Source organism: Cryptocyanus atlanticus LEGE 06306 (genome assembly GCF_056633155.1).
This window is the reverse complement of the sequence record NZ_JBSJOZ010000009.1, coordinates 55,902-108,236: the sequence shown is the minus strand read 5'-3', so window position 1 is coordinate 108,236 and position 52,335 is coordinate 55,902. Positions and strand designations below refer to the sequence as shown.

Annotated in this window: 54 protein-coding genes (1 of these 54 cut by a window edge); 24 read left to right on the top strand and 30 right to left on the bottom strand. The window is 68.1% G+C overall.

Annotated features, from left to right (window positions below):
- Positions 1–230 precede the first annotated feature (230 nt).
- The 3 genes from ACWJI7_RS10680 (at position 231) to ACWJI7_RS10670 (ending at position 1,917) form a co-directional block, all read left to right on the top strand.
- Positions 231–1,229 carry a YihY/virulence factor BrkB family protein gene (locus ACWJI7_RS10680; RefSeq protein WP_479937821.1) on the top strand — a complete coding sequence of 333 codons (999 nt, stop codon included), beginning with the start codon at positions 231–233 and terminating at the stop codon, positions 1,227–1,229.
- A 92-nt stretch (positions 1,230–1,321) separates the two neighbouring features.
- Positions 1,322–1,486 carry a hypothetical protein gene (locus tag ACWJI7_RS10675; RefSeq protein WP_479937819.1) on the top strand — a complete coding sequence of 55 codons (165 nt, stop codon included), beginning with the start codon at positions 1,322–1,324 and terminating at the stop codon, positions 1,484–1,486.
- Positions 1,486–1,917 (top strand): hypothetical protein, encoded by a 432-nt coding sequence (locus ACWJI7_RS10670; RefSeq protein WP_479937817.1) that lies wholly within the window; start codon positions 1,486–1,488, stop codon positions 1,915–1,917. The genes ACWJI7_RS10675 and ACWJI7_RS10670 overlap by 1 nt, the downstream gene beginning before the upstream one ends.
- A gap of 53 nt (positions 1,918–1,970) precedes the next feature.
- Here the strand turns inward: ACWJI7_RS10670 and ACWJI7_RS10665 are convergent, their stop codons facing one another.
- The 4 genes from ACWJI7_RS10665 to ACWJI7_RS10650 form a co-directional block, all read right to left on the bottom strand.
- Positions 1,971–2,324: a DUF2834 domain-containing protein gene (locus tag ACWJI7_RS10665; protein ID WP_479937816.1), complete on the bottom strand. Its 354-nt coding sequence runs from the start codon at positions 2,322–2,324 to the stop codon at positions 1,971–1,973.
- A gap of 59 nt (positions 2,325–2,383) precedes the next feature.
- Positions 2,384–2,716 carry an exodeoxyribonuclease VII small subunit gene (gene xseB, locus ACWJI7_RS10660; RefSeq protein WP_479937814.1) on the bottom strand — a complete coding sequence of 111 codons (333 nt, stop codon included), beginning with the start codon at positions 2,714–2,716 and terminating at the stop codon, positions 2,384–2,386.
- 66 nt (positions 2,717–2,782) lie between these two features.
- A complete protein-coding gene (gene xseA, locus ACWJI7_RS10655; protein ID WP_479937812.1) occupies positions 2,783–3,988 on the bottom strand; it encodes an exodeoxyribonuclease VII large subunit in 1,206 nt (401 codons plus the stop codon).
- 283 nt (positions 3,989–4,271) lie between these two features.
- Positions 4,272–4,418 (bottom strand): high light inducible protein, encoded by a 147-nt coding sequence (locus ACWJI7_RS10650; RefSeq protein WP_479937810.1) that lies wholly within the window; start codon positions 4,416–4,418, stop codon positions 4,272–4,274.
- Between the two features lie 143 nt (positions 4,419–4,561).
- Here ACWJI7_RS10650 and ACWJI7_RS10645 point away from each other — a divergent pair, with 143 nt between their 5' ends.
- Positions 4,562–5,380 (top strand): HAD family hydrolase, encoded by an 819-nt coding sequence (locus tag ACWJI7_RS10645; RefSeq protein ID WP_479937808.1) that lies wholly within the window; start codon positions 4,562–4,564, stop codon positions 5,378–5,380.
- A gap of 13 nt (positions 5,381–5,393) precedes the next feature.
- Here ACWJI7_RS10645 and hrpB read toward each other — a convergent pair whose 3' ends face one another.
- From hrpB to ACWJI7_RS10630, 3 genes are all read right to left on the bottom strand, one after another.
- Complete coding sequence (gene hrpB, locus ACWJI7_RS10640; RefSeq protein WP_479937807.1) at positions 5,394–8,018, bottom strand: ATP-dependent helicase HrpB; 2,625 nt, start codon at positions 8,016–8,018, stop codon at positions 5,394–5,396.
- A gap of 277 nt (positions 8,019–8,295) precedes the next feature.
- Positions 8,296–8,679, bottom strand: a complete 384-nt coding sequence (locus tag ACWJI7_RS10635) for a hypothetical protein (RefSeq protein ID WP_479937805.1) — start codon at positions 8,677–8,679, stop codon at positions 8,296–8,298.
- Between the two features lie 99 nt (positions 8,680–8,778).
- Complete coding sequence (locus ACWJI7_RS10630) at positions 8,779–9,129, bottom strand: DUF2973 domain-containing protein (protein ID WP_479937803.1); 351 nt, start codon at positions 9,127–9,129, stop codon at positions 8,779–8,781.
- 312 nt (positions 9,130–9,441) lie between these two features.
- On the opposite strand from ACWJI7_RS10630, the gene ACWJI7_RS10625 reads away from it, so the two are divergent.
- The gene (locus tag ACWJI7_RS10625) at positions 9,442–10,593 is read left to right on the top strand and encodes a trypsin-like peptidase domain-containing protein (RefSeq protein ID WP_479937801.1); all 1,152 of its coding nucleotides are present in this window, start codon (positions 9,442–9,444) and stop codon (positions 10,591–10,593) included.
- 68 nt (positions 10,594–10,661) lie between these two features.
- Here ACWJI7_RS10625 and ACWJI7_RS10620 read toward each other — a convergent pair whose 3' ends face one another.
- The 3 genes from ACWJI7_RS10620 to ACWJI7_RS10610 form a co-directional block, all read right to left on the bottom strand.
- Positions 10,662–10,943: a hypothetical protein gene (locus tag ACWJI7_RS10620; RefSeq protein WP_479937799.1), complete on the bottom strand. Its 282-nt coding sequence runs from the start codon at positions 10,941–10,943 to the stop codon at positions 10,662–10,664.
- Between the two features lie 159 nt (positions 10,944–11,102).
- Positions 11,103–11,306, bottom strand: coding sequence for a hypothetical protein (locus ACWJI7_RS10615; RefSeq protein WP_479937797.1), 204 nt, complete (start codon positions 11,304–11,306; stop codon positions 11,103–11,105).
- Positions 11,307–11,445: 139 nt separating this feature from the next.
- Entirely contained in the window at positions 11,446–13,173 is a 1,728-nt protein-coding gene (locus ACWJI7_RS10610; RefSeq protein ID WP_479937795.1) for an ABC transporter ATP-binding protein, read from the bottom strand.
- Between the two features lie 118 nt (positions 13,174–13,291).
- Between ACWJI7_RS10610 and ACWJI7_RS10605 the strand changes: the two genes are divergently transcribed.
- Positions 13,292–13,498 (top strand): hypothetical protein, encoded by a 207-nt coding sequence (locus ACWJI7_RS10605; RefSeq protein WP_479937793.1) that lies wholly within the window; start codon positions 13,292–13,294, stop codon positions 13,496–13,498.
- Here the strand turns inward: ACWJI7_RS10605 and ACWJI7_RS10600 are convergent.
- Both ACWJI7_RS10600 and ACWJI7_RS10595 read right to left on the bottom strand, forming a co-directional pair.
- A complete protein-coding gene (locus ACWJI7_RS10600; protein WP_479937792.1) occupies positions 13,495–13,764 on the bottom strand; it encodes a hypothetical protein in 270 nt (89 codons plus the stop codon). The two genes, ACWJI7_RS10605 and ACWJI7_RS10600, sit on opposite strands and share 4 nt — an antisense overlap.
- A 105-nt stretch (positions 13,765–13,869) precedes the next feature.
- Positions 13,870–14,181, bottom strand: coding sequence for a hypothetical protein (locus ACWJI7_RS10595; protein ID WP_479937790.1), 312 nt, complete (start codon positions 14,179–14,181; stop codon positions 13,870–13,872).
- A gap of 93 nt (positions 14,182–14,274) precedes the next feature.
- Between ACWJI7_RS10595 and ACWJI7_RS10590 the strand changes: the two genes are divergently transcribed.
- Positions 14,275–14,631, top strand: a complete 357-nt coding sequence (locus ACWJI7_RS10590) for a ribbon-helix-helix domain-containing protein (protein ID WP_479937788.1) — start codon at positions 14,275–14,277, stop codon at positions 14,629–14,631.
- Between the two features lie 18 nt (positions 14,632–14,649).
- Here ACWJI7_RS10590 and ACWJI7_RS10585 read toward each other — a convergent pair whose 3' ends face one another.
- The 6 genes from ACWJI7_RS10585 to ACWJI7_RS10560 all read right to left on the bottom strand — a co-directional run bounded on the left by ACWJI7_RS10585 (position 14,650) and on the right by ACWJI7_RS10560 (position 20,974).
- Complete coding sequence (locus ACWJI7_RS10585) at positions 14,650–15,786, bottom strand: anhydro-N-acetylmuramic acid kinase (RefSeq protein ID WP_479937829.1); 1,137 nt, start codon at positions 15,784–15,786, stop codon at positions 14,650–14,652.
- A 35-nt stretch (positions 15,787–15,821) separates the two neighbouring features.
- On the bottom strand, positions 15,822–16,526 hold the full coding sequence (locus tag ACWJI7_RS10580) for a potassium channel family protein (RefSeq protein ID WP_479937787.1): 705 nt from the start codon (positions 16,524–16,526) through the stop codon (positions 15,822–15,824).
- Positions 16,527–16,618: 92 nt separating this feature from the next.
- Positions 16,619–17,254, bottom strand: coding sequence for a peroxiredoxin (locus ACWJI7_RS10575; RefSeq protein ID WP_479937786.1), 636 nt, complete (start codon positions 17,252–17,254; stop codon positions 16,619–16,621).
- Between the two features lie 212 nt (positions 17,255–17,466).
- Positions 17,467–19,113, bottom strand: a complete 1,647-nt coding sequence (gene hflX / locus ACWJI7_RS10570) for a GTPase HflX (protein ID WP_479937785.1) — start codon at positions 19,111–19,113, stop codon at positions 17,467–17,469.
- The gene (locus tag ACWJI7_RS10565) at positions 19,110–19,760 is read right to left on the bottom strand and encodes an HAD-IA family hydrolase (RefSeq protein ID WP_479937783.1); all 651 of its coding nucleotides are present in this window, start codon (positions 19,758–19,760) and stop codon (positions 19,110–19,112) included. The genes hflX and ACWJI7_RS10565 overlap by 4 nt, the downstream gene beginning before the upstream one ends.
- On the bottom strand, positions 19,760–20,974 hold the full coding sequence (locus ACWJI7_RS10560; RefSeq protein ID WP_479937781.1) for an NAD(P)/FAD-dependent oxidoreductase: 1,215 nt from the start codon (positions 20,972–20,974) through the stop codon (positions 19,760–19,762). Before ACWJI7_RS10560 ends, ACWJI7_RS10565 begins: the two co-directional genes overlap by 1 nt.
- 139 nt (positions 20,975–21,113) lie before the next feature.
- On the opposite strand from ACWJI7_RS10560, the gene ACWJI7_RS10555 reads away from it, so the two are divergent.
- Both ACWJI7_RS10555 and ACWJI7_RS10550 read left to right on the top strand, forming a co-directional pair.
- Positions 21,114–21,863, top strand: a complete 750-nt coding sequence (locus ACWJI7_RS10555) for a phosphoadenylyl-sulfate reductase (RefSeq protein ID WP_479937779.1) — start codon at positions 21,114–21,116, stop codon at positions 21,861–21,863.
- A 2-nt stretch (positions 21,864–21,865) separates the two neighbouring features.
- On the top strand, positions 21,866–22,609 hold the full coding sequence (locus ACWJI7_RS10550) for a type III pantothenate kinase (protein ID WP_479937778.1): 744 nt from the start codon (positions 21,866–21,868) through the stop codon (positions 22,607–22,609).
- Here ACWJI7_RS10550 and bcp read toward each other — a convergent pair.
- Complete coding sequence (gene bcp, locus ACWJI7_RS10545) at positions 22,587–23,054, bottom strand: thioredoxin-dependent thiol peroxidase (protein ID WP_479937776.1); 468 nt, start codon at positions 23,052–23,054, stop codon at positions 22,587–22,589. The two genes, ACWJI7_RS10550 and bcp, sit on opposite strands and share 23 nt — an antisense overlap.
- Positions 23,055–23,119: 65 nt before the next feature.
- Between bcp and ACWJI7_RS10540 the strand changes: the two genes are divergently transcribed.
- Together ACWJI7_RS10540 and ACWJI7_RS10535 are read left to right on the top strand one after the other, a co-directional pair.
- On the top strand, positions 23,120–23,626 hold the full coding sequence (locus ACWJI7_RS10540) for a hypothetical protein (RefSeq protein ID WP_479937775.1): 507 nt from the start codon (positions 23,120–23,122) through the stop codon (positions 23,624–23,626).
- A 136-nt stretch (positions 23,627–23,762) separates the two neighbouring features.
- Positions 23,763–24,455, top strand: coding sequence for a protein phosphatase (locus tag ACWJI7_RS10535; protein WP_479937773.1), 693 nt, complete (start codon positions 23,763–23,765; stop codon positions 24,453–24,455).
- Positions 24,456–24,497: 42 nt separating this feature from the next.
- Here the strand turns inward: ACWJI7_RS10535 and ACWJI7_RS10530 are convergent, their stop codons facing one another.
- Positions 24,498–26,759: an AAA family ATPase gene (locus tag ACWJI7_RS10530; RefSeq protein WP_479937771.1), complete on the bottom strand. Its 2,262-nt coding sequence runs from the start codon at positions 26,757–26,759 to the stop codon at positions 24,498–24,500.
- An 83-nt stretch (positions 26,760–26,842) separates the two neighbouring features.
- Between ACWJI7_RS10530 and ACWJI7_RS10525 the strand changes: the two genes are divergently transcribed.
- The 6 genes from ACWJI7_RS10525 to ACWJI7_RS10500 are packed head-to-tail and all read left to right on the top strand — an operon-like array spanning position 26,843 to position 36,278.
- A complete protein-coding gene (locus ACWJI7_RS10525; RefSeq protein WP_479937769.1) occupies positions 26,843–27,934 on the top strand; it encodes an efflux RND transporter periplasmic adaptor subunit in 1,092 nt (363 codons plus the stop codon).
- 15 nt (positions 27,935–27,949) lie between these two features.
- A complete protein-coding gene (locus tag ACWJI7_RS10520; protein WP_479937767.1) occupies positions 27,950–31,258 on the top strand; it encodes an efflux RND transporter permease subunit in 3,309 nt (1,102 codons plus the stop codon).
- Positions 31,255–31,509 (top strand): hypothetical protein, encoded by a 255-nt coding sequence (locus tag ACWJI7_RS10515; RefSeq protein ID WP_479937765.1) that lies wholly within the window; start codon positions 31,255–31,257, stop codon positions 31,507–31,509. Before ACWJI7_RS10520 ends, ACWJI7_RS10515 begins: the two co-directional genes overlap by 4 nt.
- Positions 31,510–31,565: 56 nt before the next feature.
- Positions 31,566–32,714 carry an efflux RND transporter periplasmic adaptor subunit gene (locus ACWJI7_RS10510; protein ID WP_479937764.1) on the top strand — a complete coding sequence of 383 codons (1,149 nt, stop codon included), beginning with the start codon at positions 31,566–31,568 and terminating at the stop codon, positions 32,712–32,714.
- Positions 32,711–35,977 (top strand): efflux RND transporter permease subunit, encoded by a 3,267-nt coding sequence (locus ACWJI7_RS10505; protein WP_479937762.1) that lies wholly within the window; start codon positions 32,711–32,713, stop codon positions 35,975–35,977. The genes ACWJI7_RS10510 and ACWJI7_RS10505 overlap by 4 nt, the downstream gene beginning before the upstream one ends.
- A 1-nt stretch (position 35,978) precedes the next feature.
- Positions 35,979–36,278 carry a hypothetical protein gene (locus tag ACWJI7_RS10500; RefSeq protein WP_479937761.1) on the top strand — a complete coding sequence of 100 codons (300 nt, stop codon included), beginning with the start codon at positions 35,979–35,981 and terminating at the stop codon, positions 36,276–36,278.
- Here ACWJI7_RS10500 and ACWJI7_RS10495 read toward each other — a convergent pair.
- Positions 36,271–37,926, bottom strand: a complete 1,656-nt coding sequence (locus ACWJI7_RS10495; RefSeq protein ID WP_479937759.1) for an alpha-D-glucose phosphate-specific phosphoglucomutase — start codon at positions 37,924–37,926, stop codon at positions 36,271–36,273. The genes ACWJI7_RS10500 and ACWJI7_RS10495 overlap by 8 nt on opposite strands.
- Positions 37,927–38,026: 100 nt before the next feature.
- Here ACWJI7_RS10495 and ACWJI7_RS10490 point away from each other — a divergent pair, with 100 nt between their 5' ends.
- Complete coding sequence (locus ACWJI7_RS10490) at positions 38,027–38,548, top strand: hypothetical protein (RefSeq protein WP_479937758.1); 522 nt, start codon at positions 38,027–38,029, stop codon at positions 38,546–38,548.
- 30 nt (positions 38,549–38,578) lie between these two features.
- On the opposite strand, the gene ACWJI7_RS10485 is transcribed toward ACWJI7_RS10490, so the two are convergent.
- The 7 genes from ACWJI7_RS10485 to ACWJI7_RS10455 all read right to left on the bottom strand — a co-directional run bounded on the left by ACWJI7_RS10485 (position 38,579) and on the right by ACWJI7_RS10455 (position 44,745).
- Positions 38,579–39,049, bottom strand: a complete 471-nt coding sequence (locus ACWJI7_RS10485; protein WP_479937756.1) for a hypothetical protein — start codon at positions 39,047–39,049, stop codon at positions 38,579–38,581.
- Between the two features lie 39 nt (positions 39,050–39,088).
- A complete protein-coding gene (locus tag ACWJI7_RS10480) occupies positions 39,089–40,297 on the bottom strand; it encodes an FAD-dependent oxidoreductase (RefSeq protein ID WP_479937755.1) in 1,209 nt (402 codons plus the stop codon).
- A complete protein-coding gene (locus ACWJI7_RS10475) occupies positions 40,294–41,703 on the bottom strand; it encodes a phospholipase D-like domain-containing protein (RefSeq protein WP_479937754.1) in 1,410 nt (469 codons plus the stop codon). The genes ACWJI7_RS10480 and ACWJI7_RS10475 overlap by 4 nt, the downstream gene beginning before the upstream one ends.
- Positions 41,704–41,796: 93 nt before the next feature.
- Positions 41,797–41,970, bottom strand: coding sequence for a hypothetical protein (locus ACWJI7_RS10470; RefSeq protein ID WP_479937752.1), 174 nt, complete (start codon positions 41,968–41,970; stop codon positions 41,797–41,799).
- Positions 41,970–43,076, bottom strand: coding sequence for a DUF4912 domain-containing protein (locus ACWJI7_RS10465; protein ID WP_479937750.1), 1,107 nt, complete (start codon positions 43,074–43,076; stop codon positions 41,970–41,972). Before ACWJI7_RS10465 ends, ACWJI7_RS10470 begins: the two co-directional genes overlap by 1 nt.
- A gap of 211 nt (positions 43,077–43,287) precedes the next feature.
- Complete coding sequence (locus tag ACWJI7_RS10460; RefSeq protein WP_479937749.1) at positions 43,288–44,049, bottom strand: phycobilisome rod-core linker polypeptide; 762 nt, start codon at positions 44,047–44,049, stop codon at positions 43,288–43,290.
- Between the two features lie 96 nt (positions 44,050–44,145).
- Positions 44,146–44,745, bottom strand: coding sequence for a phycobiliprotein lyase (locus ACWJI7_RS10455; RefSeq protein WP_479937747.1), 600 nt, complete (start codon positions 44,743–44,745; stop codon positions 44,146–44,148).
- Between the two features lie 21 nt (positions 44,746–44,766).
- Here ACWJI7_RS10455 and ACWJI7_RS10450 point away from each other — a divergent pair, with 21 nt between their 5' ends.
- Positions 44,767–45,681, top strand: coding sequence for an EamA family transporter (locus ACWJI7_RS10450; protein WP_479937745.1), 915 nt, complete (start codon positions 44,767–44,769; stop codon positions 45,679–45,681).
- Here ACWJI7_RS10450 and ACWJI7_RS10445 read toward each other — a convergent pair.
- Both ACWJI7_RS10445 and sufR read right to left on the bottom strand, forming a co-directional pair.
- On the bottom strand, positions 45,653–46,036 hold the full coding sequence (locus ACWJI7_RS10445; RefSeq protein WP_479937743.1) for a hypothetical protein: 384 nt from the start codon (positions 46,034–46,036) through the stop codon (positions 45,653–45,655). The two genes, ACWJI7_RS10450 and ACWJI7_RS10445, sit on opposite strands and share 29 nt — an antisense overlap.
- Positions 46,029–46,691, bottom strand: a complete 663-nt coding sequence (sufR, locus tag ACWJI7_RS10440; protein ID WP_479937742.1) for an iron-sulfur cluster biosynthesis transcriptional regulator SufR — start codon at positions 46,689–46,691, stop codon at positions 46,029–46,031. The genes ACWJI7_RS10445 and sufR overlap by 8 nt, the downstream gene beginning before the upstream one ends.
- A gap of 427 nt (positions 46,692–47,118) precedes the next feature.
- Here sufR and ACWJI7_RS10435 point away from each other — a divergent pair, with 427 nt between their 5' ends.
- The 5 genes in view from ACWJI7_RS10435 to ACWJI7_RS10415 are tightly spaced (at most 37 nt apart) and all read left to right on the top strand, a layout consistent with a single transcriptional unit that may run on beyond the window.
- Positions 47,119–47,490: a ferredoxin-thioredoxin reductase catalytic domain-containing protein gene (locus tag ACWJI7_RS10435; RefSeq protein ID WP_479937741.1), complete on the top strand. Its 372-nt coding sequence runs from the start codon at positions 47,119–47,121 to the stop codon at positions 47,488–47,490.
- A gap of 5 nt (positions 47,491–47,495) precedes the next feature.
- Entirely contained in the window at positions 47,496–48,938 is a 1,443-nt protein-coding gene (gene sufB, locus ACWJI7_RS10430) for a Fe-S cluster assembly protein SufB (protein ID WP_479937740.1), read from the top strand.
- 37 nt (positions 48,939–48,975) lie between these two features.
- A complete protein-coding gene (gene sufC, locus ACWJI7_RS10425; protein WP_479937739.1) occupies positions 48,976–49,764 on the top strand; it encodes a Fe-S cluster assembly ATPase SufC in 789 nt (262 codons plus the stop codon).
- Positions 49,764–51,044, top strand: a complete 1,281-nt coding sequence (locus ACWJI7_RS10420) for a SufB/SufD family protein (protein ID WP_479937737.1) — start codon at positions 49,764–49,766, stop codon at positions 51,042–51,044. The genes sufC and ACWJI7_RS10420 overlap by 1 nt, the downstream gene beginning before the upstream one ends.
- Before the next feature lie 10 nt (positions 51,045–51,054).
- Positions 51,055–52,335: the 5' portion of a SufS family cysteine desulfurase gene (locus ACWJI7_RS10415; RefSeq protein WP_479937735.1), read on the top strand. It continues 45 nt past the right edge of the window; 1,281 of the gene's 1,326 nt are visible here — the first part of the coding sequence; the start codon lies at positions 51,055–51,057; its stop codon lies off the right edge, out of view.

Sequence of the window (52,335 nt, the reverse complement as noted above, 5' to 3'; positions counted from 1 at the left end):
GGCGGCTCCGCCAGCCCCCGCCCCTCCCGGCTCAGCGCATGCCAACCCAGATCAGTGCGTGCAGCGGGAGCGCAGGTTCCCCACATCCCGCAGGCGGACTGGTGATGGGTGGCCACGGGTCACTCCCCCCGGTCTGAGACTGCGATCAGTGGAGGTTTGGGGCGGTGCTCCCAGCTCCGGACCTTAGGCTGCACCAACCCGTCCGATGTTTCGACTGCGTGCCTAGCGCCATGGCAGCCCAGTGTGCCAGATGTCTGTTCAGGCGATCTCGACGCTTCCTTGTCGACGTCTGGGCTGCCTGGAGATTGTGGGACAGGCATGGCTGTGTTGATCTCAGTGCCGCGTTTGCCTATCACACACTTCAGTCGATCTTCCCAATTCTATTGATTACATTGTCAGTTGCCAGCTGGACTCTAGGAAGAGATGATGGCATTCTGACTGATCAGATCATGGCATGGACGGCGCAAGTCTTTCCGGAATCTGCTGTTTCCGTTATTCGGGAAACCTTGTCAAAGCTATATCGGCAGCGCGGCGGTGCTGGCTTTCTGGGTGTAGCGGTCTTGCTGGTGACTTCCAGTAATGTCTATCTTAGCCTGCAACGGGGAACCGATCATCTCTGGTCGTTTCAGCCCGCTTCCAAGAGTGGATCGGCGAAAGATAACCGCACCGTCTTGCTGCAGCGTCAGTTCGGAGATGCTGTTCGGATGTTCATCATTCAGAGGTTCAGAGCCTCTCTTTTTGTTTTGATTGTCGGGGCTCTGTTCGTCCTTGATCAGATGACGATCAACCTTCGTCTGATGGGAGTTCAGACCTGGCGGGATCTCACGGGTCTCCCCTTGGCCCAGGCGATCAGTCCACTGTTTCCCGTGTCCAGCCTGGCGGATCTGATCCTGTCCCTGGTGCTGTCTTCGCTTGGTGCTCTTGCCCTGATGCGCGTACTCCCATCCAAGCGGGTCCGGCTGAGACACCTCCTGAGCGGAGCCGTGATGATTGGCCTGGCTTGCATGCTCCTCAACCTTGCGGTGGGCCGAAGCCTCATCTCGCTTGGGCTTCGCTTCCAGGCCTATGGATTGATCGGTGGGATCCTTGTGCTGACGTTGTGGATCTGGTTGCTTGGCTTGATTTTCTATTTCGGCGTCGCCTTCAGCGTTGTCCAAGCCCACCGCGAGCAGTGCGGCGATCCGCACCTCTGGCTGTGGGACCGGGACCCTCCCCAAGAGCGACGATGAAGACAGTTGAGGACGTTGGTGTGGAACGATCTGGATTGTCCCTTCGCCCATGGTCGGCGAGCCTCCTGATTGTCTGCGCGGGTGTCGGAGCGATGGTGGTGATCAGTGCACTCACGTTGGCGATGGTCCCTGTTCTGATCGTCAGCGCAGTTGTGCTGGCGCTTCTGATCGGCGCACTGGCCTGTGGCTGGGCCGGAATTGAAGCCCTGGCGGCCCTGGAGCGCTGGATTGAATCGGACGCGCGGTTCCACCGCTGATGCGGCCGCCGTTCGGCTGGCTTCTGATCCTCCTGGCGGTGGCGCTGGTGGCGGCGCCCACCCCCTTGGGCCGTGTCCTGCTGGACATCCTTGGCGGTCTCACCCTGGCGGTGCTGGTGCTGCCGCTTCTGTTGGCCGGTTCCGCTCTCCTGGCCCTGATGGTTCTGCGCCGAAGCCTGCGCACCTGCACGGTCTGTGGCACCACCAGCCTGGGCTCGGCGTGCTGTCCCGCCTGTGGGGCCGAGTTCGCAGCGGACCCCACGGCCGCACCACCGCTCTCCGATCGCCTGTTCGGCCTCGCCTCCAAGGATTCCCGGAGGGGGCAAGCCTCCCCTGGGCCTGACAGGGATCCGATCAACGTCGATGTCAGGGACGTCACGATCGATGTGCAGGCCCGCTCCGTCGGGGAGCCGAGCGATGGAGCGCCCTGACGCAGAAGCTCCGCGTGTCGATGCTGAGCCTCTGTCCAGGAGACCCTGCTGCCTCAGCTGCCCGTGGTTGCCGCGGCAGCGATCGAGCGGAGTTCCTGGAGACGGCGCTCGCGCAGATAGAGGAACAGGGGTGCGCCGCAGGCGAAGGCGATGGTCACGCAGCTGAGCAGGACAACCCAAAGGCCACGCATCTCCAGCCGCCTGGCTTCGACAACGATCCACACTGTGATCGCCGTGGCTCCGACCAGCAGGTCGCGGGACAGGGACTGAGCTGCCGGATTGGCGTTGGCCAGCCGGATGAACAGACCGAGATCGAAGGCATTCCCGGCGATCCGGATGAACTCCAGATTGGCGAGCCAGGGCAGCACGGCCCCGGCGATCGCCAGGGCCAGGTAGATCCACGGCAACACGCTCGACCCGTCTCCCCCTGAGCGGCCCCCCGTCGGTGGCGTCGGCACTGCGGATGTCATCGTTCGGGTTCCAGGGTCTCGGGATCCAGGTGCCTCACATCTTCCTCCACCTGCTGCAGCACCGATTCGCAGCGCCTCAGGCAAGCCATGGCCCGACCGTAGAGATCGGCCATGGCTTCCACTTCCAGTTCATCGGACTGGAGACTCGCGAGAGCCACCTCCAGGGCCGTGCGGGCCTGACTGAAGCTGAGCTGCTCCAGTTCCTGCTCCCAGTTCCGCAGGGAGTCGTCCAGGCTGGATGGCGCTTGGGGTGAGCGGGGAGATCGGGCCGCCTTGGCCGCCGCCGTCCCGGATTCGGGTTGTTCGGGCTGGGTGCGGCGGGGACTCATGGGTTTTGTGGGGGTTGGTGTACAGGACCGGGGCTGGCTCCTCCCTCACCGAGCAGCCATCAGCCATCACGGATCGGGAGAGGCTTCGGAGACCAGTCGGGACACGGTGCCGTGGGCGCTGCCATCGGCCCATTCGATCAGAAGTTTCTGGCCGGGGCTCACCTGATGGATCGAGCGCAGCAGCGATCCTGTTTCGCTGCGGACCAGTGTGAACCCGCGGCGCAGCAGCTGCTGCGGGGAGAGCGCCTCCAGCAGCCGCTCCAGCTGCTCCAGCTGACCTCGCCGTCGATGGAGCAGCAGGCGCGGATGGCAGGGCTCCAGTCGCAGTCGCAGGCTGTCAAGGCTCCCCCGCTTGCGCTCCAGCATCCAGGTGAGCTCCCGCTCCAGCTGGGCCCGACGCCCCTGCAGATCCTGCAGGATCTTGTGGCGATCGGGCAGCAGGGCCACCAGGGCCCCGGTGGGAGTGGCGGCCCGGTAATCGGCCACCAGATCGGCGATCGTCGTGTCGTCTTCGTGGCCGAGTCCCGTGATCACAGGCACCGGGCAGGACGCGAGCTGTCGGGCCAGCTCTTCACTGTCGAAGACCGCCAGGTCCTCCCGGCTGCCTCCACCCCTTGCCAGCACGACCGCCTCGACGCCGAGTCGACGGGCCTGGGCTCCCACGGCCTGGAGCCGCTGGCAGATTGTGGCTTGCACGGGCCCTTGAACGGGGATGGGCACCACCAGGATCCTGGCCGCCGGCCAGCGCTCCGCCGCCGTGCGGAGCATGTCGGCCAGGGCCGAGCTGGGGGAACTGGTGAGCAGGGCGATTCCCCGGGGATACTCGGGAAGGGGGCGCTTGCGTTCCAGGTCGAGCAGACCGGTCGGCATCAGCGTCTCCCTGACACGCTCGAACTGGCGGAGCACGCCTGCGAGGGTCGGACGGATGTCGAGAATCTGCACGCATAGCGTGGCCCGAGCCGGCCAGAAGTTGAGTCGGCCGACCACCGTGACGCCATCCCCGTCTTCCGGGCGATAACTCAGGCGGGAGAGCTGGGAGGCCCAGACCACCCCCGTGATCGTGGCGGCTTCATCGAGCAGATTCAGCCAGAGATGGCCCTTCTTGATCTGGGGCCGCGAGATGGTGGCGTCGAGCAGAAAGCGGGGAGCGAATCCGCGCTCCAGCAGGGTGCCGATCGCGCCGTTGAGCTCGCGGACGCAGTAGCGAGGCAGGGGGGAGGAGTTGGTCCCTGCGCTCGGATGCCCTGATGCCGTGGTCGGATCAATGGTCAAGGCGTCCGTAACAGAAACCCCAGTACAGGCTCAGACTGCCGGACACCAGGCAGATGACGGGGCCTAGGGGATGGTCAAATCGGATGAGGCCGACCGAGAAGATCAGCAGGGCGGTGCTCAGCAATCTGGACCCATCGCGCCGGTTGTTGACGTAGAGCGGAGCCACGAGATGGTGCGGTCGAGGCAGAACAAGTCTTGCCGACGGCGGGCGCCAGAACAGAATGACCCAGCGCCTGCCCCGGGGACGGCCCGGGCGCTGGGTCGTCCACACGGGCCAAGGGCTTCAGCCGAGACCGATCTGGGAGAGGATTCCCTGGCCGGTGAGGAGTTCGGTCGCCAGTCCGATCACGAAACCAAGCATGGCGAGGCGGCCGTTCCAGGTTTCAGCGAAGCTGACGAAGCCGAAGCGGGTCTGGGTGGCGTCAGTCATGGGTCGAAGGCGTTGACGCTTGTGATCGTAACGAATCATGGCGCGGGGTTGACAGTCTCGTTCGTCACAAGTTCAGGTTCTTTTCGATTTGTCTCCGGTCCTGGCCTCCGCCGGTTTGACAGCCCGAGCGGACTGGCCTAGGGGTGTGGCCTTCGCCACCGTTCTCCATCCCCTCCCTCCGGCCTCTCCTGCAGCAACAGCTTTCCGAGCCCCTGCCGCTGGACCCAGAACTGGTCCTCGTCACCGACCTGGACGGCACGCTGCTCGCCGGCTCCACATGCGGGCGGGCCCGACTCTATGCCTGGCTGCAGCAGCGTCGTGACCGGGTGCTTCATGTGTTCTGCACGGGCCGTGATCTCCGCTCGATCGCCCGACTGCTGGAAAACTCCGCCCCCGGCGGAGTGCGCCCCCCCCACCTGGTCATTGGTGACGTGGGCTGCACGGTGGCCTGCGGGAGCAGCCTGCAGCCGTTGCCCCTGGTGGTGGAGCCGATCGACCGCCGCTGGGATGGCCTGCCGGAGCGACTCGCCCCCCTTCTGAAGAACCAGCCCGGCCTCAGTGCCCAGCCGATCAGCTCCGATCGGCGGCTGGCCTTCGATTACGACCCCATATCCTTCGATCACACCCTGCTGCCACGGCTCGAGCGTGTGGGTGTTGACTGCCTGCTCTCCGACAACCGGTACCTCGACCTGCTGCCCTCCGGCGTGAACAAGGGCTCCACCCTGCTCGATCTGCTCCGCTGGCTGGACGTGGACCGGGATCGGGTGGTCACCGCCGGGGACACCTTGAACGACCTGTCCATGTTTCAGACCGGCCTGCGCGGGATCATGGTGGGCAACTCCGAGGCTGCCCTCAAGCGGTATCTGCCCTCCCTCCCCCACACCTTCCCAGCTGGCGGGCATGGCTGTGAGGGCATCCTCGAGGGTCTCTCCCACTTTGGGTACGACCACCTGTTCGATTGAGGGCCGGCCCGGATCAGAGCTGCGACAGCCGCTGTCGACGCAGCAGCGCCCGGCTCGTGGCTCCCGTGGGTTCGGCCTGGGTGGGGTCCTCCGGCCAGGGGTGCTTGGGGTAGCGCCCCCGCAGCTCGGTCCGCACCTGGGCGTAGCTTCCCCGCCAGAACCCCTCCAGATCCTGGGTGATCTGGACGGGGCGACCGGCCGGGGAGAGCAGCTGAAGGGTCACCGGCACGGTCCCCTCAAGCACGGAGGGTCCCTGCAGGCAGCCGAACAGGTCCTGGAGCTTCACCGCCAGGACGGGCTCGCCGCCGCCGTAGTCGAGGCGGACCCGGCGGCCCGAGGGGATCTCCAGCTCGGTGGGCAGCAGCCGGTTCAGCTCCTGGCGCCGCTCCCACGGCTGGCGGCGCCAGAGGGCTTCACGGAGGTCGATCCGGGCCAGGTCCTCCAGACGCTGCACCCCTTCAAGCCAGTCCCCCAGCCAGTCCTCCAGGTGGTCCAGCAGGGTGGTGTCACGGCAGTCCGGCCAGCTGGCCCCGCGGTGAGCCCGGATCAGCAGGAGGCGATGCCGCAGCTGACGGCTCTCCTCCCTCCAGGGAAGGGCCTCCAGGCCGAGCCCCCGCAGCCCCTCCAGCAGAGCCTCCCGCACCAGTTCGGGGGGAGCTGCCAGCCAGGGCCGGCGCTCCAGCACCAGGGCCCCCAGGCGCCTCTCCACGACGCCGCGCACCCGCCGGCTGGTGGGGTCCCACTGCACCGAGCGCTCCAGCGTTCCGTCCTCCCGCTGCATGAGCTCAAGGGTGGCGGTCTCCAGGGGGAGGGCCAGCAGAACGCGGGCCCCTGCCGCGTCCGTCTGGGCCCTGCCGCCGCCGTCGACTCCGGCGATCGCCAGCGCTGGGCAGCCGGCCAGGGGATCCCGGGGATGGAGCGCCACGTCCTGTCCGCTCCGCATCAGGAAACGCCCCCCCCCGGCCGGCCGCGCCAGGGCGACCCGTTCCGGGTAGGCCCAGCTGATCAGCCGGGCGGCCACCTCCGGCTCTGCGGCCCCCTCCACCGCCCTGGAGACTCCTGCGGGAGCGGCCCGGCCAGATCGGCTCCTGGCCGGATCGGCGAGCTGGCTTTCGAGTTGACGGATCAGTTGTCGCAGCTGCCGGCGCCGGGGGTCGCCCCCGGGCTGTCTCAACCAGTCGAGCCGGCGCATCAGATCGCTCCCGGCATCCTCCGCCGTCAGGGGATCCCGTTCGTTGAGCAGCACGGCCAGCTCCGCGGCCAGCGGCAGACAGCCGCTGGCCCTGGCCCGCAGCAGCATGTGGGCCAGGCGGGGATGGAGTCCCAGGTCGGCCATGGCCCGGCCATGGGGAGTGAGAGCACCGCCCCCGTTTCCGACTCCCTCCAGCCCCCCCAGCTGGCGCAGCAGCTCCCGGGCCTCCCGCAGGGGGGCCTCCGGTGGCGGGTCCAGCCAGGGCAGGCTCTCCCCCAGCCCCGCTCCCCAGCGGGCCAGGTGGAGCACCAGGGGCAAGGGGTCGGTCTCAAGCAGTTCGGGGCTGTCGAAGGCCGGCCGCCGCCGCCCCTCCGCCGCCGACCAGAGCCGTATACAGGTCCCCGCCCCCAGCCGCCCGGCCCGGCCCTGGCGCTGGGTGGCACTCGCCTGGCTGGCTGGCCCGGTGATCAGCGCATCCATGCCCGTGCGCGGGTCGAAGCGGCTGCGGCGGCTGAGTCCGCTGTCGACCACCAGACGAACTCCGGCGATGGTGAGCGAACTTTCGGCGATCGAACTGGCCAGCACCACCTTGCCTTCCGCCTGTCGGGCCGGAGCGATGGCCCGGCTCTGGGCTTCCAGGGGCAGGGCACCGTGCAAGGGACAGAGTTCGATCTCCCTCCCCCAGCTGGTGCCGCGGATCGCCCCGAGGGCGTTGCGGATCTCCCGCTGCCCCGGCAGGAAGACCAGCGCCGTGGCCCGCTCGCCCTCTGCGTCGAGCCAGTGGCGCTCCAGGGCTCGCACCACCTGCAGATCCAGCGGTTCCCGTTCCCGAGCCGGCTGGTGATGCACGGCCACCGGATGGCTGCGCCCCGCGCTGGTCAGGACCTGCGCCTCCGGTAGCTTCTGCGCCAGGGGTTGCAGATCGAGTGTGGCGGACATGATCAGCAGCCTCAGGTCCGGTGCCAGCACCGGACGGGCTTCACGGAGCAGGGCCAGGGCCAGATCCGTCTCGGCCCGCCGCTCATGGAATTCATCGAAGATCACACAGCAGACCCCCGCCAGGGAGGGGTCGTCCTGGAGCCGCCGCAGGAACAGTCCGTCCGTCATGACCTCGAGCACAGTGGCTGCCGAGCAGCGATGCTCCAACCGCACCCGATACCCGACCCGGCCTCCGACCTCCTCGCCCAGGGCGGCCGCCAGTCTGAGGGCGGCCGCCCTGGCGGCCAGCCGGCGCGGCTGGATCAGCACCAGCCTGGCTGTTCCCAGCCTCGGGGCGCTGCAGTCGTGGAGGTGGCGCAGCAGCGCCAATGGAACCAGGCTGGTCTTTCCGGCGCCGGGTGGCGCCTGCAGGAGCAGCGTGCCACCCGCAGGAAGCCGCTCCAGGATCAGCGGAAGGAGCGGCTCGATCGGCAACGGCTCCCTGCCGCCGCCGGTCGGAGCGCTCATCGGACCACGGGGAAACTGGACGGCCTCAGCCGACCAGTTTCAGAACCAGGGCCAGCAGGGCGGTACTGAGCAACCCCAGGGACGCCAGCAACCGCACCAGGGGCCCGACGGACAGGCCAAGCGAGGACATAAAGAAAAACGGAAGAAATGGAGTGACCCCTTTTTAACGCCGCCGACCGGGGTGGGTGGTGGCCTTGGCCACGTTTCTTAGCCAGTCGTTGGGTTCCCCCCCCGGCGTCCCCGGATCGGCTGCCCCAGACCCGCGTCCGGGGGGCGCTCAGCGCACGTGCCGGACGCCATCGACCGGGTGATAGTCCTCTCCGGTCGTCTCTTCGTAGACCACGGCAGGCAGGCCGGTCTCGAACATCGTCTGTAGGGCTTCCTTCAGGTAAGGGTTCCAGCCCCCTGTCGTGACCTTGCCGTGCCGCACCGTCCAGTCCCAGGTTCCCGGCAGATCGCGGGGGATCCGGCCTTCGCGATCCCGTCGGGCCACCAGGTCCTGGGACTCAACCAGACCGACCAGGATCGGATCCTTGCCATAGGCCGGGGTGAGGCTCAGTTCCAGCCGGACCGGATCCTCCTTGATCAGATGGAGTCGGAAACGTGGGGGCAGCTTGAGGCTGCGCAGCACAGCGGCCACGATTCGGGTTCTCTGATCCAACTGTTGGCCTCCGCCGGAACACATGTCCTCCCCCTGGTTGTACCAGGCTGAAGCACCGCACCAGGGTATGCAGCGACGGTGCCCTTGCCTGGAGGGTCCTCAGGGGGAATCGGGGGGGAGGACCGACTCCTCGCTGTCTCCACTGAACCGCACGGTGAGGAGATCCTCGCGGGTCAGCTGGCCGTTGGAATCCAGCAGTTCCGGATGAATGGTCAGACGGCCGGTCCGGTCGGGAGTGAGGCCCTTCGGGTTGGTGGCGCTCCCAGCGGCCTCTCCATGCTGGGCCGAGATCCGCTCCGGGGAGCGATCGCCGCGGGTGTGTCCGGGTTGATCACCCGGACGAGGCACCGCCTTGAAGCCCTGGGCCATCACCCGAAACGCCTGCCAGAGCAGAATCAGGAAGCAGGCTCCGTAGAGCAGGGGAAACAGCTGGACGAAGGACGGTGTCATCGGCGGTGACTCGGCACTGGGGTGTCCCCCTCACCGTTCCATCATTGCCTGGATGTGGCGCCTTGGGCGAGTTTCCAGGCCCAGAGGCTGCTGCAAGCGGCTCCAAAGGCCAGAAAGAGGAGCAGGAGGGTGCTGGTGTCCATACCGGGTTACAAAACTTCGCCAATCCTAGGTTGTTGAGCCGGCGGGGGTGATCGCCGCAGCGGCGGGGCCGCTCCGCACTTCGTCACACCTTGGCGGAGGTCCGTCCTTTCACCATCCGGGGCGGCGCCGTTACGGTCCAGACAGGACCCTGTCCGCGCTCCGCCCGCCATGACGTCGCCCCGCCCCCCCTTGCGCCCCCTGCTTCCTCTGCTGCCCCTGGCGTTCCTGCTGGCCTCGCCGGCGCTGCCGCCGGCCCCTGCGCTGGCCCAGTCCCGCCCCTCCGCGGCAGGGCCGTCCCTCGCCCGCCAGTCCTTCGTGGCTGAGGCGGTGCGCCGGGCCGGGCCCGCCGTGGTCACGATCGACACGGAACGCACGGTGATCCGCCCCGGCTCCGGAGGGTTGCCCCCGGGGATGCTCTCCGATCCCTTCTTCCGTCAGTTCTTCGGATTCCCCCAGGGCCAGCCCCCGTCCCAGCGCACCGAGCGGGGCCAGGGCAGCGGTGTGATCTTCCAGTCCGATGGCCTGATCCTCACCAACGCCCATGTGGTGGAGAAAAGCGATCGTGTCTTCGTGGGCCTCAAGGACGGGCGGCGCGCCGAAGCGAAGGTGGTCGGGCTGGACAGCGTCACCGATCTCGCCCTGGTGCAATTGCTTGAGCCGGGTCCATGGCCGGTGGTGGTCCTGGGGGATTCCGATGCTCTCCAGGTGGGGGACTGGGCGATCGCGGTGGGCAATCCCTTCGGCCTCGACAACACCGTCACGATGGGGATCATCAGCAATCTCAACCGCAACGTGAGCAAGCTGGGTATCACCGACAAGCGGCTGGATCTGATTCAGACCGACGCCGCCATCAATCCCGGTAACTCCGGCGGACCCCTGCTTAACGCCGATGGGGAGGTGGTAGGCATCAACACCCTGGTGCGCTCCGGCCCGGGGGCGGGGCTGGGCTTTGCGATCCCGATCAACCGGGCCCGCAGCATCGCCAGCCAGCTGATGGCCAACGGCCGGGTGAGTCACCCAATGATCGGGGTGGGCCTTGACAATCTGCCCCAGCAGCAGATCCAGTCGGGTCGGGAGGGGGCCCTGGTGCGGTCGGTGCTGCCCGGTGGGCCGGCTTCCCAGGCCGGGTTACGGCAGGGCGATGTGATCATCGCCGTCGGGGGCAAACCGGTGAAGGGTCCCGCTCAGATGGTTTCCGCGGTGGAGGCCAATGGGGTCGGTCGCCCGATGACGGTCCAGATTCTCCGTGGCGGAGCCACCCTGCAGCTTCAGGTGGTTCCCACCGTGATGCAGTCACTGGGGATGGCGGCGGGACGGTGAGTGATCCGGGGAAGACAACGGTCCGGCCCCCTTCCGGAACGGAGTCCCGCAAGGGGGCGACGGGCAGCTCAGAGCACGTCCGGATCAACGGCCGGCCGGCGGGGAGCGTTTGAAGTGGAGGGCTCGGAAGGACTCCAGCCGGCCGGTTTCTCGGTGGCGCCGAAGCGGCTCGGCGTGCCGAGCTGCTGGCGCATCATCCACTCGGTGGCGGCCTTTTGGGCCTGCCAGGCCTGCAGCAACTGCTTGGCGAGACCGCGCAACGACTGGGGGTCCCCCGTGGAGTCGATCACGCGGCACATGCGCTCCAGCTCAAATTGCTGGCCGAGGCTGAGGGCGAGCGGTTCAGACATTGCGGGCATCGCGACGGGGCAGTGAAGCCACGCCAATGCTACGAAGTGTTTCGGCTGCTCGCGTAGCGACAGGTACAGAGTTAAGGAATTCTCGTCAGCGTCTGGCCACATGCCCCGGCTCAAGCCGGGGCGTTCGCGTCTCCCCAGGCAGCGGCGGGTTCAGTGGTGCTCTCGAAGGGTCTCCACGCAGTGGGTGATGCACTCCCCGTCATCGAGGGAGCAGGTGGTGATGCACTCGAAGTAGCTCTCCACGGAGTCCCAGCCCTGCTCCTGGTGCTGGGTGACGTCGGATCCGACGGGGGGATCGGATGAGGCGTTCTGGCCTGAGAGCGGAACCGTTCCGTGGCCGATCGAAGCGTTCATGGGCCCGACTGCTAGGTGTATGCAGTCAGGATATGCAGATCATTTCGGGCAGTCCAGAGAAATGAGTGTTCCTGCTTACTGCACTGTGAAGTTGTTTGTGTTTAGCCCATCTTGACCCGGTGGCGGAGCCGCTCGGGCCTCAGTCCGCGGGCTGAGGGTCCCCTCCGCCCGGACGCTGACGCCGGGAACCGGCTTTCGTCTTCTGCTTCGCACGACTGGCGGCCAGCCTGGCCAACCGGGACCGCTCCGCCTCTGCCCGGGACCGCTCGTCGTCCTCCTCCTGTTTCTTCTCCAAGTAGTAGCTGTAGTCGCCCCGGTAGAGCACCAGCTGGCCATCGCGGATCTCCACGATGCGATTCGCCACCCGGCTGATGAAGTAGCGGTCGTGCGAGACGATCAGCACGGCTCCGTCGTACTGCCTCAGGGCCTCCTCCAGCATCTGCTTGGCCGGGATATCCAGATGGTTGGTGGGTTCATCCAGCACCAGCAGATTGCATGGGGAGAGCAGCATCAGCGCCAGGGCCAGACGGGCCTTCTCGCCTCCGCTCAACTGGCCCACGGGCTGGAAGACCGTGTCATTGCTGAACCCGAAGCTGCCTAGCAGGGAACGCACCTGGGTCTGGGTCCAGTCCGGCACGGCCGCGAACAGGGTGTCGATCACGCTGGCGTCGAGGTCGAGCGCTTCGGCCTGGTTCTGCTCAAAGTAGCCGGCCACCACATTGTGCTCGCCCAGACGGGACTCCCCCTCATCGGGCTGCTCCAGGCCCATCACCAGGCGGAGCAGGGTGGATTTACCGGCCCCGTTGGGCCCCACGAACGCGATGCGGTCGCCGCGTTCCACCTCCAGATCGGCGCCCAGGAAGAGGAGCGTCTCCCCGTAGCTGTGGCACAGATCGCGGATCAGGGCGACCCGTCGACCGGAGCGTGGAGCGGAAGGGAAGCGGAAGCGGGGACCGTCCAGGCTTTCCAGCGGCGCCTCGATCCGCTCCACCTTCTCGAGCAGCTTCTCGCGGCTCTTGGCCTGGGTGCTGCGGGTGGCGCTGGCGCGAAAGCGATCGATGTAGGCCTGCTGGCTGGCCAGGTCCTTCTGCTGACGCTCGAAGGCCGCCTGGCTGGCCTCCCGCTCCAGGGCCTTCTGCTCCAGATGCTGGCTGTAGTTGCCCAGGTAGGAACGGGAGACACCCCGCTCGGTCTCCACGATCTGATTGCAGACCCGATCGAGGAAGGCCCGGTCATGACTGACCACCACGATCGGAATGGACTGCTCCACCAGATAGCCCTCCAACCACTGGATCGCTTCCACGTCGAGATGATTGGTCGGCTCGTCGAGCAAGAGCAGATCGGGGTCCTGCAGGAGAATCTTGCCCAGGGCGATCCGCATCTGCCAGCCTCCGGAATAGGCCCCCACAGGTTGATCGGCGCCCTCGGAGCTGAAGCCGATTGTGGGCAGGAGCTTGTCGATGCGGGCTTCGAGTTCGTAGCCGTGCAGCGCCTCGAATCGGCCCTGCAGCAGACCGAGCTCGTGGATCAGGGTGTCGAGATGCTCGGGATCCGCCGTGGCCCGATCCCCCGCCATCTCCTGCTCGACCCGGTGCTGGGCCATCAACACGTCGGCGGCCTCCCCGAAGGCCTGAAAGAGTTCCTCCCGCACCGAGCGGGCCGGGTCCACGTCGAATTCCTGGCGCAGGTAAGCGATCTTCGGATCCCCCTGGCGCACCACCTGGCCGCTAGTGGGCTCCTCCAGACCGGCGATCAGCCGCAGCTGGGTCGACTTGCCGGCGCCATTGACGCCCACCAGTCCGATGCGGTCCCCCGCCTTCACCTCCCAGGTGACGTCCCGCAGCACCTGGGCGGCGGGATAGATCATGGAGACGCGTTCCAGACGGAGCACAGCGGACGAACGGGGCGCGGATGACCGTCATCATCCCTGGCCGTCCAGCGTCATGCGCTCTGGGCAGACTGGGGGAATCCCCCCGGGGCCCGGCATGGTCAAACGTCTGGAGCAGGTGGCGGCCCTGGTGGTGGCGGCCGGTCTGGCGATCGTGAGCTACTGGCTCTTCTTCAGCTGGGCCCAGGGAGGGCGGGTGCCCCGGGCCGAGCCGCGTCAGCCGGCCGGTTCTCCCCCCACTCTGTCTGTGCCGGGGGCCGGCATTGAGGCCGCTCCGCCGGGGGAGCGGAAGCCGCTCCCCTAGAGGCCGCCCCGGGCCTTCACCAGCCACTGGTTGCTCTCGCCGTCATCCAGGAGAGCCAGATGCTCCTTCACGGCGGCTTCGCTGACGGGAAGATCCCAAGCCTCTCCGAGGGCCAAGATCCTGGCCAGGGTGCCCTTGGGATCCTGCAGCGCCTGACGGAACAGGGACTGGGTCAGATCCGGGTCCTGGCGGATGCGCGTGTAGAGCTGGGCGGCTCGGGTGGAGACGTCGGGTGCGGAGCTGGGATCGGGGGAGAGATCAGCCATGGAAGCCGCCCATGGGCAACGTGCTTTGCCCCTGACCCTATGGGTCCGGGGCCGGAGCCGCCAGCCTTCGTTGGCTGTTGTTGGACTTTGGACGCCGGCCGGTCCTCAGGCTGCCAGGGACGGGTCGATGTCGTCCTGACCCGAGGCGGAGGCGTCCTCCATGCTGCGGGCATCCAGGCACAGCACCTTGCGGAGCTGGGCATAGTTGGCCGCCAGGGTCTGGCGCCCCTCCTGAATCGCGGTGTATTCGGCCCGCTGCAGCACGTGGTGGAGGTGGGTCAGCAAGTAGGTGCTGATCACCGCCGAGACCAGCACGTCGCTCTTGTCGGCGGTTTTCCGGGCAGAGGCCTGACGCGCCTGGGATCGTGCCGCCTTCGCCGGTTGACCGGCCGCAGGAGTGACCGCTGTCTTGGCCATGGGCGGATGGACGGTGCGGTTCCAGCATAGTGCTGGATACTATCCGTGACGACCTCTGTACACTTCTGCGTATCGCGTGTGCTCCGTGCGGCCGTGGCCACTCGTCAGACCTCCACGAGCGGCCGCGCGAAGTCTCCGCGGATTCAGGTGGTGCTCCCCGAGGACCTCTGCGCCCGTCTCACCGCCGTGGCCGAAGCCGAGTCGCGCACGGTCAGCAACATGGCCAAGGTGCTGATCCAGCAGGGCCTCGATCGCCTCGAGCGGCCACAGCTCGAGACCTCCCGCCTCGAGAACTCCCACCCGGGCCCGGCCCTGGGCCCCGCTCCCCAGGCGTCTCCCCCCCTGGGAACCGATCGGTTCCGGGAGGTGCTCGAGCAGCAGGAGCGCCGGCAGCCGGGCCGGCTTCGGGGGGCGCCTCGCCGCCTGCGCCTGCCCCGGCCGCTGGGCTGACCCCCCCGGCCCCGCCCCTCAGGAGGCGGAATCGGCCCGGACCCCCAGAACGGCCGCCCGGCGGGCTCCGGTCACCGACGGCAGGGAGCCGGGGTGGCGGCGCTGATGCCACCAGGCCAGCAGGGCGAAACCCAGGGCTTCGCGCTCCTCCTCGCCGATGCCCAGCTCGCGCAGGGGCCTGACCTGGGTGCCTCGGCAGCGTCGGCGCAGCTGCTCCATCAACAGGCCGTTCCGGGCTCCGCCGCCCGCCACCACGAGCTCCAGGGGGCGGGTGGCCCCCCGCGAGAGGTCCGCGGCCACCACCGCGGCGCTGAACGCGGTGAGGGTGGCCAGCGCGTCCGCCGGCTCCAGGGAGCCGCCCCGGGCAGCGGCCTCCCGTCGCAGGTCGTCCAGCCGTCGCGTCAGATCCTCCTGGCCGAAATCCTCCCGGCCGGTGGATTTCGGCGGCTCCCGCAACAGGTAGGGCTCCCGCAGCCAGCCGGAGATCAGGGCCTCCCGCACGGTGCCTTGCCGCGCCCAGGCCCCATCGGCATCGAAGGCCAGCCGGCCGCCGCTGAAGTGGGTCACGGCCAGATCGATCAGGCTGTTGGCCGGTCCACAGTCCCAGCCGGAGACCCGGGCCCTCCGGTCTGGACCGGCCGCCGGGGGCAGCAGGGTCAGGTTGGCGATTCCGCCCAGGTTGAGCACCGCGCGCCAGCCCCCGATGGCCGGGAGCAGGGCCGCGTCGGCCGCCGGCACCAGAGGGGCTCCATGGCCTCCCAGGGCCAGATCACGGGCGCGCAGGTCGAACACCACCGGGCGCTCCAGCAGCGTGGCCAGCAGGGGCCCCTGCAGCAACTGCCAGCTCGCGCCCCGCCGCTGGGCGGTGGGCGGGCGGTGCCACACGGTCTGGCCATGGCAGCCCACGAGCCCGGCCCGGCCCGTCGGGTCGCAGCGCCGGGCACAGGCCGCCTGGGCTTCGGTGACCGCCTCGGCCAGCTCGAGCAACTCCGCGGTGGGCATGGGCCGCCCCTGCCCCGCCGCGATCAGCCTCTGTCGCAGGGCCTCGGGGTAGGGCAGGGAGCAGTGCTCCAGCACCTGCCAGCGGGGGCGCTGCAGGGGGGGGCGGAAGCTCACCAGAACGGCATCCACCCCATCGGCGCTGGTGCCGCTCATCAGACCCAGCACCAGGTCGGGCTGGCCCGGCCGCCTCACAGCTGGGGAAGCCCCTCCAGGGCCTGGACCGTGCCCATCACCACCAGCAGATCTCCCTGGCTGAGCACATGGGAGGCGGGCGGATTGACCGAGAGGTGGTTTTCGGGTCCGGCGGCCAGCACGCTGACCTCGTAGTTCTTGCGCAAATTGAGGTCCCGCAGGGACCGGCCGATGAACTCCTGGGGCACCTTGATCTCCTCGATGCTGTTGCGATCGTCGAGGCGAAGCCGCTCGAGCAGATTGGGGCGCATCAGCTGGCGGCCGAGCTGTTCCCCCTGCATGCGGGAGGGGAAGACCACCTTGTCGGCTCCGACCCGGCGCAGCATCTTCTCGTGCAGGTCGCTGGTGGCGCGGGCGATCACCTGGGTGACCCGGCTGCCCTCGCTGTCCTTGACGATCAAGGTGGCGGTGATGCTGGCTTCGATCGGTTCGCTGATGCCTACCACCACCGTGCCCAGATCCAGCACGCCGGCGGCCCGGAGCGCCTCCTCGTCGGTGCAGTCAAGGGCCCTCGCCTCGATGGCCGGATCCACCTGACGCAGGGCGTCGATCGCCCGCTGGTCCCGGTCCACCGCCAGCACCTCCGCGCCGCAGCGCACCAGTTCCTTGCACACAGCGGTACCGAAACGTCCGACGCCGATCACCGCGAAGCTGTTGGGCGCGGCCGTGCCGGCTCCTTGCCAGCGCCACCAGTTCGTCATCGAGGCTCATCGGTTTGCGGCGCCATTCTGTGACGCCCGCCCACCCGGCGCCGTGGCGCCAGGTGGGGACAGGGTTCGCCTCGGCGGACCGATCAGCGGTTCGGCTGAGGGGTCATGCGCAGATAGGGCCTGATCTCGGTGACGCCCTTCGGGAACTTGGCGCGGGCGTCTTCGGTGGCGATCGAAGGAACCACCACGCAGTCCTCGCCGTCCTTCCAGTTCACCGGCGTGGCCACCTGGTGGTAATCGGTGAGCTGCAGGGAATCGATCACCCGCAGGATCTCGTCGAAGTTGCGGCCCGTGCTGGCCGGATAGGTGATCTGCAGACGCAGCTTCTTATTGGGATCGATGATGAAGACCGAGCGCACCGTCAGGTTGTTGAGGGCGTTCGGGTGAATCATCCCGTAAAGATCACTCACCGTCTTGTCAGAATCCGCCAGGATGGGATAATCCACCGTGGTGTGCTGGGTTTCGTTGATGTCGCCGATCCAGCCCCGGTGGCTGTCGGCATCATCCACGCTGAGGGCGATGGTCTTCACGTTGCGCTTGTCCCACTCGGGGCGCAGGCGGGCCACCTCGCCGAGTTCGGTGGTGCACACCGGGGTGTAGTCGGCCGGATGGGAGAACAGAACCACCCAGCTGTCGCTGGCGTAGTCGTAGAAGTTGATCGGACCCAGCTGGGAATCCTGGGTGAAATCGGGAACTGTGTCACCGAGCTGAAGGGTCATGGTGCAACCGTCAGGGAGAGGGAGAAGACTCGATCGTGGCATGGACAGGGCACTGGTCCAGCGGCCTGTCGCTGCTTCCCACGAGGTTAGGGAATCGCGGTCCCTGGATTCCGAAGGACCGCCCGAGGAGTCAGGGCAGCGCTGGCCTCTCCCAGGCCAGCGAGGGGGGCGGCAGCCGTGGCGAAGGGGCCCCACCACCGGGGCCGGATCCCTCACAGCGGAACCGGCCAGTCCTGGAGCACCTCCCGCAGCTTCTCCAGTCCGAGCCCTGCGGTCGCCGAGACGAACACGGCGTCGCCGGCCAGGCCGCGGGCCTGCTCCAGCGCGGAGGTGGGGCAGCGGTCGATCTGATTGGCCACCAGCCGGCGGGGGGCGTTGCTGCCGAGGGAGTCGAGGATGCCGTGCACCGTCTTGAGCTGCTGGCTCCAGGCTGGATCAGAGAGATCCACCACCACTAGCAGGCCGTCGGCCTCCAGGGTCTCCTCCAGGGTGGAGCGGAAGGCTTCCACCAGGGGAGGCGGCAGGTCCCGGATGAAGCCCACCGTGTCGGTGAGCAGCAGCCGCCGCACCGAGCCCTCGGGGGTGGGCAGTTCCAGCCGCCGGGTGGCCGGATCAAGGGTGGCGAAGAGCTTGTCCTCGGCCAGCACCTCTTCGCCGGCCAGCGGCCTGGTGAGCGCGTTGAGGAGGGAACTCTTGCCCGCGTTGGTGTAGCCCACCAGGGCCAGCCGCCTCAGTTCCTGTCGTCCCTGTCTCAGACGGGCCCGGTGGTCCCCGAGCCGGCCCACGTCGCGCTGCAGCCGCTCGATGCGGCGGGCGATGGCGCGCCGGTCCTTCTCCAGCTGGGTCTCGCCGGGACCTCGGGTGCCGATGCCGCCCCCCTGCCGGGACAGACTCAGGCCGCGGCCGCTCAGCCGGGGCAGGCGGTAGCGAAGCTGGGCCAACTCCACCTGCAGTCGGCCGGCGCTGCTGGCGGCCCGCTGGGCGAAGAGATCCAGGATCAGCTCACTGCGGTCACTCACCGGTAGATCCAGGAGCCGTTCCAGGTTGCGGGCCTGCACCGGGGTGAGTTCCCGATCGGTCACCACCAGGCTGGCCTCAAGCCGGCGGGCCTCCAGGGCCGCCTCCCGCAGCTTCCCTTCCCCCCAGAGGATCTGGGGCGAGCCCGGCTGACGCTTCTGGCGCATCACCCCCACCGGCAGCGAACCGGCGCTGCGCACCAGCCCCTCCAGTTCGGCGATCTCCCGCTGGCTGTCGCTGTCCTCGCCCTGGACCAGGGCCAGCAGCAGCACCCGCTCCGGCCCCCGGTCCCGGGGGGGCGGGGTGGGGCCCGGCCCGGCCTCCCACGGGTCGGCGGGGTTGATGGCGGGGTCGCAGAGGTCGGCCAGCTCGCCCTCCAGGAGGGAGACCCACGGCCGCTCCTCATCGCGGCCGAGGGTGAAGGCGGTGGCGGCCCAGCGGCCGCCCGATCGGGCCCGGTCGCCGTAGCGCAGCCAGACGAGCGGGGCAAGATCGATCCCCACCAGAGCCTCCGTGCCCCCCGGCTCCAGAGCGCTCCCCCGGCCCACGCAGGTGATCAGGCGCAGATCCCGCCCCTGGCGCCGTTCGGAGCCGGGCAGGCGCTCGATCAGCCGGCCCGACTGCTCCAGAGGACCGACCCAGAGCAGGCGGCAGAGGCCGCGACCGTCCACCACCAGGCTCAGGGGCAGCTCCAGTTCGTGGGCCTCCGCCGCCAGCCGCTGCAGGGCCAGCAGGTCGGCGCCGCCGGCTTCGGGATGGCGCCGGTGCGCCAGCCGCTCCAGCCGGCGTTTCTGGGCGGGGCGCAGACCGCTGACGCGGCCGCAGAGGACGGCCTGTTTCAACGGCGCGCGATCAACAGGCAGGGGAGGCCCGCAGCCGTGGCGCCCGCCAGGTCCTCCGGGCTGTCGCCCACATGCCAGACGAGCCGGGGAGGCAGACCCAGGCCGGCGAGGGCCCGCTGGAAGGGCAGCGGGCTCGGCTTGGCGGCTCCGGCCGTGCTGGAGACGACCACCAGATCCAGCAGCTCGGCCAGCTCAAGGTCCCGCAGCAGGCCATGCAGCCGTTGATCGAAGTTGCTCACCACGGCCAGCGCCACCCCCGCCTGACGCCAGCGTCGCATCGGCTCGAGCACGTCGGGGTGGCGGTGCCAGAGGCCGGCATCGGCGAAGCGATCGAACAGGTCGCGGCAGAGGTCCGGAGGGGCCGGCGGGGCACCGGCGGCGCCCAGGACCTCCAGGATGCGCTCCCCCCACCAGCGGCGTTCCGCCGCCAGCAGCTCGGGGCCATCCAGGCCGGGGAAGGCCAGGGGAGGCGCCTGGCGGTACACGGCGGGAAAGACCCGGTCGACGGCGGCGGCCTCCACGGCGATGCCATGGGCGGATGCCGCCGCCGCATAGGTGGTGCCGATCGAGTCGCGGAGTCCGATCAGGGTGCCCATGGCATCCAGCAGGAGGCCCCTGGGGGCGGGGGCGACGGCTGCAGGTGCCATCAGGACGGCGGAGCTGTCGCCCCGCTCCGGTTGGACCCTTCTCCCCGTAAGGGGCGCCCCAGGTCGCTGATCCAGCCCGCCGCCACCTTGAGCTGGTGGGGCAGCCCCGGCAGCCGGGAGAGATAGGTGACCTGGCGGATCCGGTAGGCCACCCCTCCCGCCAGGGTCAGGCCGAGGCCCGTGAGGCTGGCCTCGCCGATGCCCAGGCTGATCATCTCGCCGAGATCCTTCCAGAGGAATGGCAGCAGCGGCTCTCCAGCCAGGGAGAGCATCAGATTCCGCGCCAGGTGGTCCGCCTGCTGGAAGGCCACCTGGGCTGTGCCCGCCAGCGCTTCTCCCTCCGCATCCGGAACGTGGGCCACGTCCCCGAGGGCGAAGAGGTCGGGGTGATCGGCCAGCTGCAGGGTGTCGCCGCAGAGCAGCCGGCCGCGGCCATCGAGGCGGGCGGCGGGCTCGATCGGTGGTGGTGCCACCGTCACACCGGCGGTCCAGATCACTCCATCGATCGCCAGGTCCTCGTGGCAGTCGCCTTCCTCCCGGCCGGGGACCAGGCTCAGGCGGATCAGGCCGGGCTCGACGGCCAGCACGCGCGTGTGGGTGCGCAGGCGGATGTCCCGCCGCAGCAGGGCCCCACGGGCCTGATCGCGGTTGAAGGAGCGGGCCTGGGGCAGCAGCTCGGCTCCCTGCTCAATCAGTTCAATCACGGTGCTGCCCTCCAGCAGGTCGGCCAGCTTGCAGGCCACCTCCACACCACTTGGGCCCGCCCCCACCACCGCCAGTCGCTGCAGGGGCCGGGGCTGGGCCCGCAGACGCCGGACCAGGGTCTGCAACCGCTCCACATCGGCCAGGGTCCGGAAGCCCGTGGCGTGCTCTTCCACCCCAGGCACACCGAAGCTCGCCCCACGGCTGCCCGTGGCCAGCACCAGCCGCGAGTAGGGCAGCCGTCGGCCCTGCTCGGTCACCAGGCTGCCGGCCGCGGCGTCCACGCGGCTGACCCGGTCGCGCAGCCAGGCCACACCGCGGCCGGCCAGGAGGGTGTCGTACCGGGGGGCCACTTCCCAGCTCCTCAGCTCCTCGGAGAGGAGCTCGTAGAGCAGGGGCAGGAAGAGGAACCGTTCGTTCGGTTCGATCAGCAGAATCGGCGGGTGGTCGCGCTGGGAGGCCAGGGCCAGGGCCGTGTAGAGCCCACCGAACCCACCCCCGGCGATCAGCACGGGCGCCCTGGAACGTCCCGGGGGAGCGGGGTCGGGAGAAGGTCTCCTGTCTGGCTCCGCCATGCTGCCGATCGACCGACCGTCCGAGGTTGGTCAAACCCTAACCAGCGGCGTTGCGTCGGAGGAGATGATGGGCCCCATGACCAGCCTCGCCCCCTCCCGGCTGCCGGCCGATCGCCAGGGCCGTCCGATCGATCCGGACGGAGCCCAGGAGCTCCTGGCGGCGACCGATGCGGCCGGATGTCTCGCCTGGGGGCTCAAGACCTTTGAGGCCGGCTTCGCCCTGACCACCAGTTTCGGGATCCAGTCGGCCGTGCTGCTGCATATGGTCAGCCGGCTCGATCAGACCATCCCGGTGATCTGGGTCGACACCGGTTACCTGCCCCCCGAGACCTACCAGTACGCCGATCGCCTCTGCACCGCCCTCAACCTGAATCTTCAGGTGGCCCAGGCCGCCCTCAGCCCCGCCCGGATGGAGGCCCTCTACGGCCGCCTCTGGGAGACCGGCCGGGCCGAGGACATGAACACCTACCACCGGCTGCGCAAGGTGGAACCCCTCGACCGGACCCTGGAGACCCTCTCGATCCGCTGCTGGGCCAGCGGTGTGCGCGGCAGCCAGACTGACCACCGGGGCTCCCTGTCCTATCTGGATGCGGTGCGGGGCCGCTGGTCGCTGCATCCGCTGCTGGGCTGGAGTGCCAGGGACGTGTACTACTACATGGAGCAGCAGGCGCTGCCCCAGCATCCGCTGTTTGAGCAGGGCTATGCGAGCGTCGGTGACTGGCACTCCAGTCGCCCCGATGACGGCAGCGGTCGGGCCACCCGCTTCGGCGGGCTGAACCAGGAGTGCGGCATCCATCTCCCTGGGGTGATGGGCGAGGGGATCTAGGGGTGAAGGCCGGCGACCTCTGGCTGCTGATCGGTAATTCCCGCTGGCACTGGGCCGAAGCCGATCCTTCGGCGGCGGGACCCGGCCTCCGCTTCCGGCATGCCTCCCCCCCCCCGGATCCCGCCTCGGTGCCCTGGCCCCGGATCCGTGCCTGGGCCGCCGTCGGAGCGTTGCCGCTGCTGACCGCCCCCGGGCAGCCGGACGCCCTGCCCGCTCGCCGCCTCCGGATCGAGGCCGTTCCCCTGCGGGAGGCCCCGGCCTGGCTGGGCATCGACCGGGCGCTGGCCGGCTGGGAGGCCTGGCGCCGGCAGGCGGAGCACGCCGCCCGCGGGGGCGGCGTGCTGGTGGCCGATGCGGGGACGGTCCTGAGCCTCACCCGGGTGGATCCGGAGGGTCGCTTCGCCGGGGGACGGCTTCTGCCCGGCCTGGCTTTGCAGCTGGCCGCCATGGGCCGGTCCACGGCGTTGCTGCCCAGCCTGGCTGCTCTCCCGCCGGCCGGGGTTCCACCCCCCTGGCCCCGGGACACGGCCGGGGCCATGGCCAGCGGATGCCTGCGGGGGATGGCCACCGCCATCGCCGGGGCCTGGAGCGACCTTGATGGGGGCGGCTGGGGGGGGCTTTGGTTGACCGGCGGCGACGCCGAAGTGCTGGCACCGCTGCTGGCCCCCCTCGATCTGCCGCTGCGGCACGTCCCCCACCTGGGCCTGGAAGCTCTGGTGGCCCTCAGCTCAGGCCCAGATCGGTGAGAATCTGGTCGGCCATCTCCTCGGCTTTCACCTTGAGATAGATGGCTTCGAGGAGGCCATCGGCCCCGACCACAAAGGTGTGGCGCATCATGCCCATGTATTCGCGCCCCATGAATTTCTTCAGGCCGTAGCTGCCATAGGCCTCGGCCACCGGGCAGGGCTCCGCGTCACTGAGCAGGGTGAAGGGCAGTTGGTACTTGTCAATGAATTTGGCATGGCTCCCGGCCCCATCCTTGCTGATCCCGAGCACCTGGATGCCGTGCTGCTCGAAGCGGGACCACTGGTCACGGAATCCGCAGGCTTCCTTGGTGCAGCCCGGGGTGTCGTCCTTCGGATAGAAGTAGAGAACCACCCGCTGCCCCCGCAGGACGCTCAGCGTCACGGGAGTGCCGCTCTGGTCGGGCAGCGTGAAGTCGGGGGCGGGATCGCCGATCTGGAGCGCCATGGAAGCGGGGTGGCTAGGCCCAGAGCCTAGGGCGCCAGTAGGGTCGGACCGTCTCCACCATGCCGATGGACCGCGCCATTCGTCTCGGTCTCTACGGGTTCCTGGCCCTGGTGGGCCTGGCCGGATTGCTCCGGCTGACGCTCCAGCCCCCCCTGGCCAGCCGCACCGGATCCGCCGACGGGGCCCTGCTGGCCGATCTGGATGCCCAGGAGACCCTGCTCGATCAGCGGCAGCAGGCTTCGGTGCTGCTCAACCAGTTCGTGGGCGCCCAGATCACCCGCTATTTCTGGGGCAGCTTCAGCGGCTACCTGGATGTGCTCGGCATCGAGTCGCCGGACGACATGAAGGCCGAACTGAAGGTGGATGAGCGGAGCGCCCAGCTCAGGCTGCTGCCGCGCACCGGCCAGGAGAGCTACCTGGCCAGGGTCGAGGCGATCGAGAGTGTTCCCCGGGGAGTGGTGTGCCGGGGCGAAGGCCAGCCGGGACCGGTCCAGTGGCGGGACGATCGACTGGCCTGCCCGACCGGCTGGACCGCCCTCGCCGGGCAACGGCGGACGCGTCCGCCGGCCTGAGGGCGGCTCCTAGGGGGGCTGGATGGGGGGGGCGGCCCGTCTTCGGCTTCTGGGGCCCTTGGTACAGCGACAGCTCTGTCACCATTTCATGCCGAAGTTGTGGTCAAGTGCAACTCGTTTGTCTACATTCGGGTAGATGTTCCTTCGCCGTCCCGTGCTGAAGCGTCTTGCTACTGCTCTCGTTGTGGGAGCTTCCCTCTCCGCCGCCACGGCCCTTCCGGCCGCGGCCGCCGTCGATAACGACCTCCCCGTGCGCTGGAACACCGGCGGCGCCGTCTGGTCCACCAACCTCGACGCCTTCGTCACCTTCATCGAAACCGGTGACGTCGTTGATCGTGGTCTTGCCGGCGGTCTCTCCCGCTCCGGCTGGACCGCCAGTGAAGTCCGCACCGGTCTGGCCAAGACCTACAGCGTCGATGTGGTGGGCGTAACCCGCTTCCTCTACTCCGATGACGGGGTCAAGTTCCTCAAGAACCAGACCCGCAGCTACTTCCCCTACTGGTCGATGAGCACCTACGCGGTGCAGGGGCTCCGGGGGGCGATCATCGCCGACGCCGCCGACGGAACCATCTCCTCGGCCGGCATCATGGCGGCCCTGCCCACCGACTTCCGCCTGGCTGACACCTGCGGCACCTACGACGGCAAGCAGAACATCTGCGCCGAGGGCAAGTGCCAGGGCGAGGCCCAGTGCTCCTCCCTGCTCTCCTGGTACGTCTTCCTGCCGGCCTGCATCCAGGCCAACCAGATGACCGACCCCGTGGCGGAAGTCCGCATGACCCCGGCACCGGCTCCCACCTTCGAACCCGCTCCCATCCGCGGCCTCTGGTGATCAGCCCCATGGCCCTCCGGGCCTGTGGGCTCCCGGCCCCGCTCAGGCGGGGCTTTTTTCATGGCGCCGGGCGATCAGCAGCCGGTGCTCCAGCCGCTGGGGAAGGATCGTGCCGATCCGTCTGGCCAGCTCCCGTTCCAGGATCGCCACTTCCTCGGCGCTCAGATCACCGCTGGCGAGCTGGGTGGTGAGTCGCCGGCGATAGGGAGCCTCAGCGGCCAGCCAGCGGTTCTGCACCGAGGCGGTGAGCTCCAGGCTCAGGGTCTCGGTCCAGTCCTCCAGCCGGACGGTCCAGCCCAGCGCCACCAGGCCGTCGGCCAGCTCCTGGGCCCCGGGACGCCGGGCCAGCCAGCCCCGCTCCAGGCCGGCCAGCCTCTCCAGCCCTGTGCCGGTGGCGATGCTGGCTGGTGGAGCCGGCCCGCCCGCATCCTCGATCAGGGCATCGGCCGGGCCCAGCATCGGGGTGCTGATCAGGAGGCGGCACTGGCAGCCCGCTGCCGCCAGGGCGTCGATCTGACGCAGCCAGTGGCCCGTCGCCTCCCTTGATCGGTCCCTGTCGGAAGGCCGACCGCCGATCCACTCGAACCGTTCGGCCGGATCCAGCAGCGAAGCCAGCTGCTCCGGGCGGTCCGGAGCGGTTGTCAGGAGCCGTGGGCGCCGCAGGCTGTCAAGCAGGCCCAGTTGGGCCTGCAGCCGCTCCTGGATCTCCGCCTCAGCCACACTCAGCACCACGCCCCCCTCCGGAGCCTCCTCCAGGGGATCCAGTGCCCAGAGAAGGGAGCGGGCCTGCAGGATCAGGGTCCGGTCTTGACGGCTCCAATGGGCTCCCTGCCAGAAGCGCCGGCGCAGCTGGTCCAGACGCTCCCCCTCCGCTCCGATCTGCCGCCGGATCCAGCGCTGCAGGTCCGCCTCATCGGGGCCGCTGCTCAGCAGGGGACCCTGTTCCGCGTCCGCTTCGGCCTCGGCGGCGAGCTGGGCGGCCCGACGCCGCTGCAGCCGGCCCCGTAGCCGCCCTTCCCAACCCAGGGTCCCCGGCTGCCAGAACACTTCCCCCTGCAGGGACGCCGGCAGGTAGCGCTGGGCTACCCAGTGCTCGGTGTGGGCGTGGGGATAGCGATAGCCGACCCCATCGCCGAAGGCCTGGCCGTCGCGGTTCCCATCGCGCAGGTGGGAGGGCACCTCCTGGCGGTTGGCGGTCCGCACCGTTCGAAGGGCATCGAAGAAGCCCAGCACGCTGTTGCTCTTCTCCGCGCCGGCCAGGTAGAGGGCGGCCTGGGCGAGGGGATGGAGGCCCTCCGGCAGACCCACCCGCTCGAAGGCGGCGGCGCAGGCCTCCACCACCACGACCGCCTGGGGATCGGCCAGACCCACGTCTTCGCCGGCGGCGATCAGCATGCGCCGGAAGATGAAGCGGGGGTTCTCGCCGGCCTCCACCATGCGGGCCAGCCAGAACAGGGCGGCGTCGGGATCGGATCCCCGCAGCGATTTGATGAAGGCGCTGATCGTGTCGAAGTGGGCGTCGCCCTGCTTGTCGTAGAGCACGGCCCGCTGTTGGATCGATTGCTCGGCGATCGCCAGGTCGATGTGGATGGACCCGTCTGCGTCGGGTTCGGTGGTCTCGACGGCCAGCTCGAGCGCGTTCAGCAGGCTGCGGGCATCGCCTCCGGCCACATCGATCAAATGCTCGGCCGCTTCCGGCGCCAGGGCCACCCTGCGGTCCCCGAAGCCCCGCTCTGGATCGGCCAGGGCCCGTTCCAGCAGCTGCCGCAGGGAACCTGGCTCCAGCGGTTGCAGCCGAAACAGGCGGGAGCGGCTGAGCAGGGCCTTGTTCACCTCGAAGTACGGGTTCTCGGTGGTGGCGCCGATCAAGCTGACGGTGCCGTTCTCCACCCAGGGCAGCAGGGCGTCCTGCTGGGCGGCGTTGAACCGGTGCACCTCGTCGACGAAGAGGATGCTGCGCCGCCCATGGCGCTCCAGGCGGCCCCGGGCCGCCTCCACTTCGCTCCGCAGGTCCTTCACCCCGGCCAGCACGGCGTTGAGGCTGCTGAAGTGGGCACGGGTCGTGGCGGCGATGATCCGGGCCAGGGTCGTCTTGCCGACTCCGGGGGGGCCATGCAGGATCAGGTTGCCCACCCGATCGGCGCGGATGGCCCGCCGCAGCAGGCGTCCGGGTCCGAGAATCTCCTCCTGACCGACGAAGTCCTCCATGCTGCGGGGACGCAGCCGGTCGGCCAGCGGCGCCATGGTTCGGCGGTTCCGCTCCCCCTGATACTCGAACAGGTCCGTCACCGGCTCCCGCCTCATCCAGGGACAATCTTCGGGTCCGCCACAAGGGGGGTGGGCTGGAGGGGCTGGTCCTCCATAATCAGCTCACTGTTGTTGCCTGTGTGAAGCGTTCCCGACTGGTGATTCCGGCGGTCTTCGTCGTCCTGGCGGCCGGCATCGGTGGCTGTGGAGCCCCTGCCCCTCCGGCATCCCGTCAGGTGCAGGTCGGCACCCAGCCCGTGGCCGAGGCCCGCTTCACCGATGACGTTGACACGATCAGCACCCTGGAGGCGCTGACGGTGGTGCAACTGGCCGCCCAGGCCGGCGGCCGGATCGAGCGTCTGCTCGTCAACCAGGGGGATGTGGTGCGCAAGGGGCAGTTGCTGCTCGTGCTCGACCAGGTGCAGGTCCGCGCCGACGTGGCCAGCCTTCGCGCCGAGCTCGAGAAGGACAAGCTCAACTACCAGCGCTTCGAGTTCCTGGTGCAGCAGGGGGCGTCGAGTGCCATCCAGCGCGATCAGTTTCAGGCGCAGTACCTCCAGTCGAAGGAAGCGTTGCGGGCGCGGGAAGCGGATCTGGCCTTCCGGGATCTCCGCGCGCCGGCCGATGGCGTGATCAGCGATCTGTTGGTCAAAACGGGGGATGTGATCCGCTCCGGCGACCCGTTCACCAAGGTGGTGCGCAACGACCGTCTGATGGCCCGCATCGACGTGCCCGGGGTGCTCACTTCCCGGGTGCGACCGGGCCAGCCGGTCACCCTGCAGGAACCGCTCGCCACCAAAGTGCTGGCCCGGGGTGTGGTGAGTTCGGTGGATCCGGTTGTGAACGCCGGGAATCAGTCCCTGTTGGTGAAGGCCGAATTCCCCAACCCCACCGGCACCCTGCGCACCGGTCTGCGGCTCCGGACCCGCGTCGAGCTGGAGGCCCGGGAGCTGCCCTCGGTCCCGTTCCAGGCGGTGACCCAGACCGCCGGCCAGAGCTTCGTGTTCGCCCTCGGCACTCTCCAGGATCTGGAGAGGTCACCCGGCAAGGCTCCGCTCGAGCAGCTGCGCCGTCTTCCCCCGGGCACCACCTTCGCCCTGCAGCGGCCCGTCCAGCTCGGCCCGCTGCAGAACAACCGTTATCCCGTGCTCAGTGGCGTAACGGTGGGTGAGCGCGTGATCACCACCAACCTGCTCACCCTCCGCCACGGCACTCCGGTGGCCCTCAACTGATCCAGCCACCGCTCGATGTCCCCTTCCAACACGTTCATCGTCCGCCCGGTTCTCACCGTGGTGTGCAGCCTGCTGATCGTGTTCGCGGGATTGATCGCCATCCCCCTACTGCCGGTCGAGAGTCTGCCGGACATCGCCCCGCCCACCGTCACGGTCACCTCCCGATACAACGGCGCCGACGCGGTGAGTGTCGAAGAGGGGGTCACCTCGGTGCTGGAGCAGCAGATCAACGGCGTCGAGAACATGGAGTACATCAGCTCCACCAGCGCCGCTGACGGGACCAGCGCGATCACGGTGTCCTTCGCCAGCGGCAGTGATGGGGACATCAATCAGGTGAACGTCCAGAACCGGGTGGCGCTGGCCCAGCCCCAGCTCCCCACCGAAGTGCGCCAATCGGGAGTGGTGGTCAACAAGGCCTCCAATTCGATCCTGCTGGTGTATAACTTCGTGAGCGAGGATCCAGCCAACCCGTTCAGCATCGAGACGATCAGCGGGCTGCTGGATCTCAATCTCACGGATGCCATCCGTCGGGTGAGGGGTGTTGGCAGCATCACCTATTTCGGCAATCGTCAACTGTCATTCCGGCTCTGGCTGGATCCTGACAAGCTGGCGGCCAACAATCTCACCTCCAATGATGTGGTGACGGCCCTCAACAGCCAGAACCGTCTGGTGGCAGCTGGCCGTGTGGGCGGAGCCCCCGCACCCGAGGGCCAGCAATACACCCTCACCGTGCAGCTCCAGGGCCGGTTGGTCAGCCAGCGGGAATTCGATGCCCTCATCCTGGGGCGCACCGACGACGGAGGTCTGATCCGCCTTCGAGACGTGGGTCGCACCGAACTGGGTGGAGAGAGTTTCGACGTGAGCTCCACCGACCTGCGTGGGGTGCCCTCGGTCGGTCTGGCGGTCTACCAGCTGGGGGGCAGCAATGCCCTGGAGGTGTCCGATGGGGTGAAGGAGGTGCTGGCCGATTTCGAGGCCACCCTGCCACCGGGCCTGAAGATCGAGCCCATCTATGACAGCACCGATTTCATCGAAGCCTCGATCGAGGGGGTGACCGGCTCGCTGCGGGATGCGGTGCTGCTGGTGGTGTTGATCCTGTTTCTGTTCCTGCAGGACTGGAAAGCCACGCTGGTGCCGGCCATCGCCATCCCGGTTGCCCTGGTGGGCACCTTCTTCCTGGTGAAGGTGTTCGGCTTTTCGCTCAATCAACTCACCCTGTTCGGTCTTGTTCTGGCCACGGGTCTGGTGGTGGATGACGCCATCACGGTGATCGAGGACACCTCGACGAAAAAGTCGGAGGGTCTCAGTGCCCTGGCGGCGGCCCGGGCCACCATGGATGAGCTCTTCTCCGCGGTGATCTCCACCTCACTGGTGCTGTTTGCCGTGTTTCTGCCGGTGCTGTTCTTCCCTGGCGCCACCGGCACGATCTACAAGCAGTTTGCGGCCACGATCATCTTTTCGGTGGCCATCTCCACCTTCAACGCCCTCACGTTCTCCCCGATGCTCTCGGCCCTGCTGCTGGCCCGTGAGAGCCCTCCGCCGGGCCGCCGGGCCTATGGCATCGGCGGCCTGGTGATCGGCCTCCTCTACGGGCTGCTGGTGGGGGGCGGTTTCGGGTCCCCGCTCAGCCTGATCCTGTTCGCCGCGATCGGCCTGACCCTCGGCTGGTTCACCCTCACGATCTTCGCCGCCTTCAACCGGTTCTACGCGGTGTTCGAACGTCGCTACGACGGCCTGCTTGGCTGGGTGCTCGGTCGCCGCAAGCTGGTGATGGCCCTGCTGCTGGCCGGCCTGACCCTCACCGGGGTCGCCTTCAACGCCATTCCCAGTGGTTTTGTTCCGATCGAAGATCAGGGTTACGGCATCGGATTCGTTCAGGCTCCAGATGGGGGATCGGAGGAGAACACCCGACGCATCAACGCCCGGGTGGCCGAGGTGCTGCGGACCGAACCCAGCATCCGCTCGGCGGCGATCTTCAGCGGCGCCAGCCTCGATGGCAACGCCCCCAACAAGGGCCTGTTCTTCTTCGGCACCACCAACTGGAACGAACGTCAGAGTGCGGACCAGTCGATGGGGGCGATCACCGAGCGGTTGCGCCAGAAGCTGGCCACGATCCAGGAGGCCCGGGTGATCGTGGTGGAACCCCCCGCCATTCCAGGCTTCGGCGCGTCCGGTGGCTTCGAGTTCCAGATGCTCAACCAGAGTGGTGGCGCCATCTCCCTGCCGGAGTTCTTCGGAGCGTCCACCGACCTGATCTCCAGGGCCAGGGCGATCGAGGTCAATGGTCGTCCCCTCTACGACTCCAGAAGCCCGTTCACCCAGTTCAGCCCGGAGTCCCCCCAGCTGGCCATCCAGGTTGACCGGGATCGTCTGGCCTCCCTGGGGGTCGATTACGGCCAGGCGATGCAGACGTTCAGCTTCTACTTCGGGGGCGCCTACATCAACGACACCTTCCAGGATGGCCGGGTGCGACGCGTCTACGTCCAGGCAGACGAGCAGTTCCGGGCCACTCCCGATCGGCTGAAATCGATCTTCGTCAAGAACGCCGGGGGTGAGGCCGTGTCCCTCGCCGAATTCTTCCAGGTGGAACCAGTCACGGGGCCATCGATCATTCCCCGTTTCAATCTCTATCGCTCGATCAAGGTGGAGGGTTCCCCCGCGGCGGGCAACAGCTCCGGGCAGGCGATCAAGGGAATGCTCGCCAGCTTCCGCGAGCTCGACATTCCCGGCCTCGGCTACGACTGGACCGGCCTCTCGAGGGAGGAGGTGAAGGCCGGGGCCCTGGCGGTGGTGATCTTCGCCCTGGGCATCCTGGTGGTCTACATGGTGCTGGCGGCCCAGTATGAGAGTTACAGCGATCCGTTGATCATCCTGATGACGGTGCCAACCGCCATGCTCGGGGCCCTGATCTTCCTCGGCCTGCGGGGCTACGAACTCAACATCTACGCCCAGGTGGGCCTGGTGATGCTGATCGGCCTGGCCGCCAAGAACGGCATCCTGATCGTGGATCTGGCCAACCAGCGCATGGCCGAGGGAGCCAGCCCCCTCGAAGCGGCCCGGGAGTCGGCCCGATCCCGTCTGAGGCCGATCATCATGACGGCCATTTCTTCCTTGTTCGGCTTCCTGCCGCTGGTCCTCGCCAGCGGGGCCGGGGCCCGCAGCCAGGCGTCCCTGGGAACCGTGGTGTTCGGCGGGCTGCTGGTGGCCACGGTGCTGTCGCTGCTGGTGGTTCCCGTCTTCTATGTGGTTATGAAGCAGTGGCTCACTCCAGCGGCTCCAGACCGGCAGACTCCGCCACCGGCCCCGACTCCGGTCGAAGGATGACCCAGCCAGCCCCCCTGAATGGACGCAAGGTGCTGATGGCGGCGCTGGTCGGTGCCGCTCTCGGACTGGCCCTGGCCCTGATGCTGTCGGTGGTGGTGCGCAACACGCCCGTGGAGATTCCCCGTCGGGCCTTTCTGATCTACAACGCCCTGCTGAGCGCCTTCGGGGGCTTTGCCGGCCTCACGCTCGAGTCGGTGCGCCAGCTTCAGGAGCGCAATCCCGAGCGCGATTATCACCAGAAGCGCCGCTGAATATCGGTCGCTCCCCCGTCGCAAGGGGGCGGCTCTGCTCCTAACCTTCGCAAGCCATGGCCGAATCCGTGATCCGCCCCTTGCGCCCCCCCACCCTCCTTCTGGCGGCCTCCACTCTGGCGGCGCTGGCTTCGGTGCTTGGTTGTGCTCCGTCCAAGCCTCCTCTGCAACCGCCTCCCGCGGTGAAGGTGGTCAATCCCCGTCCGTCGGTCTTCACCGACTCAGCCGATTACCAGAGCACGCTGGAGGCCATCCGGGAGGTGAAGCTCGCGGCGGAGATCGATGGCCGCATCGTGGCCATGCCCATGCAGGAGGGCCAGCCGGTCCAGCGGGGTGACCTGCTCTTCCGCCTCGACCAGGTCCAGCAGCAGGCGGCTACCGACGCCGATACGGCTGAGGCCCGCAAGGACGTGATCAATGCGGAGCGCTACATCTTTCTGAATGATCAGGGCGCCGTCTCCACCAAGGAGCGCGATTTCTACATCACCCAGGCCCTGCAGAGCCGCGATCAACTGAAGGCTTCCCAGGCCACGCTGGGTTACAAGAACGTCACCGCCCCCATCGCGGGCCAGGTGGGCAGCCTGCTGGCCAAACCCGGTGACGTCGTGCGGGCCGGAGCCGCGGTCACCAGCGTGGTTGACAATTCCCAGCTCTGGGTGCGGTTGGATGTTCCCGGAGAGGATGCCGCCCGGGTCAGGCCTGGCCTGCCGGTGGTGCTGCGGGCCCCCGATCGCCCGGAATTGATCGCCCGCGGCGCCGTGAGCTTCGTGGCGCCCTCGCTCGACAAGGAACGTCAGACCCTGTTAGTGAAGGCCACCTTCGCCAACAGGGACGGCGCCCTGCGCAACAACCAGCGGGTCAATGCCACCTTGATCTTTTCCCAGGGCAGCACCCTCTCAATTCCTGAGCAGGCGGTGCTGCTTCAGGCCGGCAAGACCTTCGTGTTCCTGGCGGTGAGTCCTCAGCAGGCCCGTGCCCGCCTGGGTCGGGAGATCGAACCGGCGCCCCCGGCCGGGTCTCTGGTGGCCGTGCAGGTGCCCGTGACCCTTGGCACGCTCCAGAGCGGGGTCTACCCGGTGACCTCGGGGCTGCAGACCAGCGATGCGGTGATCCTGGGCAACCTGGCCCAGCTGCGCAGCGGTCTCGCCGTGCGGGCCTCCGCTCCCGCCCCCGCCGCGCCCCCGGCCTCCCAGACCCGCCCATGAGCCTGTCGGACACCTTCATCCGCCGACCCGTGCTCAGCACGGTGTGCAGCGTGCTGATCCTGCTGGCCGGGGTGATCAGCCTGCCGCTGCTGCCGATCGAAAACCTGCCCGACATCGCACCACCCACGATCCAGGTGAACGCCAGCCTGCCGGGTGCCGATGCCCTCACGGTCGAGAGCGCGGTGACGGGCCCCCTCGAGGAGCAGATCAACGGTGCTCCCGGAATGGACTACATCACCTCCACCAGCACCGGGGAGGGAAGCAGCCAGATCAATGTCTATTTCAAACCAGGTACGAATCCCGATATCGACCAGGTGAATGTGCTGAACCGGGTGCAGACAGCCAGCCCCCAGCTGCCGCCGCAGGTGAATGCCCAGGGGGTGACGGTTCAGCAGACTTCAGGCAGTTATCTTCTGGTCTACAATCTCACTTCGAGTGAGGGTCAATTCGATAATAATTACCTTAATGGTCTGCTCCAGCTCAATCTGCTCTATCCGCTGACCCGCGCCGACGGTGTCGGCCAGGTGAATATCTTCGGTGCCGCCGACCCAGCCTTTCGCCTCTGGGTTGATCCCCTGCGACTCTCCCGCTTCAATCTTTCGGTCACCGATGTGGTGAATGCGCTGGAGTCCCAGAATGTGGTGGTGGTGGCAGGCAGCATTGGTGGTCCCCCTTCGCTGCGCACCAATCGCAGCACCTTTCCGATTCTTGTGAATGGAAATCTCGAAACCGTTGCGCAATTCGAGAAACTCATCCTGGCTAAAGGCCCCGACGGAGGCCTGATCCGGCTTGGCGATGTGGGGCGAGCTGAGTACGCCTTCCAGAATTTCAACCAATCGGCGGTGAATGCCATCAGTGGCTTTCCCTCCGTCGGGTTCGGGGTCATTCAGCTCCCCGGAAGTAATGCCATTTCCACGGCCAAGGCTGTGGACGTGGTCCTCACCCAGTTCCGGAACTCCCTGCCCCCAGGAGTGGTTCTGGAAAAGGTGTTCGATCAGACTGACTTCATCAATGCCTCGATCGAAGGAGCCCTCGATGCCCTCCGCGATGCGGTGGTGCTGGTGCTGTTGATCATCTTCCTGTTCCTGCAGGACTGGAAGGCCACCGCCGTCCCGGCCCTGGCTCTGCCGATCGCGCTGCTGGGCGCGATGGTGTTCGTGAAGGCCTTCGGGTTTTCGATCAACGAACTCACTCTTCTGGGCATCATCCTGGCCACGGGGCTGGTAGTGGACGACGCGATCGTGGTGGTGGAGGCCGTGTCGGCTCGGATCGAGGCCGGCGATCCTCCCTTCGTGGCTGCGTCCAATGCCATGAAGGAACTGACCGGAGCTATTTTTGCCACGGCGCTGGTGCTGCTGGCCGTGTTCGTGCCTGTGGCCTTCTTCCCCGGCGCCACCGGGGTGATCTACCGGCAGTTCGCGCTCACGATCGTCTTCTCGATCATCGTGTCCACCTTCAATGCCATCACCGGCAAACCCCTGCAGTCAGCGCTGCTGCTCGGTGGTGGCAAGACGGAACCCCGCGGATGGCGCTGGACGGCGATCGGCGGTGGGCTCGGCGCCCTGTACGGCACCCTGGCCGGTGGTTGGCTGCTGGCCCTGGTGCTGGGACTGGTCGGGGCGGTGATCGGCTCCTTCCTGATGCCCATCTTCGCGGCGTTCAACAGGGGGTTCGACCGGTTGGCCCGCGGCTATGCGGCTCTGCTGGAGCAGGTGATCCGGCTGAGGCGTCTTGTGGCCATCGGTCTGCTGGGGGGGGTGCTGCTCACCGGCGCCGCCTTCGTGCTCATCCCCACCGGTTTCGTTCCCACCGAAGATCAGGGCTACGGCCTGGGCATCATTCAATTGCCAGCCCAGGCCTCGATCGAGGCCACGATGGGAGTGGCGGATCAGGCCAGAAAAATCATCGCCAAGGAGCCCGACGTGGTGTCCGGTGAGATGGTCGGCGGAGCCGGTTTCAACGGAGGCTCGCTGAACCAGGGTCTCTTCTTCTTCGGACTGAAGCCAATCGAGGAGCGCACCAGCCCCCAGCAGTCGGCCAACGCGATCATCCTGCGGATGAACAAGGCCTTCGCTGAGATTCCCGGTGCCGTGGTGCTGGCTCAGGCCCCGGCGGCCGTGCCCGGTTTCGGCGCCCAGGGGGGCCTGTCCTTCCAGTTCAATGACCTCAGCAACGGTGGCTACAGTCCCACCGAACTCTCCACTCTCGCCGGTGAGCTGATCGGCAAGGCCAGGGCCACCGGAACCTTCCGCAATCTCTACACCCAGTTCATCAGTGATGCCCCGGTCTGGCGTCTGGATGTGGACCGGGACAGGATGGCCTCCCTCGACATCGATTTTGCAGACGCCATGCAGGTGCTGGGCACCCTCACAGGGGGCAGTTTCGTCAACCAGACCTATGAGCAGCAGCAATACCGCCAGGTCTACGTGCAGGCCGATGCGGCCCATCGCAGCATGGTCCAGGATCTGCAGGATCTCAATGTCTCCAACCGCTCCGGCCAGCTGGTTCCCCTCTCCAACGTGGTGCAGGCCCGCCTGGACAGTGCACCGCCGATCATCAGCCACTTCGATCTCTACCGCACGGTGTTGATTCAGGGGGTGGAAGCCCTGGGCAAGAGCAGCGGCCAGGCGATCGACACTCTGGCTGACACCTTTCGCCAGTTCAACTTCGCCAACATCGGTTCCGCCTGGTCGGCCCTGACGCGCTCGGAGGTGGCGGCCGGTGCCCTGGCCATCCTTGTGTTCGCCCTCGGGATCGTGGTGGTGTATCTGGTGCTCTCGGCCCAGTACGGCAGCTACATCGATCCGCTGATCATCCTGATGACGGTGCCGCTGGCGATGCTCGGAGCCCTGCTCTTCCTGGTGCTGCGCGGCCAGGTGAACAATGTGTATGCCCAGGTGGGTCTGGTGACGTTGATCGGCCTGGCCGCCAAGAATGGGATTCTGATCGTTGATCTGGCCAACCAGCGGATGGAGCAGGGGATGACGGCGGCGGAGGCGGCCCTGGCGGCCGCCTGCTCCCGCCTGCGCCCGATTCTGATGACGGCCATGGCGGCCCTGGCTGGGTTCTTTCCCCTGCTCGTGGCCAGTGGGGCCGGAGCCCTCAGTCAGCAGTCCCTCGGCGCGGTGATCTTCGGGGGGCTGCTGGTGGCCACCGTGCTCAGTCTGTTCGTGGTGCCATCGTTCTACGTGTTGATGAAGCAGCTGGAGGCCGCCTGGTTCCCGGCCAGCCAGCAGACCGAACCGGTGCTACCGGCCCGCTGAGATGCCCCTGCCCAAGCCTGCCGGATATCGTCCCCAGCGCCAGCTGCGGGTCGACCGCCGCCGGATCATGCTGGCGGGGGTGATCAACGTCTGTGCCTCCTTGTTGCTGCTGAGCCTGGCCCACCGGGCCTCGAGATCTCCGGGTGAACTCCTGCCGCCGATTCACCCCCGCTTCTGGGTGGTGGTGGTGGGGATGGCGGGCTTCTGCGGCGTCTGGGGGGAAAGCCTGCGTCAGATCGGGCTGACCCGGCGTGGCGAGCCCGGAGCTCCCCTCGATGGCGGTGGGGACGGCCTCAGGTGATCACCGTGGGGCGCTCCATCCCCGTGCGGCGGCGGATCTCGGCGAGCTGGTCGGAGGCGGAGATGAGATCAGCCAGGGCCTCCTGCGGATCCCGGCCGAGGTTGCCGCCCGCGCCCACATAGCTCTCCAGATACAGCCGCAGGGTGGCTCCCTGGGTGCCGGTGCCCGAGAGGCGCACCACCGCCCGGCTGCCGTCCTCGAGCAGGAGACGCAGTCCCTGGCCCGTGGTGAGTGAGCCGTCGACCGGATCGGTGTAGCTGAAGTCGTCGGCGGTGGTGATGCGCCGGCCAGCGAAGGATGCGCCCACTAACTGGGGGAGCATCCCCCGGAGCCGGTCGTAGAGCCCATGGGCCCGGTCGCCGGCCACCGCTTCATAATCGTGACGGGAGTAATAGTGCCGACCGAAGCGGCTCCAGTGCTCGGCCATCACCTCGGCCACGGAGCAGCGCCGCCGCGCCAGGATCTGCAACCAGAACAGCACGGCCCAGAGCCCGTCCTTCTCCCGGATGTGATTGCTGCCGGTACCGAAGCTCTCCTCGCCGCAGAGCGTGATCCGGCCGGCATCGAGCAGATTCCCGAAGAATTTCCAGCCGGTGGGGGTTTCGTAGCAGGGCAGCCCCAGGTCACGGGCCACCACATCGACGGCCGCACTGGTCGGCATCGATCGGGCGACTCCGTCCAGCCCCCCGGCGTAACCGGGCGCCAGAGCGGCGTTGGCGGTGAGGACCGCCAGGCTGTCACTGGGATTCACGAAACAATGGGACCCCAGAATCATGTTGCGGTCGCCGTCGCCGTCGCAGGCGGCGCCGAAGCGGTAGTGATCGCCCTCCAGCAGCAGCGCCGCCAGATCATGGGCGTAGGTCAAGTTGGGGTCGGGATGGCCTCCGCCGAAATCCTCCAGCGGGATCCCGTGGCGTACCGTTCCCGCCGGAGCGCCGAGCAGGCCTTCGAGGAGACGCCGGGCGTAGGGTCCGGTGACGGCGTGCATGGCGTCGAAGGCGATCGGCAGGTCGCCACGCAGCAGGTCGGCGATCTGATCGAAGTCGAACAGGCCCTGCAACAGGCTCACGTAGTCCTCCACCCCGTCGATCACCTCGACCCGTAGTGTCCCGACCCTCCACTGGTCCGGGCTGTCGAGGTGGGGGGGATCGGCATCGACGATGCGGTAGCCCTCCAGGGTCGTGGTGGCGGCGTAGATGGCCTCCGTGATCGATTCGGGGGCCGGGCCACCATTGGCTCCGTTCACCTTGACGCCGAAATCCCCCTCGGGGCCGCCGGGATTGTGGCTGGCCGAGAGGATGATTCCTCCGATCGCGCCGTGGCTGCGGATCAGGTGGGAGGCGGCGGGGGTGGAAAGGATGCCATCCGTGGTGGTGATGAGCCGGGACAGGCCATGGGCCGCCCCCATGCGGATGATCACGTCGATGGCGTGGCGGTTGCCGTAACGGCCGTCGCCGCCGACGATCAAGGTTCCACCGGCCACCCCCGGCAGCACCCTGAAGACCGCTTCGATGAAGCTCTCCAGGTAGTGGGGCTGGGCGAACCGGTGGCTGCTTTTGCGCAATCCGGAGGTGCCCGGCCTCTGATCGGTGAAGGGCGCGCTCAGGGGAACCTGACGGATCGCCAGGGAGGAGGCGCTGCTGGTCATGGGGGCCGGCCGGAGGACGTCAGGCTAGCCCTGGGGGCCGGACCCGCCCGGCAGGCCGATCCGCGCTCGTTAACGTGGGAGTCAGGTCACCCGCGCTGCCATGGCTGAACGCCCTTCCCGGATCCACGGCCCTTCCCGGTCCGGCGGCCATGGCCCGACCGACCGGCCGTTCCAGCCGGAGCGGACCGTCCGCTCGGAGCCCGGCGCCTCCCGGGCCGGATCGCTCAGGTTCCGCTCCCCCGGAGCCTGGAGTGGGTTGAGGTTGTGGGGGATGGCGCTGGCCCTGGTCTCGGCCGGCCTGCTCAGCGCAGGGGGCCAGAGGGCGGGAGCCGCCGTCATGGGTGCGGCCCCGGCCCGACCGCTCAACGAAGCCATCGCCCGCACCCGGGTCGCCGCCAAGGCCGTCCTGGCCAGGTCCGGCGACGACAGCTGTCTGATGGGCAAGTTGACCAACGCCCTGCTGGGACTTTCCTCCAGTTGTCAGGCCGAAGGCCTCGGCTCACCCCTGTGCCGCCTGGCCGAGGAGGTGGTGGTCAGCACCGGTTGGACGATGCCCTTCATGGATCGCTCGGCCCGGGCCCTGCTGGAGCTCAGTGACCCGTCCCAGACCGAGACCCCCTGACCCGACGGGGTTCCCCGTCGGGTCAGGGGGTCAGGGGGCGGTGCCGAATCCGAATCCGGAGGGCCGGTTGCCTGGCGGCTGACCGGAAGGAGCACCCGAGGGCGGCCCACCCGGGGGACCGTCCGTGCGGGCCGGCGCCGCGGGCCGGCGCCGGCAACTGGTCACCAGCCGCTCCGCCGCCTGATCCACCCGGTCCCAGCGGGTGAAGTCGTTGCTGCTGGTCGTCTGGGATGACTGAACCACCTCCCAGACGGCGTCCTTGCAGAACCCCGGCAGCAGCGGGTGGTCCATCAGCGGATCGGCCAGGCTGCGGGCCCGCTCGCAGCTGCTGGCCGTGTTCTCCCGGCCGCAGGCGATGGCGGCCAGTTGAACTTCGCGGAGGGCTTCATTGCTGGGATAGGGAATGAAGGCCTCCGCGGCTCGCGCCGGGGTGCCCGTGCCCGCCAGGAGCGGGCACAGGGCAGAGGTCAGCAGCGTGGCGACGAGGCTGGACCGGGCCATGACAGGGCTGCGGAGTCGATGTCCATCATGCCGACCGGCTCAGACGGTGAGCCGAACCGTGCCGAGGCCGTGTCGGAGCGGCCGCTGACGTGTCAGCCAGCGGTGCCGGAGCCGACGGCGCACCGGAAGCGGCGACCCCAGCAGGGCTTGGCGAAGCCAGGGCCACTGCCGCAGCAGCAGGCCCTGGCTGGCCTCCAGCCGCTGGAGCTCCTGGGCCCGGCGGATGTCGGGCTCCCGCTCGGCCTGGACCGTGGCCAGCATCGCGTCGACCCAGCCTGGGCTGTTCGCCCGCAGGGCCGGCATCAGCCGATTCGCGGCGACGATCGTGTCCCTCAGGGCCATGTTGATGCCCTGGGCCCGGATCGGGCTCATCGGATGGGCCGCATCCCCCAGCAGCAGCAGGCCGGGTCGATGCCAGCACCGGCCGAGGCCCACCTGCACCGTCAGGGCGATGGGGGCGCTGAGGGCCCGGGCTTCCCGGCGGAAATGGGCCGCCAGCCAGGCCGGGGCGAGGCCGGCGAAGGTTTCCGCCCAGGCGGGCCCACTGCGCTCGATCCGCTCCCCGGGATCCACTACCCAGCCCAGCTGCAGCTCACCAGCCCTGGCCCCGTGGAAGACGCTGCAGGCGCCGCCACGGCCGAGCAGCTGGGTGAAAACGTTGTCGCTCAGGAAGCTTGGGTGTTCCGGCAGCCGAAACCAGAGCAGGTCGATCGGGCTGCTGGATCGATCCAGCGCCAGTCCCGCTCGGGTGCGAACGGTCGAGGAGCGGCCATCACTGCCGATCACCAGGAGGGCGGGCAGACGTCGACCGCCGGCCAGGCGCACCCCCGCCACCCGGCCCCGATGCACCAGCAGGTCACGCACCGGCTGGCCGGGCAGCCAGCGGAAGTCTGGCCAGCTCTGGGCCCGCTCCAGGATCGCTTCCAGCAGGGCGGGTTGGGACACCAGGGTGCAGCGACGGCCCCCGTCGAGGGGCTCTTCGACCCGGAACAGCTCCCGGCCGTCGAGATGGAAGGACCAGCCGTCCAGGGGCCGCCGGGGGAGCTGCTCCAGCAGGGGCATCAGACCCAGCTGCTCGAGGGCCTCCAGACCGGAGGGCATCAGCGCTTCGCCCCGGAACTGCCGGGCCAGATCGCGGCTGGCCTCCACCAGAGTCACCGGCACGCCTCGCTCGGCCAGCAGCAGGGCCAGGCAGGCCCCCGCCGGACCGGCTCCCACGATGACGACGGGAAGGCGTTCAGGATTCATCGGGCCTCGCTGGCAGGGCTGGCCCGCTGGATCCCGCTGCCGCAGGTCTGGCGCATGCGCTCCAGTTTGCGCTGCAGGCGGGGGGTGACGCCCAGCTCGGCTCCCTGCCACATCCGGTCGATTTCCCGAGCGAAATGGGCGGCCAGGGGGGCCGATTCCAGGATTAGCAGCGTCTCATCGTTGACGTGGGCGGCGGCCGGACTCCAGTTGAACGAACCGGTGATGACCGTCTGGTCGTCGATCACGGCGAGCTTGTGGTGCATCTTGTCGCCCGTCGCCAGGCGGGGCGTTCCCACTCCCCCCGCCGGCTGTTCCCAGGGGGCGTTAGCGGCTTCCAGCCTGCAGAACCGGTCCGGCATGGCCAGTCCGAGCAGATCCAGCACCTCCGAGAAGCTGCGGCTGGCGAAACCGGGGTCGGCCAGCAGCCGGATCTGCACGCCTCGCGCCTGCAGTCGGGCCAGGGCATCGGCGATTCCCTGGGCGGAGAACACGAACAGAGCCATGTCCAGCCGACGGCGCGTGCCGGCCAGGCGATCCTCCAGCAGGGTGAGCCCATGGTGTGGATCCCGGCGCCGGTGGGGGGAGAACAGCACCGTCACCTGGGTCGATCCGATCGCCACCGTCTGCGCCGGGCCGCTTTCCTTGGCGAGGCCGAAGCGGCTGTCGGGAGCGCCGCCGGGGCCGTCGCCCCACATCCGCTCGAATTCCCGGCGGAAGATCCCGGCGAGCTCCCGGTTCTCGAAGCGCAGCAGGTGGTTCACGTTGCCGCGGGTGCGGGGAGCCCCCGGATCACCGTGCAGACCCGAAGCGGTGAAGTTGGCGGAGCCCGTGACCAGCCAGTGCCCATCCACCACCAGGAATTTGTGGTGCATCAGGCCACTTCCGGCGCTTCCGTCGGCCGTGTCATCGATCCGGGGCACACCGCCGCGCCCGAGAATCGCCAGGGCGTCCCCCTGCTCGCGTTCGGCCGTGTTGAGGACGCCGTCGCGGTTCCGGTCGGCCAGGGCACTCAGCTGGGCGTGGCGGGAGCGCTGGCGGCTGTCGAGATCGGCTGGGGACTGGTCGCTGAAAGGGGTGCTGTAGGTGTTCTCGAGAATCAGGCGCACCGCCACCCCCTGTCGCCGTTTCTCCACCAGGGCGTGGGCCACCCGGGGCAGGGAAAGTTCCTGCACAGCCACCAGGATCTCCTGGCGGGCGTTTCGGATGGTCTCGAGGAGTAGGGCCTCGAGGTCGTCGCCAGAGCGGCTCTGGCCATCGATCGGGCTGCGGTACTGGCGATCCGCCCGGTGGTTGAAGACCACCTCGATCCCCGCCGGCAGGGGCAGGTCGTCAGGGGGCTGGCCGAGGATTCGGGCGCGACCGGCACAACCGCCGAGGGCAAGGGCCGGCAGGAGCAGAGCGGCCATGGCCCCGTGGTGGAGCCATGGACCGGGGGTGGGGTTCGGCAAGGCTGGAGGTGGGGGGCTCCTGGAAGAGTTCCCCACTCACCTGGCCCTGCCCTAGGAGTGGCCGGGCATCTCGGCGGTCCTGAGCATCAGGACGAACCAGAGGGTGCTCACCAGGACAGCCATGCCGACGGCCGTCCCGATGCCGACGCGAACCATCAGGACGGGAACAAGCAACGGGAGGGCAAGGCTGCCGATCAAGGGGGTGAGCGCCACGACGGTGCGCATCAGAACCACTCAGCCACGGCCTGGCTGGAGGGGTTGCTGTTGTCCTCGGGAGTGGAGCGTTCGAACTTGAGGGTGATGCTCCGCTTCTGGTCTCCATCGGCGGCCACCGCCTGGATCGGATAGAGCTGCTGACCGTCGCGGAAGGGGACCTGAACCCGGAAGGTTCCATCGGCGGAGAGTGGAACAGCCTCATCGCCGATGCTCAAGGTGGCGGAGGGATCGGTGGCGCCGTAGACGATCAGTTCGGCGTCCGCCACCAGCCAGAAGGCCCGTTGACGCGGAGCCACTCCGCCGATGCCGGAGGCATGGCGGCCGCTGGCCCAGAGACCGACGCCGGAATCGTGAAGCCCTCGAACCTGGCCGCTGGCGCTGAGATCCTCCAGTTCGTGGAAGGCTTCGGAGCCCCGTCCAAAGTGTTTCCAGCGCAGGGTCGCCGACTGATAGAGGCGTTCGTGGAGTCCGTTGTCAGCGGCGGGGGGGGATTCGACCGCCACTCCAGCCGTGGGCATCGAGCCCGCCGAGGAGACCTCCAGGGAGAAGGGCACGAACTGATCGAGAATCTGCTCGCTGGGATGGAGGGCAGGGACCCGGGCCACGGCGGAAAAGCCCAGGCAGATCCAGCCGCCACCCTGCTTGCGAAAGCCGAGCTCCACGCGATAGTCCCGGTCGCTCAGCGGAACGGGCAGATACCACTCGCTGGCGTGGTTGTCGACGGGCACCTCCTGCAGGGTGTGGGGGTGGGCCGATCCCTCGGGCAGGCCGGTGACGTCGGCGACGCGGAGGCAGAGCTGGCCGGCTCCAGCCTTGAACGCCGCATTGCGCTCCGCTTCGGCGATCTCCCAGAACACGTAGGCCCACTGGGGATCCCGGGGCAGGAACACGACCCTGGTTTCGGCGTCTGGGCGTGGGGCAGGGGTGAAGGCGGCTTCCATGCCGGCGAGATCGGCGGCCGAGGCGCCGAGGCGTGCGCCGGGGACGGCTGGATCCGCCTCCGGCTCAGAGCCCTGGCGGGTGTTGATCTCGCTGAGCAATTCGTCCTTGGATTTGCGGCTGTAGAGACTCACGCCAAGGTCACTGGCAATCTGGCGGAGCTGACGCAGGGTCATACGAGCCAGAGATGAGAGAGCCTGAGTCACCGTTTCCTCGGATTTCGTTTGGAATCAGTTTGGGGGAGATCCCGCCATTCTCGGCGTCGACACCTGCCTGAGTCAGCAACCACTGACTGGGGTACGGCTGCCGGGCGCGCCAAAAAAAACGGCGGGTTGACCGCCGTTCCGTGGGTTGCAGTCCGCTTCAGCTGGGGCCGAACTCGAAGATTCAGCGCCCGACGCTGCGGTACGGGACTTTCGAGAGGTAATCCATCCCGGCGTTGCCGGAGGTGGCGGCTCCGGTGCGAAGGGCCGGCAGGGTGCGCACCCAGGGGAGGTAATCCTCGGGGAAACCTCCACGGCGCTGGCGGGAGCGCTGGGGGATCGAGCGAGCCGTTCCGCTGTAGACGATCTGGGGGAAGCCCAGAATGCCGCGGTGGTAGGCCTCGTAACGGGGTGTGGTGATGTTGAAGGGGGTTTCGCCGACCTCCCGGGATCCCACGACCCGGTTGCGGTGGTAGGGCACCGTGTCGTAGCCGAAGCTGTCGAGATATTCCTCGCTGTCGAGGATCTGGTCGACGGCACCAGCCACGCCCTTGGTCATGATCACGGCAGACCAGGCGATCTCCTCGGCCTTGCCGTGGACCGGACGGCCCAGCAGTTTCTCAACCAGGTGCCGAGCCACCCGGTAGTTGCTGTTGAGGTTGTAGAAGCTGCGGGTGAAGGTGTCCGAGAGGCAGAGCGACCGGATGAAGTCCCGGACGGTGATCTGTCCATCGCGCAGCTGGCATTCCAGCGTGTGGTCGCGGTCGACCTTGAAGGCATGGAAGAAGATCTGGCGATAGGCCGCCTCGATCACGAAGTTCTGCTCCTCCCGGCCCAGAGCCTTGTCGATGGAGACACCTTTCGGATCCTCATCGGAACCCACACGAAACGCCTTCACTCGGGAGTTCTGGCTGGTGGGTGCGTACTTCAGAAGCGGGATCGCCACGCGAACATCGTCATCCGTCGCTGGCGATCGTAGAAGTGCGGCCTGGGCCACCCCCCCGGCGCCGAGGCAGGGCTCACAGTCCGTAATGATCCGTCCCTACCAGCCGAAGGCGGACGGAACCGGGATGGTGTCGTGGGAACCGGCTGCCCCCATTGGGGTTTCCCCGTCCGGGCAGCGCCGCTCCATGCAGAACGAGGCCGTATTGGAGAGTCCCTCCACGGTGCTGGTGCGCAGTCGCAGGTCCGGGTTGGGGAACCAGAAACGCTCCAGGCTGCTCATTGTTTCGTAGGCGGTGGTCAGCAGCAGCCCGTCCCGCTCGTCCATGCGGAAATGGCCGGCCACCGGCGCGGTTTCGGCATAGCCCCGGTCGCGCAGGAGCAATCCTTCCCGTCCCAGCGCGTCGGTGGGGATCAGGCCGAACACGGATTCCCCCTGGTGGGCTTCGCCCGCCTTGTCCCAGGCCATCGATCCGCTCCAGCGCACCTGGCAGCCCCCCACCAGGGCGCCAGGGTCCTGGGCGTGGAGCCCGGCAATCGCCACCAGGCGGGGATCGTCGGCCCGCACCTCGCTGACCTCAATCAGGGAACCGCCCGCTTCTGCCTTGCGGTGCAGCAGGTGATGGCTGGTGCGCTGGGAGAGCCAGCGGCCGCAGCTGAGCTGGAAGAAACTGAGGGCATCGGCGATCGGAACGGTCACGGCGGCGGCGCTGGTGCAGCGATGATCGCAATTCGCCTGTCCCCTCTGCCGACGGTGGCCACCACGGGAGTTCTGGCCGCCCTGGCCGCCGCGCTGTGCTGGGCCACGGCCAGTTTCCTGTGGCGCCGCCTGCCCACCTCCCTGTCCGCCGCCCAGCTCAATCTGCTGAAGACGCTGCTGGCGGTGGGCCTGCAGGGTCCGCTGCTGCTGGTCGGGGGCTGGTGGGCCTCCCCCCGGTCCTGGCTGCTCCTGCTGGCCAGCGGCGTGGTGGGGATCGCCCTGGGCGACAGCTTCTACTTCGCCGCCCTGCGCCGCCTGGGCACCCGCAGGACCCTCACGGTCGAAGCCGGGGGCCCCGCCGTCTCGGCCGTGGGGGGAGCCCTGTTCCTGGCTGAGCTGCCGGCTCCGGCCCAGTGGCTTGGGGTGGGGTTGATATCCCTGGCGGTGATGCTGGTGGCCCGCCAGCGTCCGCCCCACGATCAGCGTCCCGCCCCGGGAACCCAGCGCCTGGGTCTGCTGCTCGCCCTGGCGGCCCTGCTCTGTGGCAGCGGCGGTGCCCTGCTCTCCCGCGCTGCCCTGCGGGACGGTGTACTGCCCCCGCTCCCGTCGGCAACCCTGCGGTTGGCTGCGGCGGCGCTGGTGCTCCTCCCCCTGCTGCGGCACCTGCCCGGTCCGGGGGTCAGGCCGCGATTGCCCCGGCGCCGCTGGCCCCTGGTGCTGGTGGCGACCCTACTGGGGACTTCGGCCGGCATCGCCCTCCAGCAGGTGGCCCTCCAGCAGCTCCCGGCCGGGCTGGCCGTGGCCCTGCTGGCGACGGCCCCGGTGATGGCTCTGCCCCTGGCCGGATTGGAGGGCGATCGGCCCGGTCCGGCCGGCGCCGGCGCGGCGCTGCTGGCGCTGGCCGGCGTCAGCCTGGTGGTGGCGGCGGGTCCGTGAGGCTGAGGCGGGATCGGGCCGCCGCCTCGGCCGCGTCGATCAGATCGCCCAGCTCCAGGGCCAGGGGGTCGCGGCGGCGGTCGATCGCCAGTTGCTCGAGCTGGCGGGCGCCGCTTTCCAGTTGCTCCAGGAGCACCTGGCGAAACTCAGGTTCCGAAGCCAGGGAGGGGGTATGGGCCAGCCAGCTCCGAAGGCTGGACCGGGAGGGCATGGACCCCTCCCGCCGGCCGGCGATCTGCTGCAGGCTGCGGAGGCAGTGGGCCAGCAGCCGCAGGTGATGGCGTTCCAGGGTTGGCAGCAGGGTGGCCTCAAGCAGGGTGAGATCTGCCTGATCAAGGGGGCCCGTCTCAGCCATCCGCTCCAGCGACGCTGCCGTCCCGGGGGGTGAGCCGGAAGCCGCAGGAGTGGCCCCCTTCCAGCCTCCAGTGGACCCGCTCCACGCTGCAGTCGGGGAAGGTGTGCCGCATCTGACGCAGCTCCTGGTCACAGAGGACGGGGAACTGTTCGGCGAGACGGGAGACCGAGCAGTGAAACTCGCTCAGGCACCAGGAGAGTCCATCGTCCTCCCGGCGGCATTCCGAGACATACCCTTCCGAGCGCCTCAGCTCGACCAGCCGGTCGAGTCGTTCGGTGAGCGTGCCCTCGCCGATGCGCTGACGATCGATCACCGCTTTGGCCAGGGCCTGCTGCCGCAGCAGCTTCTGGACCGTGTCGGGGGGAAGGCTGGACGCCATCGACTGCAGCAGGCCCATGGCGAACTGCTCGTGGCCATCGGGGAACTGGCCGTGACCCGCAGGGGTGAGCTGCCAGTGGTTGCTCGGTCGGCCCGGACCTTCGGCGGCTGGACTGGCTTCCACCAGCCCTTCTTCTTCCAGGCTGCGCAGATGGCGCCGCATCACCTGAACGGACACCTCAAGGCTGGAGGCCAGCTCGGTCGCCGTGGCCTCCCCGAGGCGGAGAAGCAGGGACAGGGCCGCCTCTCGGGTTGGGGCCTGGGCGGAGGCACTCATTCGGATGCTCGGCCGGATTCCTGGACTATCTCGGACCTGCCCTCACCTTGCCACGGCTGGCCGGCTGTTGTGGAGGGTGCAGCCCCCGGTGGGGGAAGGGAGACGGAACCCCAGGGGGTTGGAGGGTCACAATGGGCGCCGTGTCTGTCCCCAGCCCCAGCCCTGCTGCCCTAGGGTGCCAGGAAACGAAACCACGGAGTTTCGTAACTCAGGTTCGGTTCCCTCCCTGCCCGGCTCTCAGTCCATGGCCACCCCGCCGGTGCCCGGTCGGAGCGTTTCCCAGCCAGAGCGATCTCCAGCGCGTACCCCTCCCAGCCAGCCAGGACCTCAGGCCAGCCCGAACGTTCCCAGGCGCAGCCACTGCCCAACCAACCATCCCGGGATCGGGCCTGGCCCCCCGATCCCGGCAATTCCCCCGATGCTGACCATGTCCGACGCTCCTTCCGCCGCGGCGGCCCCCTCCACCGAAAGCCTGGAAGTGATCCGGCGCTTCGCCGAAACCTACGCCCAGCGCACCGGCACTTTTTTCTGCAGTGACCCCGGGGTCACTGCCGTTGTGCTGGAGGGTCTGGCCCGCCACAAGGAGCAGCTGGGCGGGGCACTCTGCCCCTGCCGGCATTACGAGGACAAGGAAGCGGAGGTGGCTCAGGCCTTCTGGAACTGCCCCTGTGTGCCCATGCGGGAACGCAAGGAGTGTCACTGCATGCTGTTCCTCACCGAAGACAACCCCTTCCGCGGTGAGGAGCAGACGATCGGGATCGAGGAGATCCGCGCCCATACCACCGACGCCGCCACCTGAGAACCATGAGCAGCGCTTCCTCCGTTGGAGATCTGGTGAGTCAGCCGTACAAGTACGGCTTCGTCACCGATATTGAAACCGAGAAGATTGATAAGGGCCTCAGCGAAGACGTGGTCCGGCTGATCTCCGCCAAGAAGGAGGAGCCTGCCTTCCTGCTCGACTTCCGGCTGCGGGCCTATCGGCAGTGGCTCCGCATGAAGGAGCCCGACTGGGCCGCTCTCGGCTATCCGGTGATCGATTACCAGAGCATCATCTACTATGCGGCACCGAAGCAGCAGGAAAAAAAGGCCAGTCTTGATGAGGTCGATCCAAAACTGCTGGAAACCTTCGACAAGCTGGGCATCCCCCTCAGTGAGCAGAAGCGGCTCAGCAATGTGGCTGTCGATGCAGTTTTCGACAGCGTTTCCATCGCTACCACTTATAAGGAGAAGCTGGCTGAGCACGGGGTCATCTTTTGCTCGATCAGCGAGGCCGTCAAGGAGCATCCCGAACTGATCGAGCGCTATCTCGGTACGGTGGTGCCCGGCAATGACAACTACTTTGCCGCTCTCAACTCCGCTGTTTTCAGTGATGGCTCATTCGTCTTCATCCCCAAAGGGGTGGAGTGCCCGATGGAGCTCTCCACCTATTTTCGCATCAACTCCGGTGACACGGGGCAGTTTGAGCGCACGTTGATCGTGGCTGAGGAAGGGGCTTCGGTCAGTTACCTGGAAGGCTGCACTGCCCCGATGTTCGACACCAATCAACTGCATGCCGCCGTGGTGGAGCTCGTCGCCCTAGACGACGCTTCCATCAAATATTCAACGGTTCAAAATTGGTATGCCGGCGATGAAAATGGCGTTGGTGGAATCTACAATTTCGTGACCAAGCGCGGGCAGTGCCGTGGAGACCGCAGCCACATCAGCTGGACCCAGGTGGAAACGGGATCGGCCATCACCTGGAAGTATCCCAGTTGTGTGCTCCAGGGGGCTGACTCGGTGGGTGAATTCTATTCCGTGGCACTCACCAACAACTGCCAGCAGGCTGATACCGGCACCAAGATGGTCCATGTGGGCCCACGCACGCGCTCCACGATCGTGAGCAAGGGAATCAGCGCTGGCCATTCCTCCAACAGTTACCGGGGGCTGGTGCAGATCGGACCGAAGGCTGCCGGTGCCCGTAATTTCAGTCAGTGCGATTCGATGCTGATCGGTGATCAGGCCGCGGCCAACACCTACCCCTACATCCGCTGCCAGCAACCCGATGCCAACATCGAGCATGAGGCCAGCACCTGCCGCATCTCCGCCGATCAGCTCTTCTATCTCCAGAGTCGGGGCATCGGCTTTGAGGAGTCGGTGTCGATGATGGTCAGCGGGTTCTGCCGCGACGTGTTCAATCAGCTGCCGATGGAGTTCGCCGCCGAAGCCGACAAGCTCCTGGCCCTCAAGCTCGAAGGCTCCGTGGGCTGACCGCACTCCCACCCAAGTCCTCCCCAACGATTTACCCGTGATCCGACCCGACGCCGACATCCTTCTTGAGATCGTTGATCTCCACGCCCGCGTGGAGGATCAGCCGATCCTCCACGGTGTGAATCTCACCATCCGTGCCGGAGAGATCCATGCGGTGATGGGTCGCAATGGCAGTGGCAAGAGCACTCTTTCCAAGGTGCTCGCCGGCCATCCGGCCTACACCGTCACCCGGGGAACGGTCCGCTACGGAGGAGTCGACCTGCTCGAGCTCGAGCCGGAGCAGCGGGCCCGCATCGGCCTCTTCCTGGGCTTTCAGTACCCCATCGAGATTCCCGGGGTCAGCAACCTGGAGTTTCTGCGGGTGGCCACTAATGCCCGCCGAGGGGAGAACGGAGCCGAGGAATTGGATACCTTCGCCTTCGAGGATCTGGTGCGGGATCGCCTGCGGGTAGTGCAGATGGATCCGGCCTTCCTGGAGCGCAGCGTCAACGAGGGCTTCTCCGGGGGTGAGAAGAAGCGCAACGAGATTCTCCAGATGGCCCTGCTCGAGCCGAACGTGGCCATCCTCGATGAGACCGATTCCGGTCTGGACATCGATGCGCTCCGGATCGTGGCCGGGGGAGTCAACCAGTTGGCCACTCCCGACAACGCCACGGTGCTGATCACCCATTACCAGCGGCTGCTCGATGTGATCACCCCCGATTTCGTCCATGTGATGGCCGCCGGGCGGATCCTGCGCACCGGTGGAAAGGAGCTCGCTCTCAAGCTTGAGAAGCGCGGCTATGACTGGATCGACCAGGAGCTCGCCGTCCTGGAGGCGGTCTGATGGTGGCCTCCCTGTCCAGCACTGGGCCAGCCCCGGTCCCCAGCTCCGATCCTGCGCTCAGCTCCGCCTGGGTCTCCGCTCTTCTGGATCGCCTGCCTTCTCCCTGCGGTGAGCTGGAAGCGGTCCAGTGGCGCGGTCGCGAGGCCCTGGCCCGGCAGCCCCTGCCGTCCAGCCGCCAGGAGGACTGGCGCTTCACGGACCTGGCCGCCCTCACCACCCTCACCCCCCACCCGGCCGATCCCAGCGCCATGGCTGCCGAGCTGCCCCCGGCAGCCCCCGAGGCCTACCGCCTCGTCCTCGATGGCCACAGCGATCCCCTGGCGGATCGGACCCTGCCAGCCGGCCTCAGCCGGCTCGATCCAGTGGAGCTCCAGCAGGCCCTGGGGCAGTCCCTGGCCGCCTGTGGCTGTGAGCAGCACTGGCCCGTGGAGCTCAACCAGGCGAGTGCCAGCCAATGTCTCGGGCTACGGGTGCGCGGATCGGTGCTCCCGACCCTGGAAGTGGTGAGCCAGGCCGATGCGGACGGCGAGCTCCGGCCGGTGCGTGTGATCCTGCTGCTGGAGGAGAAGGCCTCGCTTGAGCTGCTGCAGGTGCAGTTGGGGGCCGGGGCCAGCCTCAGCAGCCTGGTGATCGAGGCCCATCTCGGCTGCGAAGCCCAGCTGCATCACACCCTGCTGGCCCTCGGTGGTGGGTCGGCCTGTCTGCTGGCCCACCTGGCGGTGCAGCAGGAACCCCGGAGCCGGCTGCGTTCCATCTGGGCCAGCCACGGCTGGGCCCTGTCCCGTTTCGAGCCGCGGGTCGTGCAGTTGGAAGGGGCTGCCCACACCGAGCTCCGGGCTTTGCAGATCGCCGACGCCCACCGGGTGGTGGATACCCACAGCCGGGTGGAGTTCCGCGGCCCCGACGGCCAGCTGGATCAGCTCCACAAGGCCATCGCCGCTGACCATGGCCGCAGCGTGTTCAATGGCGCTGTCAGGGTGCCTCGGGCGGCCCAGCGCACCAACGCCGCCCAGCTCAGTCGCAACCTGCTGCTCTCCAGCCAGGCCCGCATCGACACCAAACCGGAACTGGAGATCGTGGCCGATGATGTGCGTTGCGCCCACGGGGCCACCGTGAGCCGGCTGCAGACCGATGAGCTGTTCTACCTCCAGAGCCGTGGCATCAACGCCACCCTCGCCGCAGGACTGCTGAAGCGTGGCTTCTGTGAGGAGATTCTGCGGGATCTCCCGGCAGCCGCCGCTCCCTGGCAACCCCTGCAACGCCTGTTGGACGAGGGTTGAGTCCATAAAGATGCCCTTTACCGCCACCCCCCTCACCACTGATGACCCGGCGACAGCCGGAGGGCCAGGTCTGCGCTCCGACCCTGGTCAGCCGGAGGATCTCGCAGCACTGACCCGGGCCGACTTTCCCCTGCTCGCCGACCAGGCCTGCCTTGGTCAGCCCCTCATCTACCTGGATCACGCCGCCACCAGCCAGAAGCCCCGCCAGGTGCTTGAGGCCCTGCATCAGTACTACGCCCATGACAACGCCAATGTCCACCGTGGCGCCCACCAGCTGAGCGCCCGGGCCACTGATGCTTTCGAAGCCGCCCGTGACAAGACGGCCCGCTTCATCGGAGCTGCCACCCCGCGTGAGATCGTCTTCACCCGCAATGCCAGCGAAGCCATCAACCTGGTGGCGCGTAGCTGGGGGGATGCCTTCATCCGCCCCGGAGACGAGATCCTGCTCACGGTGATGGAGCACCACAGCAATCTGGTGCCCTGGCAGCAACTCGCGGCCCGTACGGGTGCGGTGCTGCGGCACGCCGGCCTCACCGAGCAGGGAGAGCTTGATCTCGACGATCTGCGCGACAAGCTCAGTGAGCGCACCCGGCTGGTGGCGGTCGTCCAGATCAGCAACACCCTCGGTTGCCACAATCCGATCCCCGCCATCGCGACCCTGGCCCATGGGGCCGGGGCTCTGTTGCTGGTGGATGCTTGCCAGAGCCTGCCCCACCTGCCCGTGAACGTGGCCGCCCTGGGCGCTGATTTCCTGGTGGGCTCCTCCCACAAGCTCTGCGGACCCACGGGCATGGGGTTCCTCTGGGCTCGGGAGGAGCTGCTGGAGGCGATGCCGCCCTTCCTCGGCGGCGGTGAAATGATTCAGGATGTCTACCTCGAGGGCAGCACCTGGGCGGAGCTTCCCCACAAGTTTGAAGCCGGCACACCGGCCATCGGTGAGGCGGTGGGCATGGGGGCGGCCCTGGATTACCTGCAGGGGATCGGCCTTGAGCGAATCCACGCCTGGGAACAACGGCTGACCCGGCACTTGTTCCAGCGTCTGGAGACGATCGAAGGGCTCACTCTGCTGGGGCCAACCCCGCAGCGGCAGCCCGATCGCGGTGCCTTGGCGGCCTTTTCCGTGCAGGGGCTCCATGCCAACGACATCGCCGCGTTGCTCGATGCCAGCGGCATCTGCATCCGCAGCGGTCACCACTGCACCCAGCCGTTGCATCGCCACTACGGCCTGTCCGGCTCGGCGCGTGCCAGCCTCAACTTCACCACCACCATGGCCGAGATCGATCGCCTTGCC

Excerpts from the sequence above, each read along its gene's own strand:
- ACWJI7_RS10505 (WP_479937762.1), top strand. The coding sequence starts at position 32,711 with ATGAGCCTGTCGGACACCTTCATCCGCCGACCCGTGCTCAGCACGGTG.
- xseB (WP_479937814.1), bottom strand. The coding sequence starts at position 2,716 with ATGAGTCCCCGCCGCACCCAGCCCGAACAACCCGAATCCGGGACGGCG.
- sufR (WP_479937742.1), bottom strand. The coding sequence starts at position 46,691 with ATGAGTGCCTCCGCCCAGGCCCCAACCCGAGAGGCGGCCCTGTCCCTG.
- ACWJI7_RS10615 (WP_479937797.1), bottom strand. The coding sequence starts at position 11,306 with ATGAACGCTTCGATCGGCCACGGAACGGTTCCGCTCTCAGGCCAGAAC.
- ACWJI7_RS10555 (WP_479937779.1), top strand. The coding sequence starts at position 21,114 with ATGACCAGCCTCGCCCCCTCCCGGCTGCCGGCCGATCGCCAGGGCCGT.
- bcp (WP_479937776.1), bottom strand. The coding sequence starts at position 23,054 with ATGGCGCTCCAGATCGGCGATCCCGCCCCCGACTTCACGCTGCCCGAC.
- hrpB (WP_479937807.1), bottom strand. The coding sequence starts at position 8,018 with ATGAGCGCTCCGACCGGCGGCGGCAGGGAGCCGTTGCCGATCGAGCCG.
- ACWJI7_RS10650 (WP_479937810.1), bottom strand. The coding sequence starts at position 4,418 with ATGACTGACGCCACCCAGACCCGCTTCGGCTTCGTCAGCTTCGCTGAA.
- ACWJI7_RS10605 (WP_479937793.1), top strand. The coding sequence starts at position 13,292 with ATGGTCAAACGTCTGGAGCAGGTGGCGGCCCTGGTGGTGGCGGCCGGT.
- ACWJI7_RS10585 (WP_479937829.1), bottom strand. The coding sequence starts at position 15,786 with ATGAGCGGCACCAGCGCCGATGGGGTGGATGCCGTTCTGGTGAGCTTC.
- ACWJI7_RS10515 (WP_479937765.1), top strand. The coding sequence starts at position 31,255 with ATGACCCAGCCAGCCCCCCTGAATGGACGCAAGGTGCTGATGGCGGCG.
- ACWJI7_RS10675 (WP_479937819.1), top strand. The coding sequence starts at position 1,322 with ATGGTGGTGATCAGTGCACTCACGTTGGCGATGGTCCCTGTTCTGATC.
- ACWJI7_RS10630 (WP_479937803.1), bottom strand. The coding sequence starts at position 9,129 with ATGACACCGTCCTTCGTCCAGCTGTTTCCCCTGCTCTACGGAGCCTGC.
- ACWJI7_RS10540 (WP_479937775.1), top strand. The coding sequence starts at position 23,120 with ATGGACCGCGCCATTCGTCTCGGTCTCTACGGGTTCCTGGCCCTGGTG.
- ACWJI7_RS10535 (WP_479937773.1), top strand. The coding sequence starts at position 23,763 with ATGTTCCTTCGCCGTCCCGTGCTGAAGCGTCTTGCTACTGCTCTCGTT.
- ACWJI7_RS10565 (WP_479937783.1), bottom strand. The coding sequence starts at position 19,760 with ATGGCACCTGCAGCCGTCGCCCCCGCCCCCAGGGGCCTCCTGCTGGAT.
- ACWJI7_RS10575 (WP_479937786.1), bottom strand. The coding sequence starts at position 17,254 with ATGACCCTTCAGCTCGGTGACACAGTTCCCGATTTCACCCAGGATTCC.
- ACWJI7_RS10470 (WP_479937752.1), bottom strand. The coding sequence starts at position 41,970 with ATGCGCACCGTCGTGGCGCTCACCCCCTTGATCGGCAGCCTTGCCCTC.
- ACWJI7_RS10500 (WP_479937761.1), top strand. The coding sequence starts at position 35,979 with ATGCCCCTGCCCAAGCCTGCCGGATATCGTCCCCAGCGCCAGCTGCGG.
- ACWJI7_RS10520 (WP_479937767.1), top strand. The coding sequence starts at position 27,950 with ATGTCCCCTTCCAACACGTTCATCGTCCGCCCGGTTCTCACCGTGGTG.
- ACWJI7_RS10600 (WP_479937792.1), bottom strand. The coding sequence starts at position 13,764 with ATGGCTGATCTCTCCCCCGATCCCAGCTCCGCACCCGACGTCTCCACC.
- sufB (WP_479937740.1), top strand. The coding sequence starts at position 47,496 with ATGAGCAGCGCTTCCTCCGTTGGAGATCTGGTGAGTCAGCCGTACAAG.
- ACWJI7_RS10420 (WP_479937737.1), top strand. The coding sequence starts at position 49,764 with ATGGTGGCCTCCCTGTCCAGCACTGGGCCAGCCCCGGTCCCCAGCTCC.
- ACWJI7_RS10510 (WP_479937764.1), top strand. The coding sequence starts at position 31,566 with ATGGCCGAATCCGTGATCCGCCCCTTGCGCCCCCCCACCCTCCTTCTG.
- ACWJI7_RS10475 (WP_479937754.1), bottom strand. The coding sequence starts at position 41,703 with ATGGCCGCTCTGCTCCTGCCGGCCCTTGCCCTCGGCGGTTGTGCCGGT.
- ACWJI7_RS10435 (WP_479937741.1), top strand. The coding sequence starts at position 47,119 with ATGTCCGACGCTCCTTCCGCCGCGGCGGCCCCCTCCACCGAAAGCCTG.
- ACWJI7_RS10580 (WP_479937787.1), bottom strand. The coding sequence starts at position 16,526 with ATGACGAACTGGTGGCGCTGGCAAGGAGCCGGCACGGCCGCGCCCAAC.
- ACWJI7_RS10445 (WP_479937743.1), bottom strand. The coding sequence starts at position 46,036 with ATGGCTGAGACGGGCCCCCTTGATCAGGCAGATCTCACCCTGCTTGAG.
- ACWJI7_RS10465 (WP_479937750.1), bottom strand. The coding sequence starts at position 43,076 with ATGACCCTGCGTCAGCTCCGCCAGATTGCCAGTGACCTTGGCGTGAGT.
- ACWJI7_RS10595 (WP_479937790.1), bottom strand. The coding sequence starts at position 14,181 with ATGGCCAAGACAGCGGTCACTCCTGCGGCCGGTCAACCGGCGAAGGCG.
- ACWJI7_RS10495 (WP_479937759.1), bottom strand. The coding sequence starts at position 37,926 with ATGACCAGCAGCGCCTCCTCCCTGGCGATCCGTCAGGTTCCCCTGAGC.
- ACWJI7_RS10530 (WP_479937771.1), bottom strand. The coding sequence starts at position 26,759 with ATGAGGCGGGAGCCGGTGACGGACCTGTTCGAGTATCAGGGGGAGCGG.
- ACWJI7_RS10680 (WP_479937821.1), top strand. The coding sequence starts at position 231 with ATGGCAGCCCAGTGTGCCAGATGTCTGTTCAGGCGATCTCGACGCTTC.
- ACWJI7_RS10490 (WP_479937758.1), top strand. The coding sequence starts at position 38,027 with ATGGCTGAACGCCCTTCCCGGATCCACGGCCCTTCCCGGTCCGGCGGC.
- ACWJI7_RS10450 (WP_479937745.1), top strand. The coding sequence starts at position 44,767 with ATGATCGCAATTCGCCTGTCCCCTCTGCCGACGGTGGCCACCACGGGA.
- ACWJI7_RS10485 (WP_479937756.1), bottom strand. The coding sequence starts at position 39,049 with ATGGCCCGGTCCAGCCTCGTCGCCACGCTGCTGACCTCTGCCCTGTGC.
- ACWJI7_RS10480 (WP_479937755.1), bottom strand. The coding sequence starts at position 40,297 with ATGAATCCTGAACGCCTTCCCGTCGTCATCGTGGGAGCCGGTCCGGCG.
- ACWJI7_RS10620 (WP_479937799.1), bottom strand. The coding sequence starts at position 10,943 with ATGTCTGAACCGCTCGCCCTCAGCCTCGGCCAGCAATTTGAGCTGGAG.
- ACWJI7_RS10610 (WP_479937795.1), bottom strand. The coding sequence starts at position 13,173 with ATGATCTATCCCGCCGCCCAGGTGCTGCGGGACGTCACCTGGGAGGTG.
- ACWJI7_RS10625 (WP_479937801.1), top strand. The coding sequence starts at position 9,442 with ATGACGTCGCCCCGCCCCCCCTTGCGCCCCCTGCTTCCTCTGCTGCCC.
- ACWJI7_RS10670 (WP_479937817.1), top strand. The coding sequence starts at position 1,486 with ATGCGGCCGCCGTTCGGCTGGCTTCTGATCCTCCTGGCGGTGGCGCTG.